Origin of the sequence: Clostridium sp. UBA4548, assembly GCF_002387895.1 — a bacterium.
Taxonomy (GTDB): domain Bacteria; phylum Bacillota; class Clostridia; order Clostridiales; family Clostridiaceae; genus Clostridium_J.
The window spans coordinates 7,829-65,499 of the sequence record NZ_DGLI01000002.1 but is presented as its reverse complement, the minus strand read 5'-3'; the positions used below and the strand labels follow the sequence as shown (position 1 = coordinate 65,499).

At 32.0% G+C, this 57,671-nt stretch carries 52 protein-coding genes and 2 pseudogenes (1 of these 54 cut by a window edge); 47 read left to right on the top strand and 7 right to left on the bottom strand.

Going from position 1 to position 57,671, the window contains the following annotated elements; all coding sequences use genetic code 11:
• Nucleotides 1-1,081 carry the beginning of a bifunctional acetaldehyde-CoA/alcohol dehydrogenase gene (gene adhE / locus B3040_RS01510; protein WP_291569510.1) on the bottom strand. 1,589 nt of this gene lie to the left of the window's left edge, so 1,081 of the gene's 2,670 nt are visible here — the first part of the coding sequence; it begins with the start codon at nucleotides 1,079-1,081; its stop codon lies beyond the left edge, outside the window.
• Nucleotides 1,082-1,289: 208 nt separating this feature from the next.
• Here adhE and yabG point away from each other — a divergent pair, with 208 nt between their 5' ends.
• From yabG to rho, 16 genes and pseudogenes are all read left to right on the top strand, one after another.
• On the top strand, nucleotides 1,290-2,210 hold the full coding sequence (gene yabG, locus B3040_RS01505) for a sporulation peptidase YabG (protein WP_291569508.1): 921 nt from the start codon (nucleotides 1,290-1,292) through the stop codon (nucleotides 2,208-2,210).
• 695 nt (nucleotides 2,211-2,905) lie between these two features.
• Nucleotides 2,906-3,142 carry a Veg family protein gene (locus B3040_RS01500; RefSeq protein ID WP_017413552.1) on the top strand — a complete coding sequence of 79 codons (237 nt, stop codon included), beginning with the start codon at nucleotides 2,906-2,908 and terminating at the stop codon, nucleotides 3,140-3,142.
• 452 nt (nucleotides 3,143-3,594) lie between these two features.
• Nucleotides 3,595-5,157: a DUF3794 and LysM peptidoglycan-binding domain-containing protein gene (locus B3040_RS01495; protein WP_291569505.1), complete on the top strand. Its 1,563-nt coding sequence runs from the start codon at nucleotides 3,595-3,597 to the stop codon at nucleotides 5,155-5,157.
• Nucleotides 5,158-5,704: 547 nt separating this feature from the next.
• Complete coding sequence (ispE, locus tag B3040_RS01490; protein ID WP_291569503.1) at nucleotides 5,705-6,547, top strand: 4-(cytidine 5'-diphospho)-2-C-methyl-D-erythritol kinase; 843 nt, start codon at nucleotides 5,705-5,707, stop codon at nucleotides 6,545-6,547.
• A 225-nt stretch (nucleotides 6,548-6,772) separates the two neighbouring features.
• Nucleotides 6,773-6,973 carry a CLC_0170 family protein gene (locus B3040_RS01485; protein ID WP_291569501.1) on the top strand — a complete coding sequence of 67 codons (201 nt, stop codon included), beginning with the start codon at nucleotides 6,773-6,775 and terminating at the stop codon, nucleotides 6,971-6,973.
• 158 nt (nucleotides 6,974-7,131) lie between these two features.
• Nucleotides 7,132-8,592, top strand: a complete 1,461-nt coding sequence (locus B3040_RS01480) for a spore germination protein (protein ID WP_291569499.1) — start codon at nucleotides 7,132-7,134, stop codon at nucleotides 8,590-8,592.
• A gap of 201 nt (nucleotides 8,593-8,793) precedes the next feature.
• Complete coding sequence (locus B3040_RS01475) at nucleotides 8,794-9,903, top strand: GerAB/ArcD/ProY family transporter (protein ID WP_291569497.1); 1,110 nt, start codon at nucleotides 8,794-8,796, stop codon at nucleotides 9,901-9,903.
• Nucleotides 9,893-11,065 carry a Ger(x)C family spore germination protein gene (locus B3040_RS01470; RefSeq protein WP_291569495.1) on the top strand — a complete coding sequence of 391 codons (1,173 nt, stop codon included), beginning with the start codon at nucleotides 9,893-9,895 and terminating at the stop codon, nucleotides 11,063-11,065. Before B3040_RS01475 ends, B3040_RS01470 begins: the two co-directional genes overlap by 11 nt.
• Nucleotides 11,066-11,382: 317 nt before the next feature.
• Nucleotides 11,383-12,057, top strand: a pseudogene (spoIIR, locus tag B3040_RS01465) (stage II sporulation protein R); the annotation flags it as partial.
• Between the two features lie 565 nt (nucleotides 12,058-12,622).
• A complete protein-coding gene (locus tag B3040_RS01460; protein WP_291569493.1) occupies nucleotides 12,623-13,654 on the top strand; it encodes a D-alanine--D-alanine ligase family protein in 1,032 nt (343 codons plus the stop codon).
• A 160-nt stretch (nucleotides 13,655-13,814) separates the two neighbouring features.
• Complete coding sequence (locus tag B3040_RS01455) at nucleotides 13,815-14,231, top strand: DUF1934 domain-containing protein (RefSeq protein ID WP_291569491.1); 417 nt, start codon at nucleotides 13,815-13,817, stop codon at nucleotides 14,229-14,231.
• Nucleotides 14,232-14,402: 171 nt separating this feature from the next.
• On the top strand, nucleotides 14,403-15,326 hold the full coding sequence (locus B3040_RS01450) for a sigma-54 interaction domain-containing protein (RefSeq protein ID WP_291569490.1): 924 nt from the start codon (nucleotides 14,403-14,405) through the stop codon (nucleotides 15,324-15,326).
• 437 nt (nucleotides 15,327-15,763) lie between these two features.
• On the top strand, nucleotides 15,764-17,371 hold the full coding sequence (locus tag B3040_RS01445; protein ID WP_291569489.1) for a CTP synthase: 1,608 nt from the start codon (nucleotides 15,764-15,766) through the stop codon (nucleotides 17,369-17,371).
• A gap of 555 nt (nucleotides 17,372-17,926) precedes the next feature.
• Nucleotides 17,927-18,619 carry a response regulator transcription factor gene (locus B3040_RS01440; RefSeq protein ID WP_291569487.1) on the top strand — a complete coding sequence of 231 codons (693 nt, stop codon included), beginning with the start codon at nucleotides 17,927-17,929 and terminating at the stop codon, nucleotides 18,617-18,619.
• Between the two features lie 2 nt (nucleotides 18,620-18,621).
• Nucleotides 18,622-19,992, top strand: coding sequence for a sensor histidine kinase (locus B3040_RS01435; RefSeq protein ID WP_291569486.1), 1,371 nt, complete (start codon nucleotides 18,622-18,624; stop codon nucleotides 19,990-19,992).
• A gap of 429 nt (nucleotides 19,993-20,421) precedes the next feature.
• The gene (gene rho / locus B3040_RS01430; protein WP_291569485.1) at nucleotides 20,422-21,924 is read left to right on the top strand and encodes a transcription termination factor Rho; all 1,503 of its coding nucleotides are present in this window, start codon (nucleotides 20,422-20,424) and stop codon (nucleotides 21,922-21,924) included.
• Between the two features lie 292 nt (nucleotides 21,925-22,216).
• Here the strand turns inward: rho and B3040_RS01425 are convergent, their stop codons facing one another.
• Entirely contained in the window at nucleotides 22,217-24,055 is a 1,839-nt protein-coding gene (locus B3040_RS01425) for a sulfite exporter TauE/SafE family protein (protein ID WP_291569484.1), read from the bottom strand.
• 452 nt (nucleotides 24,056-24,507) lie between these two features.
• Between B3040_RS01425 and B3040_RS01420 the strand changes: the two genes are divergently transcribed.
• Nucleotides 24,508-25,188, top strand: coding sequence for a hypothetical protein (locus B3040_RS01420; RefSeq protein WP_291569483.1), 681 nt, complete (start codon nucleotides 24,508-24,510; stop codon nucleotides 25,186-25,188).
• A 143-nt stretch (nucleotides 25,189-25,331) separates the two neighbouring features.
• Nucleotides 25,332-27,773: a heavy metal translocating P-type ATPase gene (locus tag B3040_RS01415; protein ID WP_291569482.1), complete on the top strand. Its 2,442-nt coding sequence runs from the start codon at nucleotides 25,332-25,334 to the stop codon at nucleotides 27,771-27,773.
• Between the two features lie 63 nt (nucleotides 27,774-27,836).
• Here the strand turns inward: B3040_RS01415 and B3040_RS01410 are convergent, their stop codons facing one another.
• Both B3040_RS01410 and rpmE read right to left on the bottom strand, forming a co-directional pair.
• Nucleotides 27,837-28,034, bottom strand: a complete 198-nt coding sequence (locus B3040_RS01410; RefSeq protein WP_017413532.1) for an alpha/beta-type small acid-soluble spore protein — start codon at nucleotides 28,032-28,034, stop codon at nucleotides 27,837-27,839.
• A 386-nt stretch (nucleotides 28,035-28,420) separates the two neighbouring features.
• Nucleotides 28,421-28,630 (bottom strand): 50S ribosomal protein L31, encoded by a 210-nt coding sequence (rpmE, locus tag B3040_RS01405; RefSeq protein ID WP_291569479.1) that lies wholly within the window; start codon nucleotides 28,628-28,630, stop codon nucleotides 28,421-28,423.
• Between the two features lie 211 nt (nucleotides 28,631-28,841).
• On the opposite strand from rpmE, the gene B3040_RS01400 reads away from it, so the two are divergent.
• From B3040_RS01400 to upp, 10 genes are all read left to right on the top strand, one after another.
• On the top strand, nucleotides 28,842-29,474 hold the full coding sequence (locus B3040_RS01400) for a thymidine kinase (protein ID WP_291569477.1): 633 nt from the start codon (nucleotides 28,842-28,844) through the stop codon (nucleotides 29,472-29,474).
• A 112-nt stretch (nucleotides 29,475-29,586) separates the two neighbouring features.
• Complete coding sequence (locus B3040_RS01395) at nucleotides 29,587-30,561, top strand: DUF1385 domain-containing protein (protein WP_291569475.1); 975 nt, start codon at nucleotides 29,587-29,589, stop codon at nucleotides 30,559-30,561.
• 121 nt (nucleotides 30,562-30,682) lie between these two features.
• The gene (gene prmC, locus B3040_RS01390; RefSeq protein WP_291569474.1) at nucleotides 30,683-31,534 is read left to right on the top strand and encodes a peptide chain release factor N(5)-glutamine methyltransferase; all 852 of its coding nucleotides are present in this window, start codon (nucleotides 30,683-30,685) and stop codon (nucleotides 31,532-31,534) included.
• Nucleotides 31,535-31,641: 107 nt separating this feature from the next.
• Complete coding sequence (gene prfA / locus B3040_RS01385; RefSeq protein ID WP_291569473.1) at nucleotides 31,642-32,724, top strand: peptide chain release factor 1; 1,083 nt, start codon at nucleotides 31,642-31,644, stop codon at nucleotides 32,722-32,724.
• A gap of 205 nt (nucleotides 32,725-32,929) precedes the next feature.
• On the top strand, nucleotides 32,930-33,502 hold the full coding sequence (locus B3040_RS01380) for a hypothetical protein (protein WP_291569472.1): 573 nt from the start codon (nucleotides 32,930-32,932) through the stop codon (nucleotides 33,500-33,502).
• A 162-nt stretch (nucleotides 33,503-33,664) separates the two neighbouring features.
• Nucleotides 33,665-34,393 carry a ZIP family metal transporter gene (locus tag B3040_RS01375; RefSeq protein ID WP_291569470.1) on the top strand — a complete coding sequence of 243 codons (729 nt, stop codon included), beginning with the start codon at nucleotides 33,665-33,667 and terminating at the stop codon, nucleotides 34,391-34,393.
• A gap of 185 nt (nucleotides 34,394-34,578) precedes the next feature.
• Nucleotides 34,579-35,628: an L-threonylcarbamoyladenylate synthase gene (locus B3040_RS01370; RefSeq protein ID WP_291569468.1), complete on the top strand. Its 1,050-nt coding sequence runs from the start codon at nucleotides 34,579-34,581 to the stop codon at nucleotides 35,626-35,628.
• A gap of 77 nt (nucleotides 35,629-35,705) precedes the next feature.
• Entirely contained in the window at nucleotides 35,706-36,152 is a 447-nt protein-coding gene (locus B3040_RS01365; RefSeq protein ID WP_291569466.1) for a low molecular weight protein arginine phosphatase, read from the top strand.
• A gap of 218 nt (nucleotides 36,153-36,370) precedes the next feature.
• The gene (gene rpiB / locus B3040_RS01360) at nucleotides 36,371-36,820 is read left to right on the top strand and encodes a ribose 5-phosphate isomerase B (RefSeq protein ID WP_291569464.1); all 450 of its coding nucleotides are present in this window, start codon (nucleotides 36,371-36,373) and stop codon (nucleotides 36,818-36,820) included.
• 21 nt (nucleotides 36,821-36,841) lie between these two features.
• Nucleotides 36,842-37,471, top strand: a complete 630-nt coding sequence (gene upp, locus B3040_RS01355; protein ID WP_291569462.1) for a uracil phosphoribosyltransferase — start codon at nucleotides 36,842-36,844, stop codon at nucleotides 37,469-37,471.
• A 155-nt stretch (nucleotides 37,472-37,626) separates the two neighbouring features.
• Here the strand turns inward: upp and B3040_RS01350 are convergent, their stop codons facing one another.
• Entirely contained in the window at nucleotides 37,627-38,178 is a 552-nt protein-coding gene (locus B3040_RS01350) for an NADH peroxidase (RefSeq protein WP_291569460.1), read from the bottom strand.
• A 352-nt stretch (nucleotides 38,179-38,530) separates the two neighbouring features.
• Nucleotides 38,531-39,232, bottom strand: coding sequence for a Crp/Fnr family transcriptional regulator (locus tag B3040_RS01345; RefSeq protein ID WP_291569459.1), 702 nt, complete (start codon nucleotides 39,230-39,232; stop codon nucleotides 38,531-38,533).
• 188 nt (nucleotides 39,233-39,420) lie between these two features.
• Here B3040_RS01345 and B3040_RS01340 point away from each other — a divergent pair, with 188 nt between their 5' ends.
• The 18 genes and pseudogenes from B3040_RS01340 (at nucleotide 39,421) to B3040_RS01255 (ending at nucleotide 55,633) form a co-directional block, all read left to right on the top strand.
• Nucleotides 39,421-39,909 carry a deoxycytidylate deaminase gene (locus B3040_RS01340; RefSeq protein WP_026050895.1) on the top strand — a complete coding sequence of 163 codons (489 nt, stop codon included), beginning with the start codon at nucleotides 39,421-39,423 and terminating at the stop codon, nucleotides 39,907-39,909.
• A gap of 28 nt (nucleotides 39,910-39,937) precedes the next feature.
• A complete protein-coding gene (locus tag B3040_RS01335; protein WP_291569458.1) occupies nucleotides 39,938-40,969 on the top strand; it encodes a glycosyltransferase family 4 protein in 1,032 nt (343 codons plus the stop codon).
• Nucleotides 40,970-41,941: 972 nt separating this feature from the next.
• Complete coding sequence (locus B3040_RS01330; protein WP_291569457.1) at nucleotides 41,942-42,622, top strand: F0F1 ATP synthase subunit A; 681 nt, start codon at nucleotides 41,942-41,944, stop codon at nucleotides 42,620-42,622.
• A 184-nt stretch (nucleotides 42,623-42,806) separates the two neighbouring features.
• Nucleotides 42,807-43,055, top strand: coding sequence for an ATP synthase F0 subunit C (gene atpE / locus B3040_RS01325; RefSeq protein ID WP_017413513.1), 249 nt, complete (start codon nucleotides 42,807-42,809; stop codon nucleotides 43,053-43,055).
• Nucleotides 43,056-43,155: 100 nt separating this feature from the next.
• A complete protein-coding gene (locus tag B3040_RS01320) occupies nucleotides 43,156-43,635 on the top strand; it encodes a F0F1 ATP synthase subunit B (protein ID WP_291569455.1) in 480 nt (159 codons plus the stop codon).
• A gap of 3 nt (nucleotides 43,636-43,638) precedes the next feature.
• Nucleotides 43,639-44,163, top strand: a pseudogene (locus B3040_RS01315) (F0F1 ATP synthase subunit delta); the annotation flags it as partial.
• On the top strand, nucleotides 44,149-44,676 hold the full coding sequence (locus B3040_RS01310) for a F0F1 ATP synthase subunit delta (protein WP_291569618.1): 528 nt from the start codon (nucleotides 44,149-44,151) through the stop codon (nucleotides 44,674-44,676). The pseudogene B3040_RS01315 and the gene B3040_RS01310, both read left to right, overlap by 15 nt.
• A 38-nt stretch (nucleotides 44,677-44,714) precedes the next feature.
• On the top strand, nucleotides 44,715-46,232 hold the full coding sequence (atpA, locus tag B3040_RS01305) for a F0F1 ATP synthase subunit alpha (RefSeq protein WP_291569454.1): 1,518 nt from the start codon (nucleotides 44,715-44,717) through the stop codon (nucleotides 46,230-46,232).
• A gap of 29 nt (nucleotides 46,233-46,261) precedes the next feature.
• The gene (gene atpG / locus B3040_RS01300) at nucleotides 46,262-47,116 is read left to right on the top strand and encodes an ATP synthase F1 subunit gamma (protein WP_291569453.1); all 855 of its coding nucleotides are present in this window, start codon (nucleotides 46,262-46,264) and stop codon (nucleotides 47,114-47,116) included.
• A 36-nt stretch (nucleotides 47,117-47,152) separates the two neighbouring features.
• Nucleotides 47,153-48,547 (top strand): F0F1 ATP synthase subunit beta, encoded by a 1,395-nt coding sequence (atpD, locus tag B3040_RS01295; protein WP_291569452.1) that lies wholly within the window; start codon nucleotides 47,153-47,155, stop codon nucleotides 48,545-48,547.
• A gap of 41 nt (nucleotides 48,548-48,588) precedes the next feature.
• Nucleotides 48,589-48,996 carry a F0F1 ATP synthase subunit epsilon gene (locus B3040_RS01290; protein ID WP_291569451.1) on the top strand — a complete coding sequence of 136 codons (408 nt, stop codon included), beginning with the start codon at nucleotides 48,589-48,591 and terminating at the stop codon, nucleotides 48,994-48,996.
• Nucleotides 48,997-49,321: 325 nt separating this feature from the next.
• On the top strand, nucleotides 49,322-49,876 hold the full coding sequence (locus B3040_RS01285) for an SLAP domain-containing protein (RefSeq protein WP_291569450.1): 555 nt from the start codon (nucleotides 49,322-49,324) through the stop codon (nucleotides 49,874-49,876).
• A 171-nt stretch (nucleotides 49,877-50,047) separates the two neighbouring features.
• Entirely contained in the window at nucleotides 50,048-50,746 is a 699-nt protein-coding gene (locus B3040_RS01280; protein WP_291569449.1) for a hypothetical protein, read from the top strand.
• A 27-nt stretch (nucleotides 50,747-50,773) separates the two neighbouring features.
• The gene (gene murA / locus B3040_RS01275; protein WP_291569448.1) at nucleotides 50,774-52,030 is read left to right on the top strand and encodes a UDP-N-acetylglucosamine 1-carboxyvinyltransferase; all 1,257 of its coding nucleotides are present in this window, start codon (nucleotides 50,774-50,776) and stop codon (nucleotides 52,028-52,030) included.
• A 146-nt stretch (nucleotides 52,031-52,176) separates the two neighbouring features.
• A complete protein-coding gene (gene spoIID, locus B3040_RS01270; RefSeq protein WP_291569447.1) occupies nucleotides 52,177-53,295 on the top strand; it encodes a stage II sporulation protein D in 1,119 nt (372 codons plus the stop codon).
• A 141-nt stretch (nucleotides 53,296-53,436) separates the two neighbouring features.
• Nucleotides 53,437-54,123 carry a M23 family metallopeptidase gene (locus B3040_RS01265; RefSeq protein ID WP_291569445.1) on the top strand — a complete coding sequence of 229 codons (687 nt, stop codon included), beginning with the start codon at nucleotides 53,437-53,439 and terminating at the stop codon, nucleotides 54,121-54,123.
• 126 nt (nucleotides 54,124-54,249) lie between these two features.
• Nucleotides 54,250-54,504 (top strand): sporulation transcriptional regulator SpoIIID, encoded by a 255-nt coding sequence (gene spoIIID, locus B3040_RS01260; protein ID WP_017413501.1) that lies wholly within the window; start codon nucleotides 54,250-54,252, stop codon nucleotides 54,502-54,504.
• Between the two features lie 94 nt (nucleotides 54,505-54,598).
• A complete protein-coding gene (locus B3040_RS01255) occupies nucleotides 54,599-55,633 on the top strand; it encodes a rod shape-determining protein (RefSeq protein WP_291569444.1) in 1,035 nt (344 codons plus the stop codon).
• Between the two features lie 81 nt (nucleotides 55,634-55,714).
• On the opposite strand, the gene yyaC is transcribed toward B3040_RS01255, so the two are convergent.
• Nucleotides 55,715-56,272, bottom strand: a complete 558-nt coding sequence (yyaC, locus tag B3040_RS01250; protein WP_017413499.1) for a spore protease YyaC — start codon at nucleotides 56,270-56,272, stop codon at nucleotides 55,715-55,717.
• A 334-nt stretch (nucleotides 56,273-56,606) separates the two neighbouring features.
• Between yyaC and B3040_RS01245 the strand changes: the two genes are divergently transcribed.
• Nucleotides 56,607-57,275, top strand: a complete 669-nt coding sequence (locus B3040_RS01245) for a hypothetical protein (RefSeq protein ID WP_291569442.1) — start codon at nucleotides 56,607-56,609, stop codon at nucleotides 57,273-57,275.
• Nucleotides 57,276-57,671 lie beyond the last annotated feature (396 nt).

Genomic DNA, 57,671 nt, shown 5'->3' with positions numbered 1-57,671 from the left:
CACAAATCAAAATTTTTGTTCCTTCTGGAACTTCTATGCCAGCCATTTTAGCTATTTTTTCAGCACTTTGACCAACTATATCTGCATTCATAGATTGCCTTTTTTCATCTATAGCAATCTTTTGAAGTTTTTTCATTTCTTCTTTATTTAAAAAGTGACATCTGCGTTCTTTAAGGAGGTCAATAACCTGTTCAGACACTTCTCTATCTATAATAACTGCTTGTTCAGAGGCGCAAATTGTTCCGTTGTCAAAGGATTTTGAAAGTACAAGATCATTTACGGCCCTTTTTAAATTGGCAGTTTTTTCAATGTAGCAAGGTACGTTTCCAGCTCCAACACCTAGTGCTGGTTTTCCAGTAGAGTAAGCTGATTTAACCATTCCAGGGCCCCCGGTAGCTAAAATTATATCTACTCCAGGATGGAACATTAGTTTTTGAGAAGCCTCTATAGAAGGGGTTTCAATCCATTGAATACAATTTTCTGGAGCCCCTGCTTTTATTGCTGCATCTCTAACAATTCTTGCAGCCTCTACACTGCACTTTTGAGCTCTTGGATGGAAGCTAAAGATTATTGGATTTTTTGTTTTAATAGCAATTAGTGATTTGAAAATTGTAGTAGAAGTTGGGTTTGTAGTTGGTGTGACTCCTGCAACTACTCCTATTGGTTCTGCTACTTCCATATAATCTTCTTCATCATTCTCACTTATGATTCCTACGGTTTTTAGTTTTTTTATACTATTGTAAACATACTCAGAAGCGAAAATATTCTTGGTAATTTTATCCTCATAAACTCCCATGCCTGTTTCTTCTACTGCCATTTTTGCAAGTTCTCTATGCTTAGCTAAAGCAGAGATTGTCATTTTTTTAACTATTAAATCTATTTTATCTTGATCATAAGCTAAAAAATCCATATATGCTTGCCTTGCATTTGATACAAGTTTATCAATGTTCATCTCTACAGTATTCTCAATATTAACTGGTAGATCTTCTTTTAAACTTTGAACAGAAGATGATACACTTGTAGAATCTATGTTTAAAGCCTTATTTTTTAAATTTGGTATGGTGTTAGTTGGTTTTGACATAGGATATACCCCCTTGAAAGTTTGTTATTTATTTAACTAATTACATTATATAATCTTGGATAAAAAATGCAATAGGTTTTGTTAAAAATATATCAATGTTAATAAATTGTTTAAATATATAACAACAAATAAAAAAATAATAATTAACTTCACCATTACTAATAAAAGTACATAGTATGTAATACAAGTCTTTAATGGAGATGATGTTATGAAAATTGGAGATAGAGTAGTAAGAAGATCTTATGATGGGGACATTGTTTTTAAAATCATTGATATAAGAGAAGAGTATGGGGTAGAAAAGTTTATCCTTCAAGGATTAAATATTAGAATTGAAGCAGATTGCCTAGAGGAAGATTTAGAGCTAGTAAGTGAAGATGAATTAGGGGAAATGGATAGGGTGTTTAACAAGAAGGTTAATGCCTCTATTAAGAAAATCCTCTTAAGTAGATCTGGGAATCAATATAGAGGGGAGCCTGCTAAGGTTCTAGAGGATACTTATTATGTAAAGGGGCGAAAGAGTAAAACTAATAACCCTATACCCATGCCAAACAAAGAAATGTTTTTTGGAAGACCAGGAAAAGTCCTTCACATAGATGGAGATCCAGGATACTTGGAAGTGTGTCTAAAAACCTACAAGCAACTTTCTATTGAAGCTGTAGGAAAAGTTATAGCAGAAAAGGATCAACCTTTAGAAATTCTAGACCTAGTTAAGGAAGTAAATCCTGATATAGTAGTTATTACTGGGCATGATGGAATGACAAAGGATGCTCCCGATTATATGGATTTAAGTAATTATAGGAATTCTAGATATTTCGTGGAATGTGTATCTATTTTAAGAGCTTATAAGTCTGATTATGATGAATTAGTTATTTTTGCAGGAGCCTGCCAATCAAATTATGAGGCGCTTTTGGATGCGGGTGCTAATTTTGCTAGTTCCCCTAGCAGAGTTCTTATACATTGCCTGGACCCTGTAATGATTTGTGAAAAAATTGCTTATACCAATATTAATGAAATTGTAGATTTGCAAGATGCTATACAAAATACCATTACAGGAATAAAGGGTGTTGGAGGCCTTCAAACAAGGGGTAAGTACAGAGAAGGTTATCCTAAATCTCAGTATATAAGATAATAAGCTTTAAATTATTAGTTTTGTTAGCTTTATTAGTTTGTTAGTGAGATATAAAATTAAATAGAGTCTATATGCAATGCATATTTATACTTTTAGGTATGAATTTATTTACTTTTATTAATAGTTCATAGAACAATTAACCTTAGAGAATTTTAAGATAGCCTTAAAAATAACCCTAAGGAGATTATAATTATAAAGAGTTCCTATAGAATAGTTTTTTTCTATAGGAACTTCTCATATATAAAAGTCAATTTAATTTTAGTAATCCTATAAGTTTATTATAAAAAAACTATACAGATAAGATTTTGTTAAATAAGTTGTTAAAAATTTATAAATTTATAGGAAAGTAGAATATATAAATATATTTAAGCACATACTAATCTCGGATTTTGAAATGAAAAAGTGAAAAAATGAAAAATACTTTTTAAGTAGTAACTTGCTTTATTAACACATGAAAATATCTTTATAAAAATGAAATCTTGTAAGCGTTGCTTTCCTTCTAGGTGTCTAATTAAATTGAATAATTTAACATTTAATGTTTACATATTCGACAAAAAACCCAACTTATGCAATAATTCAAGAAATTTAACAGAATTTTAACATTGACAAATATAATGTTCATATTGTACAATTGTAGGTTTACTTGACATAAATGAGTTTTACCCTTATAATATAAAGAGAAAGAAGGTGCTACCATGGAGAGAAAAAATGTATTGACTTCAATTAAAAACGACATTGAGAGTCATGTTGGCGAAAAGGTAACATTAAAGGCTAACGGCGGCAGAAGAAAGATTATAGTTAATGACGGCGTTTTAGAGAAAACTTATGACAGTATATTTGTAATTAGACTAGAAAATGCAACTCAAAGGACTGTTACATACAGTTATAGCGATGTGCTAACAAAGACTGTTCAGTTAGTGTTTGCAGTTTAGTAAAACATAATTTAATGATGACATCTAGGATTTATATTTGTTTAATATTTAATATTAAACAATCTATACAGTTTTATTCATAAAAAGGTGAAGTACTAAAATACTTCACCTTTTCTTTTTATATTTTTTTATCATCAGTTCTATTTTGGAAGTAGGCTTAATATAATTAAATGTACAAAGCTAATGTATATGGGGTTGGATCTCATAATAGGTAAAAATATTTCCATAAAAAAAAGAAAGATGGAAAATCCATCTTTCAGCTATGGTATAAAAGGGTATTGAGAATTTATGAGAGGTTATATGGTCAATAACCATCTTAATTGTAAAATAATTTTCGACATATGTCAACAATTTATAGCGAAATTTGTACTATATTTTTTTTCGACATTAGTTATATTTTTTTATGGTTGTCTATATAAATTATTAGTAGGTATTTTAGGAGGGATATTGTTATGCGCTTGGATTTAATCAAGGACAATATAGAGTACGAGCAATTATTAGGTCAAAATTCAACAGACATGGTAGTAAAAGAAGAATACGTAATACCAGATACACTTCCAGATGTGAATGAAGTGTTAACACTAGATGCTAAGCCTATGGTAACAAATAAAGAGGTTTCAAATGGAAAGGTCAATGTAGAGGGACAAATTCAATATACAGTTCTTTACATGGCTAAAGAAGATGAGGTTATTGAAGCTCATCCTGTTACTTATAATTCTAAATTCGCAAGTAGTCTTGATGTTAATGGTGCTACTAATGACATGCTTTGTGAAATAGATTTATGCATGGAAGATATAAAATGCATAATTATAAATGAAAGAAAAATAGCTATTCAAGGAATCATGAGTATTAAGTGCGATTCTTATAAGATGAACTCCTTTGAAATAGTTAAGGATGTAGAAAATGGTAATGACCTTCAGTTTTTGAAAAATCCAATGACCATAGACAAGGTTATGGATCCAATTAATGGAGAGATAATTGGTAAGGCTGAAATAAAAGTAGACATGGATAAACCTGAAGTAGGTAAAGTAGTTAATTATAATGTTAACATAGGTAAGAAGGATATTAGATTGTTTGACGGTGGAATACGTGTAGAGGCAGTAGCTAATGTGACTATATTATATAAGGTTAAAGGCTGCAAGGATTTAGTTTCAGTTTGTGCAAATGTTCCACTAAATAAAGAACTTAATGTGGATTTCTTAAAACCAAATATGGAGCATTATACGGACTTTATGGTGGCTTCCTTTGAACATGATGTAAGGGAAGATGATATGGGTGAAAATAGAATAATTGATATAGAATTCTTAGTTAAGACCTGCACTCATGTTATGTATAAAGAAGAAGTAGAGATGATAGAGGATGCTTACTCACCAACTAATATCTTGGATATGAACGCAGAGGAATATGATATAAATGTTATCCAAGGACAAGGACAACACGAAAGTCTTGTTAAGGGTGATATTGAAGTTGGAGAGGATATGCCTAAACCTAATAAGGTTATAATGGCAAATGGAATAGTGACAATTATTGATAAGAAGATTTCTGATGATAAGGTAACTATTGAAGGAGTTTTAAAAGTTGATGTGTTGTATTCTACAGAGGATGAAGCACAATATGTTGCGTCTATCTGTGATGAAATACCCTTTACTTCTCAAATAGAAATAAGTGGTGCTATGGATAATATGGATGCAATAACAAAGGTTTACTTAGAAATGTTAGAAGCTAGTGTTGAGGTTGGAAATATTTCTATTAGAGCTATCGTTAGAGCTCAATGCAAGGTTTGCTATAATGCTAAGAAAAAGTTCCTAGTGGACTTACAGGCTTCAGAAAATGAAGTTCCTAAGAAAAAAGCAAGCATCATCATTTATGTAGTTCAGCCAGGAGATACTTTATGGCAAATAGCTAAGAAATACTTTACTACTAAGGAAGAAATAATGGCTATAAATGATATGGCTGAAAATGCAGATATTAAGCCAACTCAAAAGTTAATTATACCAGGAAGAGCTGTAGTATAAGGATTTCCTAATTATAATGACTCAATTTTTTATCTAAATCAAAACATTAACTACCTTTGAAAGTGATGAGAAATATTACTATTAATAGATAGTAATCAATAAGACATAATGTTTTTACTTTATTTATATTAAGAGGGTTTTGCCTTTAGGGCAGGCCCTCTTTAAATTTTACTTTATCTATTTATTTTATAAGCTTCCATTTTTATTAAGTAAATGAGTAAGTATAGGGTGACTTACTGTCTTTAATACTTGTCTATTGCTATAGAAATCCAGAGTTAAATTTCTATCATGGAACCCTATATCACTAACATTCTGTCTTTCCCTTAAATATAGGAACAACAGAGGACTATACTTTCTTTATTGTCTACAAGCATAAATTAATTTGCATATGTTACAAAATATATACTATACTAAGTTTAAATAATATAGATAAACCGCTTCCAAATTTAAAGAGTTTTTTAACTCTAAAGGGGTAAGAGATTAACTTTATTTAAAGTTAAGATGTAGTTTATCTATGTGGAAGAAAACGCATAGGTTGGTGAATACAATGAAATTAAAAGCATACGGTAAAATAAATATATCTTTAGATGTGGTTGGAAAAAGAGAAGATGGATATCATCTGCTTAGAATGATTATGCAAACTGTAGATATTTATGATGAACTTACCTTTGAACCTTGTGATGAAGGGATACATATTGCTTGTAATAAAGAAGGCATACCCACGGATAACAGAAATTTAGTATATAAGGCTATAGAATTATTTAAGAATACATATGGGGTTCAAGGTGGAGTGAATGTGCATATTAATAAAAACATTCCCATGGAAGCTGGTATGGCAGGGGGAAGCACCGATGCAGCAGCGGCTTTAAGAGCCATGAGAGATTTATATAATCCTCAGGTTAGTGATGAAGAGTTAATGAAATTAGGAGTGAAAATTGGTGCAGATGTACCTTACTGCATTATTGGCGGCACCGCTCTTTGTGAAGGAATTGGGGAAGTAATTACACCTCTTAGACCTTTCCAAGGAAAAGTATTGCTAGTGGTTAAACCTAATTTTGGAGTGTCCACTGTAGGGGTATACAAGTCTTTTGATATAAATGAGGTTAAGAATCATCCAAATACTGAAGAATTAATTAAGGCTATGGAAAAAGATGATGTTAGTTATGTGGCTAAAAATATGATGAACTTGCTGGAACAGGTTACTATTAAAAATCATAAGGAAATACAGGAGATTAAGGACTTTATGCTAGAAGAAGGTTCTTTAGGAGCCATGATGACTGGAAGTGGACCAACGGTATTTGGTTTCTTTGAACATAGAGCTAAAGCAGAAAGCTGTTATGAAAAGTTAAAGGGAAAATATAAAGAAGTGTTTGTTACAACTACAATTTAAAGTTAATAAAGTATTCTCCTAAGGTCATTAGACAAAAGGAGTTCTTTAATTGGTTAACTTCCTCAGAGGAATTTTTCTCAGAGGAAGTTTTTGCTTAAATTGTGCTGTATAAAAGTTCACCTCTACTAGAGCGACTAGTAGGGGTTTTTATTTTTATGTATATAAAAATCATATTAGTTAAAACTAAATAGGAAATTTTTAATAAAGGAAGATGTGATGAGGCTTATGATTAGAACTATTATTGAACGTTTTGACTTGTATCTGCTTATACTCTCTGTTGCTACAGGTATATTAGTAGCCTATTTTGATGCTAAAAAGTTCAAAACTGAAAATAAGCAAACTGCCTATAAACAGGCAAGGTATTTTGGTGTTGGTGTAGCAGCTCTTGCAATAGCGCTATACATTGTTAGATTTATGTTTGTCTAAAGGTAATATTTATGAATTTACATAGATTATAGAGGTTGAAGGTGAACTTTAGGTTATAACCTTTAGAAAGTTTTAAGGGAATCAATAGGGGTTTATGTATAAGCTAAGTGGTAGTTTTGGTTCCTTATACTTTAGGTGAAGAAAGGGAAGTGAGATAGTTGCAAGAACAAATTCGTGAAAACATTTCTCAAAAAACAGAACAAAACATGATGTATGTTAAGGAACTGTTTAAAAATGCAGCAGATGTTGTATTTAGGGAATTTAATATAGGTAATCTTAAAGGTGGATTAGTTTATATTGATGGAATGGCTGATAAAACTCTACTTAACGATTTTTTATTGGAGCCATTGATGGATAATGGGGGAAAAAACATAACTCCAGAGCAGTTGATGGATAAGATTATTGCAATTTCTGATATGAAAAAAATTACAAAGTTAGCAGATGGAATAAATGCAGTGCTAGCAGGGGAATCCTTAGTTTTTATCGATGATTTAGGAGCAGCTCTTACTATTGCTAACAGAGCTTGGCCTAATAGGGGTATTGGAGAGCCTTCGGGAGAAACGGTAATAAGAGGTTCTAGAGAGGGGTTCACAGAAACAATAAGATTTAATACAGCTCTTGTAAGAAGAAGAATTAGAGATACTAGGTTAAAGGTTGAGCCAAGTCAAGCGGGGGTACGTTCTAAAACCGATATGGCAATAATGTATATCGATGACATAGTAAATAAGGAAATTCTTGATGAGTTGAAAACTAGATTAAAGGGTGTAAGTATTGATGCAATTTTAGATAGTGGATATATAGAGCAATTTATCGAAGATAATAAAATGACTCCATTTCCACAAATTCAAAGTACAGAAAGGCCTGATGTGGTAGCGGCAGCTTTATATGAAGGAAGGATTGCAATTTTCGTTGATAATTCTCCCTTTGCCTTAATTGTTCCAGCAGTGCTTGCGAATTTCTTCCAATCGCCAGATGATTATTACAATAGATGGTTAAGTGGTTCTGTGGTGAGGATAATAAGATTGTTTGCCATAGTACTATCTTTAATTTTACCAGCAGCTTATGTAGCTATGACCTCTTTTCATACAGGACTTATTCCTACAAAGCTTGCTTATGCAATAGCAGCTTCAAGGGAAGGGGTACCTTTTGCAGCCTATGTTGAAGCTTTGCTTATGGAAGCAGCTTTAGCCTTCTTAATAGAAGCAATTATAAAACTACCAAAACCTGTAGGTTCAACTATCGGTATTGTGGGAGGTCTTATTATTGGTCAATCAGCAGTTAGTGCAGGACTTGTAAGTCCTATTATGGTTATAGTTCTTGGACTCACAGCGATAACTACATTTTTAATTCCAAACTACACTGTGACTACTGCTTTTTCTTATTTTAGAGTAATGCTTATTCTTCTTTCTTCATTTTTGGGTCTTTATGGTATTATGCTAGGTCTTATATTCTTGTTAATTCATTTAACAAGAATAGAGAGCTTTGGTATACCGTATCTTGCACCAGCAGTAAATACTATTATGAAGGACTTGAAGGATTTATATGTAAGAATGCCTCTAAAGGACTTTAAGGAAAGACCGGAATTTTTAGAACCTAATGATAAGGTGAGACAAAAATAACTGTCTGAGGCATCTTCAAAAAATAAATAAGTCAGTATGCTTGTCTATTTTGTGTTATACTGCGTCAACAGAACCCTTAGATAGCTCAACTATCAAAGGAACCTGTTTCCTTGTCAGCACAAGCTTGCTTGTGAACGCAAAATATCCTTTACATCTTTGACTTATTATTTATTTTCAAATGCCTAATTGGAGGAATAAAAAGTGAAAGATAAAAATTTTATACAAGACTTTGGTTTGTTTGCAAGTTTAGTAGTATCCATGATTGGTATAGGGGTGTTTTATAGCCCTTCCTTAGTAGCAAAGTATGTGGGTGCTGATGGTTGGGTAGTGGCCATAATCACAGCGGCAGCTATATTTATAATTATGTATATGATGTATTACATCATGAGAGTAAACACCTATGACGATATTGTAATAATACTAAAAAATATATATGGCGGAGTTTTAGGGAGAATTATATCTATAATCTATGCAGTTATGATGATACTTGCTTTAGGTATATCTTTAAGAGTATTTTCTGAGGTAATAACTATGTTCCTACTAGTTAATACGCCTACTGAAGTTGTTCTCATAACTATGATTTTTCTAAGTATGTTCTTGAGTAGAGGTGGTTTAGCTAATGTAGTAAACTTTAATGAATTGGCTTTCTGGATGATATTTATTCCAGCTATACTGGCTTTTCTTTTAACACTGCCCATTGCAGATTTTACTAATTTATTACCGGTGTTTTCAACAACGCCTCCTAACTACTTAAAGGGAAGCTTTGAACTGTTGTTTTTGCTAAATGGCTTTTCTATGGTATTTATTTTAATACCTTATGTTAAGAAAAAGGAGAGAATAGGGAAGATTTTGAGACGAAGTAGTTTCTTTATTGGGGCCTTTTATGGAATTACCTTTATATTAGTGGCAGCCACTTTATCTGTGGATCAAACTAGAAATACAATTTTCCCAACCATTACTATGATTCAGTCCATTACATCAAGAACTGGATTTTTAGAAAGATGGGATAGCTTAATTATGGCAATTTGGGTCATTTTCTATTTTACTGCCTTTGCCAATACCTATTATTTTTCATCTTATATAGTAAAACATGTATTTAATATTGAAGATATTAAAATTGCTTCCGTGATATTTTTACCAGTGATTTATGTGGCGGCTTTATTCCCTGAGAGCGTGGTAGATGTAAGGAATTTAAAGATGGGCTTCATTAGAATGGGGTTCATTGGAACGCTGTTTGTGGTTATAGGGATCACTTTTTTAGTAAGCTATATTAGGAATGGGAAGGGGAGAGGGGTTAAAAATGAAAATTAAAAAGGTTCTTCCAGCACTAATTATTAGTATGTTGCTTACTGGTTGTTGGGATAATGTGGAGATAGACAGAAAGGCTTTTGTAGCTACTATAGCCGTAGATATTGGGAAAGATATTAAAGAAAGAGAGGCTCTTAAGGAATTAAAACCTACAGATGCCTTTGCGGATAAATCTATGGACATTCTTAATGTAACCTATGGATTTCCTGACATAAGAAATATGGAACAGGAAAAGGGTACTGCAGAAGAACTTGCTATAACTGTAGATGGTTACTCTATGACGGATACTTACTTTAAAGCTATTGCACAAAGTAGTAGAAATCTTCAGTTTAGTCATAGTAAAGTTTTATTTCTAAGCGATGAGTTATTTAGGTATCCAGAGGTTGCAAAAGAAGTGATGGATTACATAGAAAGGGAACCAAGTTTAAACAGAACTACAGTTATGGCTATAGTTGAAGGAAAGGCAGAGGATTATGTAAAGTTCAAGCCTCTAATGGAAGAAAATATAGAAAACTATATTACAGGTTTAATGGGAAATAATAGTAGGAATGGATCTGTGTATCCCGTTACTTTAAATAAATATATAGATATGTCCACTCAAAGTGATGTGAATATGCTACCTTTATTTAAACTTGAGGAGGGGAATAAGAAGTTAGTATTATCAGGAATAACTTTAATTAAAGATTTTCAAATTGTAGGGTATTTGAATGATAAGGAAATTACAGATGTGCAACTGCTAAGAGGTGACATAGGTTCTTGTAAAAAAGTAGTTTATAAAGAAGGGCACCCTATAGATTATTATATTAGAGATGTGTCTACCAAGGTAGATGTGGAACTAGTAGATGATAAGTTGGTACTGAATTATAAGATTTTTACAGAGGGAACAATTAAGGGTTATTATACAGATGCCAATTTGCTTAATACAGATGTCATAAGAGAAATTGAACAGTATTTTGCAGATTCAATGGAAAAGGAACTAGTGGCTATTGCTGATATCACTAGAAATAAGCTTCAGGTAGATTTGCTAAATGTAAAAGAAAACCTAAGAAAGTATCATCCTAGAATTTGGAGTAAACTTCAAAGTAGATGGCCGGAAGTTTATCAAAATGCAGAGATAAAGGTTACTGTAGATAATCATATAAGAACTGTAGGATTAACTAATTAAACTATATAGGGGCTAATTAGAAAGTGGTTATTAGAATTTTTCTAAGGGAAGTTTCTTGGGGGGGTTCAATAGGCGTTTCTAGTAGGCCTCTATTCATTTATAAGGTGGAAGTTAGTAGATTTTTATAATAGTAGTTAGGTGGGAAGGTAGACAAGCTATGGTGCAACATAAGAATATCTATGGATTAACTTAAAATACTATAGGAATAGACACAAAAGAATATAAAAAATATTTTATATTATGTGTATAGAACTTGTCCCTTTGGTAATAATTAGAATATAACAGAGGTTAACAAGGAATTAAGGGGGAGAAAGATTATGAAAAAATTATTATCAATGGGAGTAATGGTGTTAGTCATACTAACATTCCTAACAGGTTTTTACAGTTCTAGAACTGTAGGTTCTAGTGTTAAAACAATAGGAACTGCAAGTGCACAAACTTTAAAGGTTAAAGAAGAAACAAATTTAACAGTAGAGGAAATTTCGGAAAAGTTAATTAGATTTCATGTAATTGCAAATAGTGATGAAGAAAAGGATCAAGCTCTAAAGTTGAAAGTTAGAGATGAGGTTTTAAAATATATACAACCATTATTAAAAGAAAGTAAGGATATTGACAACTCAAGGGAAATTCTAAAAAAAGAAAATGGGAACATATTAAAAATTGCAAAAGCTGTTATTGAAGAAAATGGTTATAGTTATGAAGTAGATTCAACTCTTTCAAGAGAGTATTTTCCAGTTAAGACCTATGGAAACATTACTCTTCCTCAAGGAGAATATGAAGCTTATAGAATCCTTATAGGAAGTGGAGAAGGTAAGAACTGGTGGTGTGTTATGTTTCCACCAATATGTTTTGTAGATGTGACAAAGGGAGCAGTAGCTTATGAGGAAACAGAAAAAGAGATGAAAGAAGTATTAAATGATGAAGAGTACAACATGGTTAACAATAAGGCAAGTGAAGAAAGTGAAAAAAATAAAGATAATAAAACTGTAGATAATAGCAAAGCTAAGGTGGTTTCAAAGGAAAGCAATAAGACAGCTAGCAAAAAATCAAATACCACTGCAGCAAAAAACAGTAATAATAAAAAAAAAAATAATGAGGAAAAATCAAATTCCAAGGATATATTAGGTTTAGAAAAGGAAAAAATGGTAGATAATACAGAGGATAACAATGTAATAATCAAGTTTAAAATAGGGGAAATATTAAAAAGTTTAGTTGAGTAATTTGAAATAATCTTTAATATTGTATATAAATTGCTAATCAAATCTCAGGGGATTTTCCTTTGTGGTTATGATTATAGATAAAGATAAGGGAACCTCCCCCAAAGATAATCTCCTTTCCCTTATCTTTATTTCAATTAAAGTCAGCAAATAATAGTTTTTGCTGACTTTAATTTTCGTAAAATTAAAACTTTAAAATAAATGTTAAAAACTTTACTTTTCAGGTTGAAGAAATGTGAATATAGGCATAGAATAATTTTGTAGTAAAACTACTTTGTTTCACCTTGACACGGTATGTTGAATAACTTGTTAATATAAATTATTGTTAGGAGAGATAACTATGAAAAAAAATGTAGCTATATTATTTGGAGGACAGTCTACAGAGCATGAGGTTTCTAGAGTGTCAGCTACATCCGTTTTAAGCCATATAAATCATGAGAAATATGATATTTATCCTATAGGAATCACAAAGCAGGGTAAGTGGTTTCTTTATAAGGGAGAATATAAAAACATTGCTGATGGTAAGTGGGAGGACGATTGCGCCAATAAAGTTCCTAATGGTTTAGAGATACTTGTAGATAAAAAGGTGGAGGTAGTATTTCCTGTACTTCATGGTATGTATGGAGAGGATGGCACAATTCAAGGGTTATGTAAGCTTATGAATATACCCTGTGTAGGTCCTTCTGTGATGAGTTCTGCAGTGTGCATGGATAAGATATATACTAAATACTTATTAGAACATGAAAACATTAAGCAAGCAAGCTACGTGGTGGTTACTTCCTTTGATTATGGAAGGGATAAGAACTTTTTCCTTAAGGAAATAGAAGAAAAGCTTGGCTATCCATGCTTTGTTAAGCCAGCTAATAGTGGTTCTTCTGTGGGGATTACTAAGGCTCATAATGAAGAGGAGCTTGCTAAAGGGTTAGAATTAGCATTAGAGCATGACAGAAAGGTCTTAGTAGAAGAGGGACTAAATGCTAGGGAAATAGAAGTTTCAGTACTGGGAAATGATAACCCTAAGGCATCAATTCCAGGAGAAATCATTCCTGCTAAGGAATTTTATGACTACGAAGCAAAATATCAGAATGCAGCTTCTAAACTTTTGATTCCTGCGGCTTTATCAGAAGAAAAGCTAGATATAATAAGAGGTTTAGCAGTTAAAATTTATAAAAAATTAGATTGTTCAGGAATGGCAAGAGTAGATTTCTTAGTTGATAAGGAAACAGAAGAGGTTTACTTAAATGAAGTTAATACAATTCCAGGATTTACAAGTATTAGTATGTATCCTAAGATGTGGGAAGCTACAGGACTTGCTTATCCAGCTTTAATCGATGAACTAATTGAATTAGCTATTGAAAGAAATAATAAGTAATTTATACAGTCAAACGGGAAGACGAGTTTAATTTCCTGGTTGGCTGTATAAATTTTATTATGTAAAGCACAGGTTGTAACTTATATAATATGAAAAGTTATGATAAAATTATATTGTAATTAATAACATAATATATGGCCAATAGATTAAAGGAGAATATATGAAAAACAATGCAATTATAAAAGTGGTAAGTATTCAAAATAATGAAGAAGATGAAAAAATTGAAGTAGTAAGTTTAGGGGATTATTATAAAGAAGAAGAAGTTTTCGTTGCAACTTATAAGGAAACGGAACTTTCAGGAATGGGTAATACAACCACTACTTTTAAGATAGGTAAAGATTTTTTTTATTTAATTCGTGAAGGGGAAATTAATACTGTGATGGAGTTTAAAAGAGGGCATAGTACCTCAATTCTATACAGTACACCCCAGGGTGGATTAGCATTACAGGTTAAAACAAGAAATATAAAAATTCAAGCTGATGACCTGAGAGGAAATGTAGACCTTGAATATGATATTTTTATTGATGGACAACATAGTATTAACACAAAACTTATAGCAAATATAGAAGTTAAATAGAAAGCAAGTTCATCTTGTGGAGCTACTTTGCAAAATATATTATTAATTTTTAACCTTATAACAAGCCCCTATATTTTAAAAGTATAGGGGTAAATTATTAGGCATTTTTATTCTGAATCTTGTAATTTAAGAGTTTAGAAAGGTTAATATTTTAAATTTTGGGGGAATTTTATGTATACCTTTGAGGATATTGTTGGGGAAAGTGAAAATATAAGAAGGGTTAAGGAGTTAGGGGAGAAGGCTTCAAATACTGGCTCATCGGTGCTTATATATGGAGACACAGGAACGGGGAAGGAACTTATAGTTCAAGCTATACATGAGGCATCCGTGAGAAGGAATAGGAATTTCATACCACAAAATTGTGCGGCTATTCCAGAAAATCTCTTGGAGAGCATATTTTTTGGAACATCAAAGGGGAGCTTTACTGGTGCTGAATCTCAAGTTGGCTTATTTGAACTGGCTCACCGAGGTACCTTATATTTAGATGAACTTAATTCCATGCCAATTAACTTTCAAGGTAAGCTGCTTAGGGTGCTTCAGGATGGGGAAGTTAGAAGGGTGGGAGACGCTGCTAGTAAAAAGGTAGATGTGAGGATTATTGCATCTTTAAATGAGAATCCAGAAGACCTTGTGGAACAAGGTAGGTTGCGAAAGGATTTGTATTATAGGCTTAATGTAATAAGGATTAACCTTCCTAATCTTAATGATAGAAAGGAAGATATCCCTTTATTAGTTAAATGCTTTGTTGAAAAATTTAACGAGAGATTTAACAAGGCTATTACAGGGATTTCAACAGAGGCTTTACAGGGGTTGGTGAAACATGATTATGAGGGAAACATTAGAGAGCTAGAGCACATCATAGAAGGTGCTTTCAATATAAGAAGTCAAGGAGTTATAGAACTGAAGGATTTGTATCTACGAGAAAAAGTTAAAGCATTTGCAGATTGGTCCTTAAAGGACAAGTTAGAATACTATGAAAAAAAGTATATTAAAGAAGCTGTTATATTAGCTGATTATAATATTTCAAAGGCTGCAAAATTTTTAGATATACCAAGACAAACTCTTCAGTATAAAATGAAGAAGTATAATATATAGAATACAATAAAGAGACTACACTACCAATAAACCTATTTTTGCACTCTCTTTCATATAGGTTGCTTTGATTTGTTGAGTAATGTAGCAATAATATTGCAATTTACACATAAAAATTTAATTGCATTTTAGAAGGACGTTTGTATAGAGTTTTTGAGAAGAAATAAAAAAAGGATATCTTAGAACCTTAAAATAAAATGAAATTGTTCAATACTCAAGTTAAATTTCATAGGAAAGGAGCTGCAAAATTTGCAGCTCCTTTAAAATACAAAAAAATAAAAACAAAAAATAGTAGCATAAAAATAAAATATATGATACTATAGTACTTGTTTTTAAATATAAATATACCATTTTACTTTATAGGGTAATTTCTATTATAGTAGGTAAATAGAAGTAAGTCAATAGTTTTTATAAAAAAAAGTATTAAGGAGGAGTTTGTTTTGAGTACTAAATATGTATTTGTCACTGGTGGGGTTGTTTCGTCTTTAGGAAAAGGTATTACAGCAGCATCTTTAGGGAGGTTACTTAAGAATAGAGGATTAAAGGTTTCAATTCAAAAATTTGATCCCTACCTAAATATAGATCCAGGTACTATGAGTCCTTATCAACATGGAGAGGTTTTTGTCACTGATGATGGAGCAGAAACAGATTTAGATCTTGGTCACTATGAAAGGTTTGTGGATGAAAATTTGAGTAAAAACAGTAATGTAACCACAGGTAAAGTCTATTGGTCAGTAATCTCTAAGGAGAGAAGAGGAGATTACTTAGGGGGTACTGTTCAGGTAATTCCACATATAACAAATGAACTTAAAGATAGAGTATATAGGGTAGCTAAGGAAAAACACGTAGATGTGGTTATCACAGAAATTGGGGGAACTGTGGGAGATATTGAATCTCTTCCATTTTTAGAAGCCATAAGACAAATAAAATATGAAGTAGGTAGGGAAAATGTTTGCTTTATTCATGTAACTTTGGTTCCCTTCCTTGGTAAGGCAGGAGAGTTAAAAACTAAACCTACTCAACATTCAGTTAAGGAATTAAGAAGCATAGGTATTCAACCTGACATCATTGTTTGTAGAAGTGAAAAAGAAATTCCAAGGGACTTAAGAAATAAGATTGGGTTATTTTGTAATATAGATGGAAGAGCAGTAATTCAAAATTTAGATGCAGAAAACCTTTATGAAGTTCCATTAATGTTACATGAAGAAGGTTTAGATGCTTTGGTTTGCGAAAAGCTAAGCTTAAATTGTAGCTCTATAGATAATTCCTCATGGATAGAAATGGTGGAGAAACTTAAAAACCTGAAAAATAATGTTACTATTGCTCTGGTTGGTAAGTATGTAGAACTCCATGATGCGTACATATCGGTTGTTGAGGCCCTAAGTCATGGGGGCCTTGGCTGTAATTCTAATGTTCAGATTAAATGGATTAATGCAGAGGAAGTAACTAGAGAAAATGTAGAGGAGCTTCTAGGAGAGGTAGATGGAATATTAGTACCAGGTGGTTTTGGCGATAGGGGTGTGGAAGGAAAGATTGAAGCAGTGAGATATTCCAGAGAAAGAAATGTTCCTTTTCTTGGTATATGCCTTGGTATGCAGTGCGCAGTGATTGAGTTTGCTAGAAATGTGTTAAATTATGAAGATGCTAATAGTGCAGAACTTATACCAGACACTACTCATCCAGTAATTGATTTAATGCCAGATCAAAAGGAGATTGATGAAAAGGGCGGCACCATGAGGCTTGGGTTATATGCTTGTAGATTAGATAAAGGAACTAAGGCTTTTGAAGCTTATGGTGAAGAAGTGATTTATGAAAGACATAGACATAGATACGAGTTCAATAATGAGTATAGAGATGAATTAACAAAAGCAGGACTAGTTTTAAGTGGAACTAGCCCAGATAAGAAATTAGTTGAAATAGTTGAACTTAAAGAACATCCTTGGTTTGTAGCAACTCAATTCCACCCAGAATTAAAATCTAGACCTAACAATCCTCATCCATTATTTAGTGAGTTTGTAAAAGCTTCTTTAGAAAATAAGAATAAATAAAGCTTAAAAACCTAAGGTTAAAGAAGAGAGAAATATATTTCCTATTCTTTAATCTTAGGTTTTTGTTTTGAAAGTTTATTTTATAAATAGATAACTAGATTTTCATAGAACTAGTAGTTTACATATAATATCCATAAACTTATGATAATATTAGGGTTACCTAAGGTATACGCTCAATTACTAAGCAATATGAAGGGTTACTTTTAACTAGAAGATGGCTTATGTATATAACTACAATAATAGTGTTAGTATAACTTAATGGATGCAGGGTTATGCTGGCTTAGGTCCAGAAGATAAGACCATGAGAATATAACGAGAAAAGAATATAAAAAGATAAGAAAATATAGTGTTTATGCGGGTTTGTGAGTTTAAATTTGTCTTTTACCAAGTAGGATTTTCACAGGGATACTTTAAGAAAATCATAAGTTTATAGTTATATATAAGTAGAATACTAGGAAGTTAAAATAATTTTACTTTTGAGCAACGTACAACTTCCTAAGCTTATTAAAGTTATGAATCCGATTATTAATTTAGGAAAGGGAGAATTGATGATTTATGAGGAAGATAAAAATTTTAGCTGTAGAAGATGAAGTTAAAATTTTAGAAATAATTAAGGCTTATTTACAGCGTGAAGGTTACGAGGTTATTACTGCTACTAATGGTAAGGAGGCAATGAAGTTTTTTTCTCAGGAAGAGTTTTCTTTAGCAATACTAGATTTAATGCTACCAGATATCACTGGGGAAGAGATTTGTAAACTTATTAGAAAAAAATCAGACATCCCAATCATCATGCTCACTGCAAAAGTGGATGAGGCAAGTATTATTAATGGACTAAGTATTGGTAGTGATGATTATGTTACTAAGCCTTTTAGTCCTAAGCAACTGGTAGCAAGAGTAAATGCACTTATAAGAAGGTATGAAAGCAAGTTTTCAACTGAGAATATTTTGTCCTATAACAATGAGCTTTTTATAGATTTAAATAACTTAGAAGTAAGAAAGGGTGACAACCTAATAAGTTTGACCGCCACAGAGTTTAAGTTATTGACACTCCTTGCTAAGAATCCTAAAAGAGTATTTAGCAGAGAGGATTTAATTAGCTATGTGCTAGGTGATGATTTTGAAGGCTTTGATAGAACTATTGATTCCCATATTAAAAATTTAAGACAAAAAGTAGAAGATAACACTAGAAAGCCTAGATACATTTTGACCGTCCATGGATTTGGATATAAATTTGGTGGTGAAGCATAGTTATGAGGCTGAGAAGCAAATTAATAATCTCCAATGTAATAGTATCTTTAATAAGCATTATTTTAGTTGGAATACTCTCAATGAATTTATTAGAAAGTAATTATAAGAAGTTAATTCAAAAGAATATAGAAGATAAGACTAAGGGCATTGTTCAATCTATAGAGAAGCAATATAAAAGTGATGGTTGGAACTTGTATGCTATGGAGAATATAGGAATAGATGCTATGAATAATGGGCTTATACTAGAAGTTGTGGACAATAATAATGAGGTAATATGGGACGCAATGGAGTTTAATCATGGCATGTGCCAAAACATATTGCAAAATGTAAGTAATAATACTAGAAAGAACTCGAAGGCACCTATAAAATATGTAACAAAAACCTTTGAACTTATTATAAATAATGAGAAGCAGGGCATAGTGAATATAAGTTATTATGGGCCCTTTTATTATAGGGATAATGACTTAGTATATTTAAATAGCTTGAGAAATGCTATGGTTTTTGTAGCTATTTTTGCTTTAATATTATCTATAGCTGTTGGGTTATTTATTTCTACAAAGCTAAGCAATATGATTTCTAAGGTAGTTACTTCTACCTCAATGATTTCAAAGGGAAACTATAATATGATAAGTAATGACTCTAACATTTCAGAGATGAATACTCTTGTGGAAGCGGTAAATAATTTATCTTCCTCCTTAAGAAAGCAAGAGCAACTTCGTAAGGTGCTCACAAAGGATATATCTCACGAGTTAAGAACCCCACTTACTACTCTGCAGGGAAATTTAGAAGGTATGATAGATGGTATTTGGGAGCCAACGGAGGAAAGATTACAAAGCTGTAATGAAGAAGTGTCCAGATTATACAGGTTAGTAGGAGATTTGGAAAACCTAGCTAAAACTGAAGAGGAGCAAGTGGTTCTTAACAAAAGTAATATTAATATAGGGAATTTAATTTCTAATATATTGAGCAATTTTGAAAAGAAGTTTCTGGATAAAGATATAATTCTTCATTATGAAAGTAAAGATGTTTTTCTTCAAGGAGATAAGGATAAGCTTAGCCAAGCTATAATTAATATTCTATCTAACGGAGAAAAATACACTCTTCAAGGAGGGCATATTTATATAAATGTTGGTGAGGAAAAAGATAAGATAATTATAAAAATAAAAGATACGGGAATAGGAATTGATAGAGAACATTTACCCTTTATTTTTGAAAGGTTTTATAGAGTTGATGAATCAAGAACTAGAGCTACTGGAGGCTCTGGAATTGGGCTTGCCATAACTAAATCTATAATTGAAGCCCATGATGGAAGAGTTGAAGTAAAAAGTATAATAAATAAAGGGTCAGAGTTTACTATTAGCTTGCCTAAGTAGATTTATATATTGGGAAAGAAACTCAAGACTAAACTTGCACATAGAACCTAAATTGATTTCCTTAAGCCTTCTATAGGCAAAGATGAATAAATTAATCTTTGTCTATGAAAGCTTCTAACTAGATAAGTTTTAATATTATTGAAAGATAGTACAATAATATTAAAACTTACTAGTTTTTTAATTTCATTTGGTGTATATTTGTATATATAAAATAATTAAGAATTTCTTCTAGTTTTTTTAACTTTCTTTTGTGAATTCTTCATTTTAAATAATTATTAGTGGTTAATATAAGAAATTATGGTAATAATTTATTTATGCACATTTTAAATAGTTTCCAATTGTAAATACAATTTTAAATAAATTCCCAAAAGTCTATAAGTAAATAATTAGTTATACATGGTATTTGAGGTATTCGGAGGTGTAATATACTTGACTAATAAAGAGTTAGATAGTATGAATCTTAGCGAACTAAAAGAGATTGCTAAGAATCTTGGTATAAAAAATATTGCTAAGTTTAAGAAAGCAGAGCTTATTGAAGAAATAAGAAGAATTTCTCCAGCTGCTATTGAAAAGTCTGGGGTAATTTTAAGAGAGAAAATTAGTCCTAAAATCAGCTCCAAGGAAGTTGAGGAGGAGAATAAGGACAAGGTTTATAAAGAAGAGAATTTTAGTAATGGTTCTAGTGAAATTTATAGAAATGAAGATGTAGTTAATGAGGAAGAAGAGTTTGATGATGCTGGTAATCCAGAAGAAAAGGAAGAAAGTTTCGAGGAAAGAAGAGAAAAGTTAAAGGTGCTAATTAATGAGTCCAACTCTGGAAAAGGGGTTCTAGAAATTAGTGATAACAACAATTTTGGACTTTTAAGAAGCAATAATTATTTAAGTGGTGATGATGATATTTATGTTTCTTTATCCCAAATTAGAAGGTTTAATTTGAAGGTTGGGGATGAGGTTCAAGGTAAGGTTAGAATTCCTAAAGAGGGAGAGAAGTATAAGGCTCTTTTATATGTGGAAAAGGTTAATGGAGAAAATCCTGAGAAGGCTATAAGAAGAGTACCTTTTGAGAAGCTAACCCCTATATATCCTGAGGAAAAGATAAAACTTGAAACTAGTCCAGAAGACCTATCTTCAAGGCTAATGGATATTATTTCACCTATTGGAAAAGGACAAAGAGGTGTTATTGTAGCACCACCTAAAGCAGGTAAAACTAGTATTTTAAAGAAAATTGCACAAAGCATAACTAAGAACAATCCAGATATTAAATTAATTGTGCTTTTAATCGATGAAAGACCAGAAGAAGTTACTGATATGCAAAGGTCCATAGATGGAGATGTTATTTATTCTACTTTTGATGAAGAGCCAGAACATCATGCTAAGGTTGCTTACATGGTCTTAGAAAGAGCTAAAAGATGTGTAGAACAAGGTCAAGATGTGGTTATATTGTTAGATAGTATAACAAGACTTGCAAGGGCTTATAACTTAACCATTACTAGAACTGGAAGGACCTTATCAGGAGGTTTGGATACTGGTGCATTACTTATGCCTAAAAAGTTTTTTGGAGCAGCTAGAAATGTAGAAGAGGGTGGAAGTTTAACAATTCTTGCTACTGCTTTAGTTGAAACAGGAAGTAGAATGGATGATATGATATTTGAGGAATTTAAAGGTACTGGTAATATGGAGGTACATCTTGATAGAATTCTTCAAGAAAGAAGAATATTCCCAGCTATAGATATCTATAAATCTGGAACTCGTAGAGAAGATTTGTTACTTAACAAGACAGAGTTAGAGGTTACTTACAATATAAGAAAGCTTATGTATAATGAAGGTAATACTGCTGCAGTAACAGAAAAGTTATTAAATGTACTGTCAAAAACTAGGACTAATAAGGAGTTCTTTGAGATTCTCAGTAAGAGCCCAGAACTACTTAAATAAAGTAATTTAATTATATGGAACTAAAGTTGGTTTTAACTTGCATAAGGAACTACTTTAGTTCCTTTAAGCGTTTGTGAAAAAGCAAATATTGTTTCATCTTTAAGCCAATATATAAAATCTATAATTGAAATAAAAAAACACTGTGATTTTCGTTCACAGTGTTTTCCCTATTTATAGGGAAATAAAATCAAGATTTAGCTTATACATTACTCTTATCTTATTTCCTTTAAGGTCTTTGAAGATGAATAAGATGAAATTTTATCCTGAACGCTTTTGTTAAATAGATATAAAATTAGTAGATATATTCACTTCTAAGCTTATCTAAGTCCACAGTGTTTATATCATCAACTATTTCAAAAGAAAGTACAGTTTGATCCTTATTTAAAACTAAGTAGGTTCCAGGGTTTTCGTATAGTTTTTCAAACTGTCCTTTAGAGTTAGTTATTGTGAAAGAATCTACTTTATTATAGTTAATATCTAAAATAATATATTCACCATCAGGGGCAGACATCTTGCTTAAATCAAAATTAAGCTTTGTGTTAATACCTTTGTTTAAAACTACTATCAGCGGTTCAAAATCTATTCCAGAGCCTGTAATAGTTAAGTTTTGAGTATTTCCTGTGATTTTAGCTTTTTTAATAAGTCTTTCTGTTGGGACTTGAGAAATTTTTTCACCGTAAATAGTAGGTTCTTCAACTGCTGCAGCATCACCAACACCGCCACAGCAACCGCCAGCACCAGAAGCAGGTGCTGAGTTTTGAGCGTCAGATATATCAGACTGACTTATATTATCTAAATTATCAACAACTTTTATTAAACCTCTTAACATACCCATCCAACAGCTATAATTTATATCTTCATTACCAGGAGTAAACTCAATAACAGTTTCTCCTTTGGAAAGTTTTTGTCTTTTATTCATGGATGGAATTACAATTTCATTGTTACAAGAGGTTATGGTTTTTCCATCTACTATAAGTTTTGTTGGAACCCCTTTTTGAACAAATACTACACTAGGACTATATCCCCTAGCATCAGCAGTTATTCGGATTTCTTGAACTCCGTTTGATAACTTAGCCTTATTTTCCTCTGTAATTTGAACATTTGCTGAAGTAGTTTTTGAACTTAAAAGGGCCATAGGTGAAAGGTTTATTCCTAAAAGCGTAAGCCCACGATTAGACATAATAATTCCAAGCACAACCACTATTATTCCACTAAGTTTCATTAATTTTTTTGTGTTATTTCCATTCATTAAGTTGGCCATTAATCCAAAACCAAGCATTAAAGGTACAGTTCCTACAGCGAAGATAAACATAGATAGGGCACCTTTAACAGCACTTCCAGTTGCTAGAGCATAAAGTTGCATGGTTTGAAGGGGTCCACAGGGCATGAAACCATTAAGTAAGCCTACTACAAAAGGAGTAGAACTATTCTTTTTATTATTACATTTTGACCAAGGTAGTTTAAGTGCAAGGCCCCTGAAGGTAGAAAAACCAGCCATATTAAAGCCCATAATAACCATAAAGATACCAGCTATTATTGCAATAGAGGCTTGAGTAGTCAGAGTTAGAGAAAATACAGAACCTAAAGCTCCAACTATACCACCTAAAATAGTGTAGGAAACAACCCTACCTAAGTTATACAATAAAGAAGGTTTCAGAGAGGCGGCTTTGCTCTTAGCAATGGTAGTTATGCTTTGAGACATCATTATACCTCCGCACATACCTACGCAATGTAGTGAGGTGAGTAGTCCTACAACAAATAACATGAAGTAGGTTGTGTTTTCACCCAATTTAGAACTCATATCAAAAGCCCCTGAGTTTTGACTAAGCCTTATGATTATAAAAGCAATTAAAATAACCCCGATGATTGATAAGTACTCTGAAGATTTATCTTTTGATTTAATATCTTTTGTTGATTCAGTTTCAATAGAATAACCAGCTTTTTCAATGGCAGAGCATATTTTAGCATAAGAGCACATTGAATCATCAAACCTAACAAATACCGAAGACTTTTTGTAGCTGGCTTTAACTTCTAAAACTCCTGATAATTCTTTGATTCCATCTGTGATTAAGGCTTCGCAGGAAGTACAGACCATATTTCCTACCTTAATATTTATAGTTTTTATTGACAAAATTCTCCCCCCTTAAATTAATGAAGTAAAAATAACTAATCAGTTATTTTTATGGCATTATAGGACTCCTTAGTCAAAAATTAGCTTATTCGTCCTCAAAAGCCCTAAAGGGAACCAATGTGGAGTCTATGTATAAGCTAAGTCTTAAATTTGGATTCTTATAAGTCCAAATAAATTTATCTTTATTTAATAAATTATATAGAGGACTTGTGTAGATTTTATGTATGCAAAATGAAATGAGAAACTTTAATAAGGTATAATTTTATATTTCAATTCTCCATAATTAAAATTTCTTTAAACTAATGAATAATTTAGCAATAATATTACAACTTATATAGGTAAGGAGAAAAAAGTTTTATTATATTGCTTCTTCCATAAAAAATTCACAAATAAATGATAATCTATTTTTAAAGATACCCCCCAAGGGGGTAGGGAAAAGGGAGGATATTGAAATGTTAAAAAATAAAGCACTTATAATAAGTACAGTTATTTTAGGAATTGGTATTACAATAACTGGTTGTGGTAACAAAGGTAGTGTAGATGAAACTAAGGCTAAAGCATCAGAAGCCTATGTAAACATAATTAAAGAAAATAAAAAATATGTAGGATTTCATGCGGAACTATCTCATTGGGGACTTAAGCTTTCTTCTGGAGAAAAGTTTGAATGGACCAAAGATACTGCAGCAAATGAAATAGACTTTGCTATGGTTATTCCAGCAGACACTTTCACAACAGCAGGAGTAGATGTGAATAAAATTGATGCTAAAGAGCTTGTATTTAAACCAGCAGCTAATGAAGGAGGGATGGAAACTCCTAATTTATTAGTGAGACCCTATGATTTAAGTGATAAAAAGCAAAATTCTAACGGTGCAGAGGATGCCTTTAAAAGATTATTAAAATTTCAGCAGGTTCCAGTGAGTTATGATTCAGCTACAAAAAGTTATGTGTTGGATTTAGGGGATGGTTATAAGGTTCATTGGACAGAAGAACTAGGACAAAATCCTTCAGATATTATTTTTACAATAAAAGCAGAACCTCTAATCCAGGCGGGGCTTGATGTTGAAAAAATCTCCAAAGAGGGATGGAAATATAATAAGGATAGCAATACCTTAACAAAAGAGTTTAAGTTATAAAGATAAAAGATTTTATATATAATAGAAGTTAAGATATTCAAGAATAGGTAGTAAAGCTTAAAAAATAAGTAATGAACAGCGAAGAGTTGCCCATTAAGCTAAAGGTTTGAAGCGGTAGTTTTTCATTGAAAGGAGATTTTAATTTGATAAGTAAAGTGTTGAAAATACAGGGTATGACTTGTGCAGCCTGTGCAAAAGCTGTAGAGCGTGCCTCTAAAAAAGTAGAAGGAGTTAGTGAAGCAAGTGTAAATCTAGCAACAGAAAAGCTTACAGTAACCTTTGAGGAAGATAAAACCAATTTAGATGTAATTGCTTCAGCTATAGGTAAGTCTGGGTATAAGGCGGTGGTAGAAACTGCTACAGCAACCATTAAAGTTGGGGGCATGACTTGAGCCTCTTGTGCAAAGGCTGTGGAATCAGCTGTAAGAAAATTAGATGGAGTAGTTGAAGGAAGTGTAAATCTTGCTACAGAAAAGCTAACTGTAGCTTATGAACCTTCAAAACTTAGAGTTTCAGATATTAAAGCTGCTATTGTAAAGGCTGGGTATAAGGCTAGTGAGGAAGAAACGTCAGTAGATAAAGATAAGGAGAATAAGGAAAGGGAAATTAAAAATTTATGGAATAGATTTTTAATTTCTGCAGTGTTTACACTACCTCTTCTTTATATATCTATGGCACATATGTTAGGTTATATGTTACCGGAGTTTTTTGATCCAATGAGAAATCCTATTAATTTTGCAATTTCGCAATTAATTTTAGTTATACCTGTAATGATAGCGGGATGGAAGTTTTTTAGAGTGGGATTTAAATCCTTAATAATGAGAAGCCCTAATATGGATTCTTTAATCTCTATCGGAACTTGGGCTGCCTTTTTATTTGGATTATTTGCTATATACCAAATTTTAAATGGTAATGTTGATTATGCTTATGAGTTATACTTTGAGTCAGGAGCTACTATTTTAACTTTAATTACTCTAGGTAAATATTTAGAGTCAGTAACTAAGGGTAAAACCTCAGAGGCTATAAAAAAGCTTATGGGTCTTGCGCCAAAGACTGCTACTATAATTAAAGAAGGAAAAGAAGTTGTTATTTCTATAGATGATGTAGAAGTTGGAGATGTAATTCTTGTAAAACCTGGTGAGAAGCTACCAGTAGATGGTGAGGTAGTAGAGGGAAGTACCTCTATTGATGAATCTATGCTTACAGGGGAAAGTATACCTGTTGAAAAGACTGTTGGATCAAAGGTTATTGGAGCCAGCATTAACAAAAATGGTTCTATAAGGTATAGGGCTACTAAGGTTGGAAAGGATACTGCCCTTGCACAAATAATAAAATTAGTAGAAGATGCTCAAGGGTCAAAGGCTCCAATTGCAAAGCTGGCAGATATAATTTCAGGGTACTTTGTACCTACAGTTATTACTATCGCTATTCTTTCGGCCTTGGCTTGGTTAATTGTTGGAGAAACTGCGGTGTTTGTATTAACAATCTTTATTTCTGTATTAGTAATTGCTTGTCCTTGTGCCCTTGGCCTTGCAACTCCTACAGCTATAATGGTAGGAACGGGAAAGGGAGCAGAATATGGGGTTTTAATTAAGAGTGGAGAAGCCTTGGAAACCGCTCATAAAATTAAGACTGTTGTATTCGATAAAACTGGTACTATAACTGAAGGAAAACCAAAGGTAACAGATATAGTTGTAAATAATATATCAGAGGAAGAATTGCTTCAGATTACTGCTAGTGCAGAAAAGGGATCAGAGCACCCGCTTGGTGAAGCTATAGTTAAACATGCAGAAGAAAGTGGTATGGAGTTTAAGAAAACTACTAATTTTAAAGCTATCGCTGGTAAGGGAATCGAAGTTACCATTGATGGTAAGACAGTTTTACTTGGCAATAAAAAATTAATGGTGGAAAGTAAGATTTCTATTGACGTTTTAGAAGAAGAGTCAAACCGATTGGCTACAGAGGGTAAAACACCAATGTATGTAGCTATAGATAAGGAACTTAAGGGAATTGTTGCAGTGGCAGATACGGTGAAGGAAAGTAGTAAAAAGGCTATTGAAAAACTACATTCCATGGGTATTGAAGTTGCTATGCTTACGGGAGATAATAAGAGAACTGCCGATGCTATTGCAAAACAAGTAGGAATAGATGTAGCAATCTCTGAAGTATTACCACAGGATAAGGCAAATGAAGTTAAAAAACTTCAAGGTCAGGGTAAGAAGGTAGCTATGGTTGGAGATGGAATTAATGATGCACCGGCTCTTGCTCAAGCAGACATTGGCATTGCTATTGGATCTGGTACGGATGTTGCTATGGAGTCGGCGGATATAGTATTAATGAGAAGTGATTTAATGGATGTACCAACAGCTATTCAATTAAGTAAAAAAACAATTTCTAACATTAAACAAAACCTATTTTGGGCTTTTGGATATAATACCCTAGGAATACCAGTGGCTATGGGAATATTATATGCCTTTGGAGGACCGCTTTTAAATCCAATGATTGCAGCCCTTGCTATGAGTTTTAGCTCAGTGTCAGTTTTATTAAATGCATTGAGGTTAAAAACCTTTAAACCTTTAGCATAATATAAAGAAAGAGTTACAGGAGAATTTCTCCTGTAACTCTTTCTTATTAATGTTTGGTTATAATTATAGGTTTCTCTCGTAAGATTCTACCATTCTTTTAACCATTTGTCCGCCTACTGATCCTGCTTCTCTTGAAGTTAAGTCTCCATTGTAACCTTCTTTTAAGTTAACTCCTACTTCTTTAGCAGCTTCCATTTTGAATCTGTTTAAACCTTCTTTAGCTTCTGGTACTAATGCTCTGTTGTTATTATTGTTTGCCATGTTAAATTCCTCCCTTTTAATATAAACTTAAAGTTTATTAAATTAATTAATTGATATCACAGTGTTAATAACACTTGCTTAGTTGGTATCAATTAAGTGTTATTATTGTGTGCTAATTACTATTAATTAATCTATTAAATTAGAGGAAACTAAACCATATATTACCTACCTTGGAATTAGAAGCCTTATAAGATAACTAATCAATGGATTAACTTGTTTTTATATGATGTTGCATTGGGAAAATCCAATAATAATAGGACTTTCAACAGATGTTGATTTGTTTAGTTAAAAAATTCATAGGATTTTTCAATTAATATTTTGCTTCATATGAATTATTTTAAACGCAAAAAAGGAGAAGTTTCCTTCTCCTCATAAAGTATATACTATTACTCGTTTGTAAGGTTGAATTTCTTCATGAATTTATCAACTCTTCCGCCAGCATCAACCATTTTTTGCTTGCCAGTGAAGAATGGATGACATTTTGAACAAATATCAACTTTTAATTCTCCTTTAACGGAACCAGTTGTAAAAGTATTTCCACATGCACATTTAACTACTGTATCGTGGCTATAATTTGGATGTAATCCTTCTTGCATATCTTTCACCTCTTTCGAAATTACATATATACCCGTATTGTCAACTTCTAAATTATAGCATAAGGTATTAAACAGGTCAATATAAACCTTACTGATTTTTAAAAAATCTACAGCTAAAATAAAATTGAACTTTAATAATATTAATTTGATAAACCTAAAGATTTCTTATAAAATAGATATATATTATATCTTGACACTATGGAGGATTAACATGAGTAAATTATATTTTAGATATGGTGCAATGAACTGTGGAAAGTCAACTAATCTCTTACAAGTGGCACATAATTATGAAGAAAGAGGAATGAAAGTTTTAATTATAAAACCTAAGACAGATACTAAGGGCGGAAATAAAGTAGTTTCAAGGTTGGGAGTTACAAGGGAAGTTGACTTGCTTTTAGATGGTGAGGCTGATGTGTTTAAAGAGGTACATGAATATATAAAAGAACATGGAACCGTGCACTGCATATTAGGAGATGAAGTACAGTTTTTTAAGAGTCATCAAATTGATGAACTATTTGAAATTGCTGTGAAGCTAGATATCCCCACAATATGTTATGGACTTAGAACGGATTTTCAAATGAATGGGTTTGAAGGTAGTGCAAGATTACTTTTATTAGCTCACAGTTTAGAAGAGCTTAAAACAATTTGTAAATGTGGTAAAAAAGCTTTATTAAATGGAAGGCTAATAAATGGTAAATTTGTTTTTGAAGGAGAGCAAATTGCCATAGATAAAAAAGATAATGTAGAATATGAAGCTTTATGCCCAAAGTGTTTCTTTTCATTTAAAGAGCAGTATGAAAAAGGAAATGATAAAGGGGATTTAGAGGTGGCTTTAGGGGAATAAAGCACTTAAAAACTTTTTTTGTAAGAAGCTTTATTTTAGTAGTATTAGCTAAGTTAAGAAGATACATATAGAATTCATAATAATTTATATAAGAGAATAGGCAGGTGATAACATGGGTAAAAAAACTTCAGTTGGAGGGCAAGCAGTTATTGAAGGGGTAATGATGAGAGGAACAAAGGGGTTAGCCACAGCGGTAAGGTTATCCAACGGAACCATAGAAATAAAAAAACAAAACTATGAAAGTTTTTCAAAAAAGAATAAAATTTTTTCCTTGCCAATAATAAGAGGCTTTGTTTCTTTAGTTGAATCCTTGATTATTGGAATGAAGAGTTTGGAATTTTCCGCATCCTTCTTTGAAGAAGAAGAAGAGGAAGAGCCATCAAAATTTGATAGCTGGTTTAAAAATACCTTTAAAGAAAAAAGTAATGATATTATAATGGGAATTTCCTTGGTAGTATCACTTGCGTTAGCTATGCTATTGTTCTTTATACTACCTACAGTGCTTACTAGCTTTATCAAAAATAATATGACAAAAAATCCTTTCATATTAAACGTAATTGAAGGAATAATAAGAGTTACAGTATTTTTATTGTACATTTATCTAGTAGGTAAAATAGAAGATATAAAAAGAGTCTATCAGTATCATGGAGCAGAACATAAGACTATTTTTTGCTATGAGGCTGGTCAGGAATTAACTCCTGAAAATGCTAAGAATTTCAGTAGATTTCATCCAAGGTGTGGAACAAACTTTTTGTTTTTAGTTATGGTTATTAGTATTGTTATATTTTCCTTTACAGGTTGGCAATCTGTTGGGCAAAGAATATTATGGAGAATTTCACTTTTGCCCATAGTTTCTGGAGTTACTTATGAAGTTATCAGATGGTTAGGAAGAAGTAATAATTCTTTAGCTAAGTTTATTGCAGCACCAGGGCTAAAGCTACAAGGAATAACTACAAAGGAACCGGATTTATCAATGCTTGAAGTAGCTATAGCATCTTTAAAAGCAGCAGAGGGGATAGAAGATGTGACATTTCCTCAAAGGAGTAATGAGGCTTTAGAACATGAGAGTTGTGAGGCAGAGAGATAATAATAAAGGGCAACTTTATAGCAGCGAGTTTTGAGAAGGAAAACTTTGTCTTCTTCAATGAGTATAAGTATTGTAAAGTTATTTTTCTTAAATGTAGGTAAAAGAAAAGAGGAAAAAATAGATGAAGATAAGTCAATTATTAACTAAAGGATATGAGCTACTTAAAGAAGAAAATATTGAAAGCTATATGATAGATGCTCAATTATTACTATGTAAAGTTTTAAAAGTTGAAAAATTGTTTATAATGATGAATAGGGATTTAGATATTGAATCAGATAGGATAGAGGAATATTTAAACCTCCTAAAGCTTAGAAAGAATAAGATGCCCATTAAGTATATTCTAGGTGTAAGTGAGTTCATGGGTCTTGAATTTATGGTTAAAGAAGGAGTTTTAATTCCTAGACCAGATACGGAAGTTTTAGTTGAAGAAGCAATAAATATTATTAATAAAAATAGGTTTACCAAAGTTTGTGATTTATGTTGTGGCAGTGGGGCCATTGGAATTTCTATAGCTCATTATACTAAAGCTTTGGAAGTCTATTTATATGATATTAGTGAAGTAGCCTTAGAAGTTACAGCTAACAATATAAATAAGTTAATGGTTGGGGATATAGCTAAAGTTTATAAGAGTGATTTGCTTAGTAGAGCTATTGATGAAAAAGCCACCTTTAACATGATTGTTTCAAATCCACCTTACATTAGAACCTCAGTAATTCCTACTCTAATGAAGGATGTAAGGGACTTTGAACCTTATATTGCTCTTTGGGGGGGAGAGGATGGTCTAGATTTCTATAGAACTATTACCTCTCAAAGTATACAGGTACTTAAAACTGGTGGATATTTAGCTTTTGAAATTGGACATGATCAAAATCAAGAGGTTGAAGAGATTTTAAGAAGTGAGGGATTTATCAATGTTTACTCCTTAAAAGATTTATCAGGAAATTACAGGGTAGTTGTAGGGAATTTACCATAAAAAAATTAATTATTAAAATTGAAAAAGCAAATTTTTGTGGTATAATGATATGATGTGAAAAAGTATAATGGCAACTTTATATAAATTTAAGTACGGAGTGATAAGTTATGTTAGATAGATTACATTTTTTAGAGAATAAATATGATGAATTGTCCAATAAAATAAGTGATCCTACAGTAATGGCTAACCAAAAAGAGTGGCAAAAATTATGTAAGGAGCATGCGGACCTTGAAGTTATAGTAATGAAGTATAGAGAATATAAGGCAGCAGAGACAGACCTTCAAGCAAATAAGGAAATGTTAAATGAAGAATCAGATAGAGATATGAGAGAGATGATTCAGGAAGAAATCAAATCTTTAACTGAAACCTGTGAAACTTGCAAGGAAGAACTAAGAATACTGCTACTTCCTAAAGATCCTAATGATGATAAGAACGTGTTCATAGAAATAAGAGGAGGCGCAGGCGGAGACGAAGCTGCTCTGTTTGCTGCAAACCTATTTAGAATGTACACTAGATATGCTGAGCGTAACAGATGGAAAGTTGAAGTTATGAGCGCAAATGAAACAGATATCGGTGGATTCAAAGAAGTTGTATTCATGGTTAAAGGAGATAGAGCTTACAGTAAGCTAAAGTATGAAAGTGGAGTTCATAGAGTTCAAAGAGTTCCAGATACTGAATCCAGTGGAAGAATTCATACATCCACTGCTACTGTTGCAGTGCTTCCAGAGGTAGATGATGTGGAACTTGAAATTAATGCAAATGATATAAGAACTGATGTGTTTAGAGCTTCAGGAAACGGTGGACAATGCGTTAATACTACAGACTCAGCGGTTAGATTAACTCATTTACCAACTGGTTTAGTAGTTTCTTGTCAGGATGAGAAATCACAGCTTAAAAACAAAGAAAAGGCTATGAAAATCTTAAAGGCAAGACTTTTTGAAGCAGCAGAAGCTGAAAGACTTGCAGGCATTGCAGAAGATAGAAAGAGTCAAGTTGGTACAGGAGATAGAAGTGAGAGAATAAGAACTTATAACTATCCTCAAGGAAGAGTAACAGACCATAGAATAGGAGTTACTATATATAAGTTAGACGCTTTCTTAGATGGAGATATTGATGAAATGTTAAATGCCTTAATTACTACAGATCAAGCTGAGAAAATGAAGGCTATGGGAAATAATAATGAACTATAAAAGGTTCATTAGTTAAGTCTCAGTACGATATATATAATTAGACAATTGAATAGCTATAGGCTTTTAAGGTGAAAATGTACCTTGTTCTTCACAAAAAGCCTTAAGGGACCAAGGCAGGAGTTATATATAAATTAAGCTTTAACTCTGGAGCCCTATAGCAAAAGCGACAGGATAAAATTTACTAATATAATTTGGAAGGTGTTTTATGGATATAGATAAAGTCCTACGAAAGCAAAAAAAATCTTATAAAAGGTTTATGCTGTCAATGGGCTTTATTTTTGTACTTTTGCCCATTGTATTGCAGGTAAGTGGAAATTTTAATATGTTTTTTATATTTTACTTAATTCTTATTGAAAGTTTAATTGTTTTTTCAATGTTAATTAGACATAATGAAGAATATTTAGTTTATAAAGTTAGTGGTACTAAGCTAACTATAATTACTAGTGCGAGAAAAATTAGGTACCATATTTCCACGGAAAAGGTAGCTATAGTTCACATTCTAAATAATGAGAAGAATTTTGATTTAATGATTGTAACAAAATCCAGGTTTAGAAATAAAAGATTGGGACATTTAGATTTTAAGGTTTTAGAAAAATACCCAGAAGTAGAAAAAGTATATAACAAGGTAAAAATGCCAGAGGAGGGCCCCTACTATTTCTTCTTTGTAAGAAAGGGCGGAATGAAGAAATATCTTCTGTTAAATTTCTTGTATAAATACTGTGCTACTGCAGTTTTTACCGAAAGTGCGGTAGAGAGAATTAAAGAAACTAGAAATTAGAATAAACCCATAGATGTGAAAATAAATTGTTAGTATAGAGAACTAAAGTTATAGGGTAGAGCATATAAACAAGTGACTTAGTTTTCTTAAGACCTTTAGATAATATATTAAAATTTATCTTAAAGTTAAGACGAGCTATTTTATATTTATGGGGGGAATAATATGAATAACACTATTTTCACTATAGGGCTTTTTTCAGCTATAGTATCCTTGATTGGTACATTGCTTGGGGCCTTTATAGGAGTAACCATTAAGAAACCCACTAGAAAGCTTCTTGGAAGCATTTTAGGTGTTGCTTCTGGTATTATGATTTCTATAATTTTTTTAGAACTTATACCTGAGGCAATCGAGAAGACGAATTTTTTAGCTACTTTTATTGCTATATTAATTGGAATAATAGTAATAGGATTTACAGATTATTTGAGTAAGGACAAAAAATGGGCCAATAATAGTCATAAAAAAGTCGCTTTTTTAATGGCTCTAGGCCTTATGTTACACAACTTTCCAGAAGGAATTATTATGGGATTTGGGTTTGTAAAGGAAGCTAATTTAGGAATAAAAATGAGCTTGTTAATTTCAATTCATGATATGCCAGAAGGAATAGCAATTGCAGCTCCTCTTATTGCATCGGGAGTTGGAGGCCTTAGGATTCTATGGTACGCCTTTTTAGTAGCTCTTCCTACTGCTATTGGAGCTTGGATAGGTATATTAATTGGGGCTATATCTCAGGCTTTTTTAGGTTATTGTATAGCCTTTGCTAGTGGTGTAATGCTATATGTAGTATTTGGACAAATGATACCTGAAAGCAACGAACTTTGTAGTGATTATAGAAATGCAGTTACTATATTAGCAGGTATTATTTTTGGATTTATTATGATAAATGTTATATAAGACAAGAAATATGCAGATAATTATTTATAAGTAAAGTAATTAATTAAATTTTATAGGGAACCAAAGTTAACACGTTTATTAGTTAAGTCACCTTGGTTTCCTAAAGGTTTTTAAGATTAATAGAGTAGTATTATCCTAAAAGCCTATAAAGTTCAAACAGTGAACATAATATTGAGGTGTTAAGTGTGGAAACAAAAGTTGCAATTTTAAATGAACAAAAACTAGACAAGGATATTATAGAAGAAGCAGCCCAAGTGATTAAAAAAGGTGGGGTTGTGGTTTTTCCTACAGAAACGGTTTATGGCTTAGGAGCTAATGCCCTAGATGAAGAAGCAGTTAAAAAAATCTTTGTTGCAAAAGGAAGACCTCAAGATAATCCCCTAATAATTCATGTAGGGGATTTTAATATAAGTCCTTATGTTAAAACAGTACCTACTGTTGCAAAGGAAATAATTAAGAGTTATTGGCCAGGGCCTATAACTCTGATTCTTGAGAAAAGTGAGCTAGTTCCAATGATGACTAGTGCAAAGCTTTCTACTGTGGGAATAAGAATGCCAGCTAATGATATTGCAAGGGAGTTAATACTAGCTGCAGGAGTTCCCATAGCAGCTCCATCGGCTAATATATCGGGAAGACCTAGTCCAACAGATGTGGAGAGTTGCATTGAGGATTTAAACGGTAAGGTTGATTATATTTTAGGTGGAGAAAATAGTAAAGTTGGACTGGAATCAACTATTGTTGATTGTACAGTGAATCCTATTTGTATATTAAGACCTGGGGCTATTACCGTTGAAATGCTTAGGGAATTAGATGAAAATGTTTATATTGATCCATCGGTTTTAACAAAACCACAGGAAGATTTTAAGCCAAAGGCGCCAGGAATGAAGTATAGACATTATGCACCAAAGGCTCCGGTAAAAATAATAAATGGAGATATAGAAAAAACTATTGCAAAAATCAATGAAATAGTGTTAAATTATATAGAACATGGCAAAAAGGTTGGAGTTATAGCTACGGATGAAACTAAAGAAAGATATAATAATGAAGTAGTAATTTCTTTAGGAAGTAGAGCTAATCTTTCTCAAATAGGTAAAAACTTATTTAAGGTTCTTAGAAGTTTTGATACTATGGACATTGATGTAATTCTTTGTGAAGGCTTCAATGAGCAGGATTTTGGAACAGCTATAATGAATAGGCTGAAAAAGAGTGCAGGCTTTGATATTATAGAAGCTTAATCATGGTAAAATTCTATATCTAAACAATTTAGCTAGGTTCAGTTTTTACGATAATTGCTTAAGAAAGGAGAAAAATAATGAAGATATTATTTGTTTGTACAGGAAACACATGTAGAAGTAATATGGCAGAAGCAATATTTAATAAACTTTGTAATGTGGATAGTTTGCAGGCAACTTCAGCAGGGTTATCAATAGTCCCATTTTCTCTGGCATCAAAGCATACGGTAAAAATTCTGAGGGATAAATATGATATAGATCTTTCAGATAGACAAGCGGTTCAGTTAACTAAGGATATGTTAAGTGAAGCTGATTTAGTCTTAACTATGACAGCCTACATGAAGGATATAATTATTAATAATTTTCCAGAGTTTAATGAAAAAGTTCATAGCCTTAGAGAATTTGTCGGCAACAGTGGGGATATAGTTGACCCTTTTGGCGGCAATATAGATGTTTATTCTCAAACTTTTGAGATGCTTACCCAGGACATCTTATCTCTAATTGAGATATTAAAAAAGAGATACTAGTATTTATACTGATATCTTTTTTTTTGCATATACTATAAGGCATCTTCAAAAAATAAATAAGTCAGTATGCTCGTCTATTTTGTGTTATACTTCGTCAGCAGAGCTCTTAGATAGCTCTACTATCTAAGGAACCTGTTTCCTTGGCTAACCCATAATATACTTCACATCTTTGACTTGTTATTTATTTTCAGATGCCTAATTTTAAGGAGGTACTGAATATGAAAATTGCATTAGGAAGCGATCATGGTGGATTAAGACTTAAAAAAGAAATAATAAAACACCTTGAAAAGAAAGGAATACAATTTAAGGATTTTGGAGCATATAGTGAGGAATCTTGTGATTATCCGGACTTTGCAGAAAAGGTTGCAGAAGAAGTTGTAGCTAAAAACTATGACTTTGGAATATTAGTGTGTGGAACAGGAATTGGAATTAGCATTGCAGCTAATAAGGTTCCTGGAATTAGAGCTGCACTTTGCAGCGATACCTTTAGTGCTCATGCTACAAGAGAGCATAATGATGCCAATATTCTAGCTCTTGGAGAAAGAATTGTTGGACCAGGACTTGCTCTTGATATTGTTGATACCTTTTTAAATGCCAAATTTGAAGGAGATCGTCATACAAGAAGAGTAGATAAAATTAGTGAAATTGAGAAAAAATATAATAAGTAAAAATTTTAGGGGGAAGAAAAAATGAGTAAAGTTACACAAATTGCACATCCACTTATATTACACAAATTAGCTTTTATTAGAGATAAGAATACAGGTTCAAAAGATTTTAGAGAGCTTGTTGAAGAAGTTGCTATGCTTATGGCTTATGAGGTAACAAGAGATATTCAACTTGAAGAAGTTGAAATAGAAACTCCGATTTGTAAAACTAAATGTAAAGTATTAGCAGGAAAGAAACTTGCAATTGTTCCAATTCTAAGAGCTGGACTTGGAATGGTAGATGGTATGCTTAAATTAATACCAGCTGCTAAAGTAGGTCATATTGGTCTTTATAGAAATGAAGAAACTTTAATGCCAGTAGAATACTTTTGCAAACTGCCACAAGACATAGAGGAAAGAGATGTTATAGTAACAGACCCTATGCTTGCCACAGGTGGATCAGCTGTTGATGCTATTCATGCTTTAAAGAAAAGAGGAGCTAAGAATATAAGATTAATGTGCTTAGTTGCAGCACCAATAGGAATCAAAGCGGTAATGGACGCTCATCCTGATGTAGACATATATGTAGCTGCTATTGATGAATGTTTAAATGATCACGGATACATAGTTCCAGGTCTTGGAGATGCAGGAGATAGATTATTTGGAACTAAATAGAATGGTTAAAGCTGGTTAAGGTAAAAAACTATAAGTTTATAATTTTTAGCAAATAAAAAATGTGTAGAGAATAATCTCTACACATTTTTTATTCTAATGTTTAAATTATAGAGGTAGTTTTTTTATCTTAGGGGATAGGGTTACGTAATTAAATGTTATTTGTTTCCAAAATATCTTTGTAATAATCCGTTAAATGCTGCACCATGTCTAGCTTCATCTTTACACATTTCATGAACTGTATCATGGATTGCATCTAGGTTTAATTTTTTAGCAAGTGTAGCTAGGTCTTTCTTACCTTGGCAAGCACCATGCTCAGCATCAACTCTCATTTGTAAGTTTGTTTTTGTATCAGCTACAACAACTTCACCTAATAATTCAGCAAATTTAGCTGCATGTTCTGCTTCTTCAAAAGCTATTCTTTTATAAGCTTCAGCAACTTCAGGGAATCCTTCTCTGTCTGCTTGACGGCTCATAGCTAAGTACATTCCTACTTCTGTACATTCTCCAACGAAGTTAGCTCTTAATCCTTCTATAACTTCTTGATCAACGTCTTTTGCAACGCCTATTCTATGTTCATCTGCCCATGATAGTGAATCTTCATTTTTTTCTACAAATTTAGAAGCAGGTGCCTTACATACTGGGCAAAACTCTGGAGCTGCATCTCCTTCGTGAATATAACCGCAAATTGTACATACAAATTTTTTCATAATAAATATTCCTCCTTAAAACCTTTTAATATATTAATTTAGTTAATTTTTACTGTGTTGGTAATTTGTTTTCGTCCAACCTTATGAATTTATTATATACTATCGGATAATAATTATCAATAGAAAATTATTATTTTTTATTCGAAAAATTAATTTAAATTTCGACAACATATTATTAGTTTAAGAATTTTTAAAATCAATAAGGTTAGTTTTGGTCTTAAAAGCCTGCATTGTAATAAAGCTAAAAGCCTTAGTACATATAAAATCACTAGCTACATTAGTAGTTTAACAAATACTAATGTAAGCTTGCAAGCTTAGGTAAAGATTGTTAACAGTAGTAATGTTACCTTGTTTAATAAATATTAATGTAATCTTGTAAAGTTTCTATATCTAGTATTTCAACTAAATCTTTTTCTGCATTTATAAGGCCTTCATTTTTCATATTGATTAATTCTCTTGATAGGGAAGGTCTTTGTACACCTAAATATTCGGCTAGACTCTTTTTAGAAATAGGTAGCATTAGTTTTAAAGTTTTTTGTTCTTTATATAACTGTAGCAAGTAAAAGATTATTTTCTGTCTTAGTGTTTCTAGAGATAGTTCAGTAACTTTTTTATTTAAGTTTAGTATTTTAGAAGATAAAAGCTCCATGAAGTTTTTAAGCACTTGAGAATTTACACTACACATATATATGATATCTTCTCTAGAAATGTGCATTATTTTTGAATTTCTCATAGTGACTATAGTTGCAGGATATTTATGGTGGGAGGAAAACACTATAGCCTCCCCAAAGATCTTTCCTTCATTTAAGCTGCTTAAGGAAACGATTTTGCCGTTAGGATAATGCTTTTGAATTTCCACGTTTCCTTGTAGGACAATACCTATTGAGGTACAGTCGTCACCCTCTAATGCTAAAATACAAGTTTTGCAGTTTATGCAGTTCATGCATTTTTCATAGAGGGTAAATTTAATTTTACTTAGTAAACTATCTATTTCATCATCTGAAAGGCCTTTAAAAAGTATACATTTTCGTAGGGGTTGAATAAATTTATTCATAATAATCACCTTTTTATCTAATTATTGTTATGAGTATTTTAGCATAGATTTAGAAATAATAGAGCAACTTTATGGAATTTAGTATATAATTATAATTGTTGCTTAAGTCAATACTAAAATTCTCTTTTAAATTTGTTGCTTATAGTATAAAATATATTTAAATATAAAACAATGAGGTGTAGACATTGATAGATAGAATAGACAAACATAATTATTATTTAGATATATGCGAAACTATCCTTGAAAGAGGAACTTGTATAAGAAGAAACTTCGCGGCTATAATAGTAAAGAATGATGAAATTATATCTACTGGATATTCAGGGGCTCCAAGAGGACGAGTTAATTGTACTGACTTGGGATATTGTAAACGTGAGGAATTAAAGGTACCAAGAGGCACAAGATATGAGCTCTGCAGATCAGTTCATGCTGAACAAAATGCAATTATATCTGCAAGAAGGCAAGATATGATTGGTGCTACTTTGTACTTGGTGGGAAAAGAAGTGGCTACAGGCAATTTGGTTGAAAATGCTTCGTCTTGCTCTTTGTGTAAAAGATTGATTATTAATTCAGGAATTTCTGAAGTAATAATTCGGGATACAGATAAAGACTACAGAGTTGTAAGCGTTGACTACTGGGTAATAAATGATGAATCCTTGTCAGGAGACGGAGGATACTAAAAACAAATAAATTATTAGGATGGTTTTTATGAGTAAAATAATCATATTTTCAATTGCGCTAGTTGTTTCGTTTTGTATTACACCCCTAGTAATCAAGCTAGCTTATAAGGTTAATGCTATAGATGTACCGAAAGATGATAGAAGGGTACATAGCATTCCAATTCCTAGGATGGGTGGTTTGAGCATATACATTAGTTTTGTAATAGTAGCATTATTGAATGTTAACAAGTTTCATAGCTTTAATTATGGATTAATAATTGGATGTACTATAATAGTAATTGGGGGAATTATCGATGATATAAAGTGTTTAGCGCCCAAGTACAAGCTTCTAATTCAAATACTAGCATCCATATGCTTAATTTTATCTGGAATAACCATAAGATTAGTAACTAATCCTTTTCATAATATTTACCCATATATAAATTTATTTTATTTTAGCATTCCCATTACTATTCTTTGGGTTATTGGAATTACAAATGCCTTTAATTTAATAGATGGATTAGATGGGCTTGCAGCTGGAATAGCGTTTATAGCATCTATCACTATGTTAGTTGTAGCAATAATTAATGGAAGACATAATACTATACTTCTCACAACTATTATAAGTGGAGCTATACTTGGGTTCTTGCCATATAACTTTAATCCAGCTAGTATTTTTATGGGTGATACAGGATCTCAATTACTAGGTTTTTTGCTGGCTGCAATATCTATTGATGGCTCTATAAAGTCAGCTACTTCCTTAGTTATTGCTGTGCCTTTATTAGCACTAGGATTACCGATATATGATACGTTGTTTGCTATGATTAGAAGGGTGATAAATAAGAAACCAATTATGGAGGGTGATAAAGGTCATCTTCACCATAGATTGTTGAGCTTGGGACTTACACAAAGACAAGCAGTTTTGATTATGTACTTAATTGGAGCTTGTTTAGGGGCCCTTGCAGTAATAGCTATGCAGTTAAGTAGTAGAAAGGCATATTTTTTATTTGCACTAGTGGCATTAATTATATTTTTAATCGCTTGGAAGTGTAATATGTTTAAAAAGGGAAATAAAGAGTAATTAGTAAAATACAAACTAACAAGTATAACTAATGAAGTTACTTGTTAGTTTTTTTATTTTATTAGGACGCATAATTGAAGAAATAGTGTGAAATATGCAGAATATTATAAAGAGAATATAGTAAAAATATCTACATAATAGCGTATAAGTGCGTAAATTCCCTGTAAACGTTATTAAATAGAGGGAATAATGAAATTACAATAAAATAAAATTGCAATTAACATAATAGTTTGCATTGTAAATTAATAAAATATTCACAAAAAGGAATAAAAATATATTCCGTGAGTCTTTATACGAGAAATATACAGTGATAAACAGGTTTTTATGAATAATATTCAGTTGTATTATTCATAAAAACTTAAATAAATTATAAAACTAATTGTGGTAAATAAAAAATTGAATAATTTTTAAGAAGATTATCTAAGAGTAATGAGAAGTGATGATAAATGCTGATATTCAGATTAAATCCAGACTAATTTCATGTAAATGAATAATATTAAACAAAATAGGGGAATTTAAAGGTTTAATGGGGTTTTAATAAACTATTTATAATTATATAATCTTAATTAGTTTTAAAATAGAGGAGAACAAAGGTGAATGAATTAAATAAAGTGCTTTTAAAGAAAATAGCTACTTACGACTTAATCTTATGTTTAATATTTATTACCGTGGGTTATATTTTTTATGGAATTTCAGCAATGTTTTTTTTCTTAGGAATTTTTTTCGCCTATATTAATTTAAGTATTAATTCTTTAGTAACGAATTATCTATTAACAAAATATAATCCAGGAAAAAGAATGTTTATTTTATTTGGCACCTTATTCAGAACCTTACTTGTGAGTATAACAGGAATTATAATTATTACTAAAAGTGATCTAAACTTCATAATATACATAATAGGATATACTTCACAATTAATATCAATGGTACTCTATGGGTTAAATCTAAAGTCTAATGAAAGGAAGTGATTATATGGAAGAAGTATTGCCAAGATATGTCTTGAATTTATTTGGTTTTCCTTTTTATATAACTGATAGTCTTATAATTCAATGGGTAGTAATATTAATAGCTTTAATATTATCCTTAATTTATAGCCAAAGTATTAAGAGGATTCCGGGAAAAGTTCAAAGTATAGTGGAAATACTTGTTGAGTTTTTAACTAAAACTGTAGATGAAAATATGGGGGAAGGAAAGAGAAGCTTTGTTCCCTATATTGGTTCACTAGGAATTTATCTTTTTATATTAAATATGGTTGGGCTCTTTGGAATTAAGCCGCCAACTTCAGATTTTAGTGTAACTTTAGGATTATCTTTTACTACATTTTTAATAATCCAGGGATACACCATTAAAAAACTTGGTCTCTTGGGGTATTTCAAAGGATATGCTTCACCAGTTGCAATTTTACTTCCCATAAACATAATGGAGAGAATTATGTTACCAATATCACTTAGTCTGAGATTGTTTGGTAATATTTTTGCAGCAACTATTATCATGGAACTCCTTTATGAAGCGCTTCATGGAATTAGCTTCATTACCACATTAGGAATTCCAGTGCCATTCCATTTTTACTTTGATGTATTTGATGGAACTATTCAAATGGTGATATTTGTTATGTTAACAATGATAAATATCAAAATAATTTCAGAGCATTAAAATTATTAAGTAATTAATTAGTTTCTGGTAAAAATAGAGTTAGGTAAGAATTATATATGTTTTCACAGAACTTGTTAAAATAGTTAGTTACTTAAAAAAGAATGAACTAGTATAAAAATGTGCTTAAGGTACAAAGAAAAACATTTAGTAATATATTTGATGAAATTTAAGGAGGATTTTTATTATGGAATCAGCAGCTTTTATAGCAGGAATGTCAGCAATTGGAGCAGGAATAGCAGCTCTTGCAGTAATAGGTGGAGGTATTGGAACAGGAAATGCTACAGCTAAGGCTGTAGAGAGTATTGCAAAACAACCTGATGCTAGCAGTAAAATAATGACTGCACTAATTATCGGGGGAGCATTATCAGAAGCGACTGCAATTTATGGTTTCCTATTAGGTTTATTACTAATCCTTATGGGAGTAAAAGGCTAATAATAATTTATTAGACTGTATCAAATTTTTTAAAGAAGGGTAGGTGTAAATCCTGGCTTATTGGATAGCCTTAAGGTGCTTTAAGCCAGGATTTTATATAATGGATATACATGGAAGTATAATAATTGCATCAACCATTAACTTTTTTATATTCTATTTTATACTTAAGAAATTTGTGTTCAAAAAAACCCTTGGAGTAATTAATGACAGAAAAGCGGAAGTTGAAGAAGCATTTAAAAAGGCTAGAGATGAAGAGGCTAGGGCTGAGCAGCTTAAAAAGGAACATGAAGAAAATATAAGAAGATATAAGGAAGATGGAGTAAAGCTTGTTGAAGCTTATAAAACTAAGGCAGACAAAGTTTATTCAGAAACTATAGAAGATGCTACAAAGGAAGCTACACTTATCCACGAAAGAGCTGTAGTAGAAGCAGAAAGAGAAAAACAAAAAGCAGAAAAAGAAATAAAATCACAAATAATTAACTTATCTATGAAGTTCGCTGAAAAAGCATTGGAAAAGGAAATTGATGAGGAAGAACATAAACGATTAATTGATGATTTTATTACTAAGGTAGGTAGTTAAACCATGTATGAGTTTTTAGATAGAAGATACGCACTTGCTCTTTATGATGCTTGTAGTGAAAAAGGCAACATAGAACAGGTCCTAGAAGAATTGGAAACTATAGTTGAAGAAATAACAAATAATGAAGGCCTTATTAAGATTACAAAGCATCCTCAAATAAGCAAATCAGCTAAGAAAAGAATTTTCAAAGAGATTTATGAAGGAAAGATTTCTGAAGAAATATTGAATTTTCTTCTTTTGCTTATTGAAAAAGAGAGGATACTTTATCTAAAAGAAAAATATAATCAATTTAAATTAATTCATTTAGAACGTACTAATAGAGTGTTAGCTAAGGTTAAAACTGTAGTACCTCTAACATCACTTCAAAAAGAAGCTCTACAGGAAAAATTAGAAAAAACCTATAGAAAAGAAATTATTCTTGAAGAAGAAATAGATAAATCTATCATAGGTGGAATAATTGTCATGGTAGGTAGTGATGTTATAGATGGTTCAGTAAAAAATAAGTTAAAAGATATGAAGGATTTAGTGGAAAACAATCAAAGATCCAGATATAACTTTAATGAATTAAATAAAGAATTGGTAGCAGAAGTTATAACTTCTAGTCCTCTTTCGCAGGAGAAAATAGAAGTATTAAGATTGAAGCTTGGGAAATTTTATAGCAGAGACATAGTTATAAAGCAGATTTTTGATGCTTCAATTATAAGTGGTGTTAAGGTTATAGTGGGCAACGATGTAATTGAAGGGGATTTTTTAGAGGAACTAACTAACAGTGAGGATTTAGGGAAATTCCATGAAGGATTTAAAGGACCAGATAACTTTAATAAGATATTAAGTGCGGAAATAAAAACAGTGATTCCTTTAACAGAAGAACAAAAAAACAACTTAAAAGACTGTTTGGAAGATTTTTACAGAAGAAGAATTGTAATTACTGAAAAAATAGATAAGAGTTTGATAGGTGGAGTTTATGTAAGAATTGGTGATGATATTACTGATGGTACAGTTAAGGGAAAGCTAATAACTATAAGAAGAACAATGTCCTAATAAATTTGTGAGCAAGTTATAGGAGTAGAGGTGAAATTATGCACATTAAACCAGGTGAAATAACATCTATTATAAAAAAAGAGCTTGAAAGATATGAGAGCCATATAAATACAATTGATTCAGGAACTATTATTCAAATTGGGGATGGAATAGCAAGGGTTTATGGACTAGATGATTGTCTAGAAGGAGAACTTTTGGAATTCCCAAATGAAGTTTATGGTATTGCTCTAAACTTAGAACAAGACAATGTTGGTTGTGTGTTACTAGGATCAGAGGAAGGTATAAGAGAAGGGGATATTGTTAAGAGAACTGGTAGAGTTGTAGAAGTTCCAGTAGGTGAAGAGCTTATTGGTAGAGTTGTAGATTCTCTTGGTCAGCCAGTAGATGGCAAGGGTCCTATAATTACAGAGAAATACAGACCTGTAGAGGTGGAAGCACCAGGTGTTATTGAAAGACAATCGGTTAAGGAACCTTTACAAACAGGTATTAAAGCTATTGACTCTATGATACCTATAGGAAAAGGACAAAGGGAGCTTATTATAGGAGATAGACAAACTGGTAAAACAGCGCTGGCTATTGATGCTATATTAAATCAAAAGGGTAAGGATGTAGTTTGTATTTATGTGGCTATAGGCCAAAAGCAGTCTACAGTTGCTCATATTGTTAATACACTAGGAGAAATGGGTGCTATGGACTATACAATAGTAGTTGCAGCCACTGCTTCTCAGTCTGCACCATTACAATATTTAGCACCTTTTGCTGGTTGTAGTATGGGAGAGTACTTCATGCATCAGGGAAAAGATGTTTTGATAATTTATGATGATTTATCAAAACATGCAGTAGCTTATAGAGCCATGTCGTTACTTCTTAAAAGACCACCAGGAAGAGAAGCGTACCCTGGAGATGTATTCTATTTACACTCAAGACTACTTGAAAGAGCTGCTAAGCTTTCAGAAAAACTTGGAGGAGGATCCATTACTGCCCTTCCAATTATAGAGACTTTGGCAGGAGATGTTACAGCTTATATACCAACAAATGTAATCTCCATTACAGATGGACAGATATTCTTAGAGGCTGAGCTTTTCTATTCAGGACAAAGACCAGCAGTTAATGCGGGAATATCAGTTTCAAGGGTTGGAGGAAGTGCTCAAATAAAAGCAATGAAACAAGTAGCAGCAACTTTAAGATTAGAATTAGCTCAATATAGAGAACTAGCAAACTTTTCACAGTTCGGATCTGACCTAGATAAGGAAACGGTTAAGAGACTTGAAAAAGGAAAAAGATTAATAGAGATATTAAAGCAAGATCAATATGTTCCTATGGACGTAGAAAAGCAAATTGTAATCCTTTATGCAGGAGTTAATAATTTCTTAATGGATATACCTGTTAATAAAATCAAAAGCTTTGAGAAGAGTTTCTTAGAGTATATAGATACTCATTATAGAGAAATTACAAAGCTTATCAATGAAAGAAAAGCTTTAGATGATGAAATAAAGGCAAATTTAAATGAGGCTATTGATGAATATAAAAAGATATTTTTAGCAGAACTTAGTTAATCTACTATGTTTTGCAGGAGGTGGGAAACATGGCAGCAACAGGATTAGTTAATATTAAAAGAAGAATTAAATCAGTGCAAAATACTAAGAAAATTACAAAGGCCATGGGTCTGGTTGCCACGTCTAAACTAAAGAAAGCTAGAGCAAGGTTAAATGAAAACAATAACTACTTCAATGCATATAAGGAAATTGTGGATGAAGTAGTTCCTTCATTATCAAGTGAAAATATACTTATAAAAGGGAATAATAGTAATAAAAAACTAATTATCGTAGTAACTTCAGATATGGGACTTTGTGGTTCTTATAATAGTAGTGTTTTGTCTAAAACCAATGAGATAATTGGAACTGATAAGGAAAACTATATTGTTATGATGATTGGACAAAGAGGAAGAACACTACTGAGAAAGTATAGATATGACACTGTGGCTGAATATGTTGAAATTCCAGATGTACCAACAGTTAAAGAGTCCAGCATAATTTGCAGACATGGGCTAAATATGTTCACAAATGGCGAAGTTGGAGAAGTACACTTAGTTTATACTAAGTTTGTAAACCAACTTAGAAAGGGTCCGGTGTCAGTGAAGTTATTACCTTTAGTTTCAGAATCCTCAAGTGGGAATTATGAAAGTAATTTTGATATTGAAGGAGATAAAGAAGAGTTTCTAGATAAGTTAATAGCACCTTATTTAAATTCGTTAGTATTAAATGCAATGGTTAATGCAAAGGTATCAGAACAAAGCTACAGAATGGAAGCTATGGAAGGTGCCACTAAAAATGCCGATGAGCTAATTGGTAAACTAAATTTAAAGTATAACAGAATTAGACAAAGTGCTATTACGCAAGAAATATCAGAAATAGTGGGCGGTGCTCAAGCACAAAAATAGTGGCATAAAAGGCACTAAATAATTTGGAGGGTTAAAATGTCACAACATATAGGAAAAGTAGTTCAAATAATAGGACCAGTAATAGATATAAAGTTTGATACAGATTCACTTCCTAATATTTACAATGCTATAGAAATTAAAATGGATGGCAAAGTTATAATTGCAGAAGTTGAACAACATATAGGTGATGATATAGTTAGGACAATAGCTATGGAAAGCACAGAGGGATTAAAAAGAGGAGTTAAGGCAGTTGATACAGGGAAGCCAGTACAAGTACCAGTAGGACAACAAGTTCTAGGAAGACTTTTTAATGTTTTAGGACATACAATGGATGAGAAAGAAGCCCTTGAGGCAGAAGAGTACTATACAATTCATAGACCAGCTCCAACCTTTGAAGAACAGTCAGTAGAACCAGAGATGTTCGAAACTGGAATAAAGGTTATAGATTTGATTGCACCATATCAACGTGGTGGAAAGATAGGATTGTTTGGTGGTGCAGGGGTTGGAAAAACTGTACTAATCCAAGAGTTAATTAATAATATTGCACGGGAACATGGAGGACTTTCTGTATTTACAGGAGTTGGAGAAAGAACAAGAGAGGGTAATGACCTTTATAATGAAATGATGGAGTCAGGTGTTATTGAAAAGACAGCTTTAGTCTTTGGACAAATGAATGAACCACCAGGAGCTAGAATGAGAGTAGCTTTAACTGGACTTACTATGGCAGAGTATTTTAGAGATAAAGGCCAGGACGTGCTTTTATTCATAGATAACATATTTAGATTTACTCAGGCCGGTTCAGAAGTGTCAGCACTGCTTGGAAGAATACCAAGTGCTGTTGGTTATCAGCCAACCCTTGCTACTGAAATGGGAGCTTTACAAGAGAGAATTACCTCTACTAAAAATGGCTCAATTACTTCAGTTCAAGCAGTATACGTACCAGCGGATGACTTAACTGACCCAGCGCCAGCTACTACTTTTACCCACTTAGATGCTACAACAGTTTTATCAAGATCTATTGTTGAACTTGGTATATATCCAGCAGTAGATCCATTAGAATCTTCATCAAGAGTTCTAGACCCTAGAATTGTTGGAGAAGAGCATTATGAGGTAGCGGCTAAAGTTAAGCATATCCTTGAAAGGTATAAAGAACTTCAAGATATTATTGCAATATTAGGGGTAGATGAACTTTCAGAAGAAGATAAACTTGTTGTTGGTAGAGCAAGAAGGGTGCAAAGATTTTTATCGCAACCATTTACTGTAGGAGAACAATTCACAGGATATAAAGGCAAATATGTACCTATAAAGGAAACTATAAGAGGATTTAGAGAAATTCTTGAGGGCAAGCATGATGATGTGCCAGAAGCAGCCTTTTTATTTGCAGGCACTATTGATGATGTAATTGAAAGAGCAAAAACAATGGGTGAATAGATGCCTATGGCTCATAATTATTGGAATGGAAGTGAAAAACTATGGAAAACAAATTTCATCTTACAATAATTACGCCAGATAGAGAGTTATTCATAGGAGAAGTAGTATCTTTAAATTGTGAAGGAAGTGAAGGGCATTTTGGAATTCTTCCAAATCATGCACCTATGATAGCTACTTTAGTACCTACAGTGACAACTTTTCAAGATGTAAGTGGAAAACAACATACTGCATTTACATCCGATGGTGTGTTTAAGGTAAACAATAATAAGGCAGTTTTGCTTTGTAACTCAGCAGAGTGGCCAGAAGAAATAGACAAGAAAAGGGCAGAAAAGGCTAAGGAACGTGCAGAATCTAGAATGAAAGAAAAAGATAAAAATTTAGATTCAACTAGGGTACAACTAGCACTTTTAAGATCTTTAGCTAGATTAAAGCTTGCCCAACAAATATAAGCACCTATGAAAAAAGCAGATACTTGAGTATCTGCTTTTTTCATAGGGACAATTATTTATTATTATACCTACGGATAGTAATAAATAATAAGGTATATGTATAAAATAGATAAAATGGTGAATTTAAAGCTTAGTAAGTGCTAAAAGTTAGATTTAACGTAGAAAGTTAGCAGGAATTTTAAATTGGATAAAGAATTTTTAGATTATTAAAGCTTAATTTTGTTAAAGAAATTTGCTAGTAATGAAGACTGGAGAATTACTTTTCTACAGCAAGGTAGAAGTTATGGGAATACTATAAATATATGTATATGCTAGGAGAATTAATATGAAAAAAATAATTGGAGTAATACTAATAATATGTTTTCTTATTACAGGGTGTGGAAAGGAGCAAGTGAAAGAAAATAATTTTAAAGATGGTAACAAGGGTGAAGTAGCTAGTAATGATAAAAGTAAAGATGAAGACTTGAAGACTCAAAATTTTAGCTTTGGACCTAAAGTGAATCAAGACGAAGTTTCTCAGGAAACTAAGAATCAGTTACAAGGATACTTAGACAAATTAGGAAACCCAGAAAAAGATAATATTAGTTTCAATGGTTTTTCTGCGAAATTTAGGCAAGATGGAGCCTTAGTTTTGTCTGTATTTATTAGAAATGGATATAATTATACTGTGTATAATATAGACGCAAAGGTAGATATAAAAAAGAATGGCGAAGTTATAGCAACAGCTACCTTTAAGCTTTCAAGGGATGAATTTGGAGAACTTAATGCAGGTGAATCTAGGGTATGGAATCTAGTTTATGAACCTGCTCACATTTTAAACAAGACAGCTGATTTGGAGGAGTATATACTGGAATATTCAACGGGATATAATAGAAAGTAACACTTTCCATGTAATTTTATATATTGATATTAAGAATAATAATATTAATTCCCCTAAATCCTCTCCATTGCAGTTTGGAGAGGCGATTTTGTTCCTATAGCATATAAATGTAAATATATGGAATAAGATTTGAAAAATTGTTAATACTTTAAGTTATAAGGGGGAGTTGATATGAATTATAAATTTAAAACTGTTATAGTATTAATCCTAACACTAATTATATTGGTGATTAATAGTAGTTTTATTTATGTACAAGGTCAAGTTGATATGTTTGAAAAACTCTTATCTAATAGGAATATAGAAGTAAGTGAATATTCAGTTACAGCCACCTTTAATTCAGATTCTCAAGGGATGGATGCTTGTAAAGAAATAGTAAGGAAAGCAAGTGCCACTTTAGGAAAAATGGAATATACTGTGAATGATAAGGATGAGTTTAGCAATATTATATTTTCTAATGAAATTTATAAAGGAAGTATAACCTCAACACCTTATAAAGACAAAAATGTAGTTGTGATTACAGTAATAAAAAAGGAAAAAGAAAATAGAACAAAGGAATTAAAAAGTAAACTTTCAGAGATTTTATCCCATGTAAATAGCAGGATAACTTACTCACAATGTATAAAAGGTAAAATCTTAAACAACAACTTAGATGAAGTTAATAATTTTGTAATGAATGAACTTGAGCAAAGTAAAGCTAAGAATATTAATAAAGCTAAGTTGTATAATGGGTATAGTATTATTTGCAATACTAATTTATATGATTCTAAAAAAGTTGGAAACATGGATGTAGATTTTCATTGTGCGGTGGTTAAGTATTCCTCAGGGTGCTATTTAGTAATGGGTACACCAGAAATAACTTTAGATTATTAAAGATAGCATGATAATTGGAGGATGAAAATGGGTAAATTTATTATAAAGGGTGGTAAAAAGCTAAGTGGAGAAGTGAACATAAGTTCAGCAAAAAACTCTGTACTACCAATACTTGCAGCAACAATTTTAAGTGGAGGAAAGTGTACTATCAAAAACTCCCCCATGCTAGAAGATGTATTTGTATTATGTGATGTTTTAAAAACACTTCTTGCAAAAGTTAATATAGATAAAGCTAATAATATAGTTGAAATTGACACAAGCAATTTAAGTGACGTAAATGTAAGTGATGAATTAGTGAGAAAAATGAGAGCCTCATTTTTAGTAATGGGTGCAATGCTAGCTAGATTTGGTAGATTCAAAATTTCTCTTCCAGGAGGATGTAATATTGGGTCTAGGCCAATAGATTTACATCTTAAAGGATTAGCTGCTTTGGGAGCTAAAATAAAGGTTGGTCATGGCTATGTTGAAGCCGTTGCAGACAATTTAGTAGGGGCTAATGTATATTTAGATTTTCCATCAGTAGGTGCTACTGAAAATATAATGATGGCTGCTACTTTAGCTAAAGGCACTACGGTTATTGAAAATGCTGCTAAGGAACCTGAAATTATTGATTTAGCTATGTTCTTAAAAAAACTAGGAGCTAACATTCAAGGTGAAGGTAGTGATACCATTACTATAATTGGAGTGGAAAAGCTTACAGGAATAGAATATCAGCCTATATTTGATAGAATAGAAGCAGGAACTTTTATGATAGCAGCAGCAATAACTAACAGTACAATTACTTTGAAGGGTATAAATGAGAGGTATTTGAAACCAGTTATCGCAAAGCTTAGAGAAATGGGTGTAAAGATAGACATAAATAATGACACTATGGTTATTAATGGCGAGGTGGAGTTAAAGCCTATTGATATTATAACCATGCCTTATCCAGGATTCCCTACAGATATGCAATCCCAGATGATGAGTTTATTAGCTAAGGTTGAAGGTACAAGCATAATAACTGAAACTATCTTTGAAAATAGATTTATGCAGGTTGGAGAACTTACAAGAATGGGTGGAAATATCAAGATTGATGGAAGAAGTGCTATAATTGAAGGTGTTCATGATTTTACAGGAGCCGAAGTGAAGGCAACAGATTTAAGGGCAGGAGCATCCTTAATTTTAGCTGGTTTATGTGCTAAAGGAGAAACTGTTATTAATGATGTATATCACATAGATAGAGGATATGTTTCTATTGAGAAAAAATTAAAAGCTTTGGGAGCAGATATTGTAAGAGTAGAATAAGGTGAAAATAAGGTCATAATTATCCGCATAGATAATTACGACCTTATTTTTTTACCCATGAAACTTTAGAAAATGTATATTTGTAGTAATATTAGGACCACATTTGTAATACAATTTAATATCCGCAACGAAAGGAAGGAAAAATAATGAGCTACTATAAAACTAATAAAAGAATAAACTATGGAAAAAAACTATATAAATCTGCAAAGCCATTACTAAATGTATTTATGTATTTTGGGTTAGCTGTTGGATTCTTATTTATATCTGTCTACTTAATTTTGGGAAGGAATGAAACAAGCCCTGAAAATGGGAATATTGCCAATATAGAAGAAAATGTACAAAATAACAATGGGGGAGAAATAGTGTCAAAGGAGCAAGGTGAAACAAAGAAAGAGTTTAACCTAGTGGTAAGTGATGTAAAGGTATATTTAACTAAGGAAGGAAGAGTTGCTAATTTGCCCTTAGAAGAATATATTAAAGGGGTTATAAGTAGTGAAATGCCTGTGACCTTTGAAATTGAAGCGTTAAAAGCTCAAGCTATTGCGGCAAGGACTTATACTGTAGCCCATACGAAAGCTTTGGGTGGAGCTTGTGCAAATGCTAAGGGGGCAGACCTCTGTGACACAGTACATTGCCAAGTGTATATGAATAAGGAAGCTAGGTTAAAGGCTTGGGGTGTAAATGGGGAAAAAAATTGGGCTAAAATTGAAGAAGCAGTAAGTGAAACCAAGGGGATGGTACTTACCTATAATAATGAACTTGCAAAGGGTGCATACTATTTTTCTACTAGTGGTGGTAAGACAGAAAATGTAGAAGAGGTGTTTGTTAGTGCATTACCTTACTTAAGAAGTGTAGATAGCCCAGGTGAAGATGTATCTCCTAGTTATAAAAGTAGTGTAACCATACCCATTTCTAAGTTTACATCTACCATAAACAACCAGTATAAGGATGCAGGAGTAAGTGCTAGTAAAGTTAAAAGTCAGGTTAAAATAGTGAGTAGAACTGAAGGTGGAAGTGTAAAGGAAATAAAACTTGGAAACATAACTATACCTGGAAAAACTTTTAGAGTGCTGTTTAATTTAAAGTCTGCAAACTTTCAAATGGAGTTTTTAGATAAAGATATAGTAATTAGATGTGTAGGTAGCGGTCATGGAGTTGGTATGAGTCAATGGGGAGCTAATGTAATGGCCAAAGCAGGTAAAGCATATAAGGATATACTTTTTCATTACTATAGTGGTGTTAATATTGAGATTATAAATAAATAAGTATTGATACAAACATAATAAGAGCACCTGGAGAAGGGAAAAACTTCTGCAGGTGCTTTTGTTATAAAAAAAAATAAAAAATTTTCTTTTGCATGTATTATTTTCCAAATATGAGTCCAGAATACAGGTGGAGGTGTTTTTATGAACAATAAATTTAATAAGTTTAAACAGTTTATTAAGAAGGAGGGCTTTTACGTAATACTCTTTGTATGTTTATGTGCTGTAGCAACAGTAGCAGCTATTACAGCTGGAGGAAATAAAGATACAGCAATAAATCCAACTACAACACAGGAGCAAAAGGGTACAGTAGTTGAGCCAAAAGATCCTCAAGGTGCTCTTCAAGTGAAGGAAGATATAAAACCAGTACCAAATGTACAAGTTCAGAACAAAAGTCAAGCTGTTTCTAACACAGGAAACAAAAACTTTGTTAGTCCAGTTAAAGGTTCTCTAGGTAGAGCCTATTCAGAGGATCCAGTTAAATTTAAAACTACAAATGATCACAAGACTCACCCAGCAATGGATATTAAAGCTGAAAAAGGCGCATCTGTTGTAGCAGTTTCAGACGGAGTTGTAAAAAATGTAGATCGTACTACTGAAGGTGTATTTGTAGAAATTGACCATCAAAATGGTTTAGTTACTAGATATGCTAATTTAGACGAAAAGCTAGCAGTAAAAAAAGGTGATAAAGTAAAAGCTTCTCAAGAAATTGGTAAAGTTGGAAATACTACTAACTTAGCTTATGAAGAGTATGGTACATACCTTCATTTCGAAGTTCTTAAGGATGGAAAAAATGTAGATCCGGCTTCATATGTTAACTACAAAAAGTAAATAACATATTTTTCAAAATTTATTTTAGTCATTTTCCGATATAATCGGAAAATGACTAATAAGAAAGTAATTTAACATTAGTTTTCAGCATATTTATAAATATAGAAGGGTTAAGGAGGTAACACTTTGAAAGATTACATCGAAGATAGAGTACTGGAGGTCGCTAGATACATTATTGAATCACAAGCTACTATAAGAAAAACAGCATCAGTTTTTGGAGTTAGTAAAAGTACAATACACAAGGATATGACTGAGAGATTACCTAAAATAAATCCTCAAGTAGCTGAAGAAGCAAAAACTATCTTAAATTTAAATAAAGCAGAGAGACACATTAGAGGTGGAAAAGCCACAAAAATGAAATATAAAACGATTGAAGGATAAAATATTTAGTATTATAATAGTAATTAAGACAAATTTTAGCGAAATTTAGATTATTATAATACAAATATACAGAAGAGCAGGAGTGAAATTTAAGATGTTTTTTTTTGGAATGGGTACAGATATGGGTATAGACCTAGGTACTGCTACAGTGCTAGTGTACATTAAGGGTAAAGGTGTAATTTTGAAGGAACCGTCAGTTGTAGCTATTGACAAAAATGCTAATAAAGTGTTAGCAGTTGGTGAAGAAGCTAGAAAAATGATTGGAAGGACACCTGGTAATATAGTTGCAATTCGTCCGCTAAGAAATGGTGTAATTTCAGATTATGATGTTACAGAAAAGATGCTTGAGCATTTTATAAAAAAAGCATGCGGAAAAAGAAAAATGTCAGCACCAAGGGTTGTGGTTTGCGTTCCTTGTGAAGCAACAGAAGTGGAAAGAAGAGCTGTAGAAGATGCAGCTAGAAATGCAGGTGCAAAGAAGGTTCAATTAATAGAAGAGCCTCTAGCAGCAGCTATAGGTGCAGGATTAGATATAACGAAAGCTAGCGGAAACATGGTAATTGATATTGGTGGAGGAACTACCGATATTGCGGTTATTTCCCTAGGCGGAATGGTTGTTAGAGAATCAATTAAAGTTGCGGGAGATAAGTTTGATGAGGCAATTATTCGTTACATTAGAAAGAAACATAAGCTTATGATAGGTGAGAGAACAGCGGAAGACTTAAAAATTAATATTGGCTGTGCATACCCTAAGGAAGAAGAAGTGAGTATGGAAATAAGAGGAAGAGACCTTATTACAGGACTTCCCAAGAATATACTGGTAAATTCAAGTGAAATGAGAGAAGCGTTAAAGGAAGCAGTTTATGCCATTGCTGAATGTACTCATTCTGTTTTAGAAAAAACCCCACCAGAATTAGCATCTGATATTGCTGATAAAGGAATTATTATGACTGGCGGTGGTGCTTTATTAGATGGATTAGACAAGCTAATTCAAGAGATTACAAAGGTACCCGTTTATGTAGCAGAAGATTCAGTTTCATGCGTAGCACTAGGAACTGGAAAAGTTTTAGACTACATTGATAAATTAGATGATTCATTTAGTAGTCAACATGTATCCATAATAGACTAAAAAAAAGCAATATAGCCATGGGCTATATTGCTTTTGCTTTAGTATAGGGCAGGTTTATCTCCTTCACGGTTTACACACAAGTTATTTCACTTCGTCCAAATTAAATTGATCTTTGCAGTAGAAGCTTAAGTAATAGGCGTGCATTAAACTGTGAGTTATAATTTTTGACAATTGTACAATTAAGTTTAATCTTATGTTCCTAGAGGTAAAGGGTTCATCATCATCACTAGAATCAACTATTCCAATTATTGATATATCACCCACAGGAGGAAGGATCTTACCAACTCCTTTTCCGGGGTTAATTGGATAATTTCTAACTTGAATTTCCCCAATGCTTGAAAAGGGGCCTAAACAAGCATCTATACCTATAATTTTACAGTTAGGATGAGATGATTTAATCTCAGCTAATCTTGCTTCAAGATTTAAAGCATGTATAGGCTCAGAAATAGTACCGTACACAGGAAGAGGAAAAAATCTTTCTTTTAGATAAGTTCCTACTAAAGGGCCTAAGCAATCTCCAATACATCTATCAGTGCCTATACACACTATAATGGTATTATCATCTAAATGATCCTTAATAAAATGAGCTAAGTTATAATATCCTAAAGGTTCCTTATAATGCGTTTTAATCTTACTCACTGAACACACACCCCCTATTTATTTATATGAGGATATATATGCAATTATTATTTTAAAAACACTGTTAGGCTGATTAATAGAGAAAATATAAAAAATTAAGTAGTGTGGACATGTTAAATAATTAATGAATAGGCTTATAAAAACTTTAAGATTAGAGTAACTTTATACAAAGTAAGGTAAATACATTAAATGAAGTTTAGACCAATAATTTAAAATAAAACTAAGAGCATACCAATTTCTCCATAGATTTGAATATGTTAGGAATAAAAAAATCCATTAAGAACATAATTAAGAGGTAGTAGGTAATAAATTATATATAATAGGAAGTGATAGTTTGAAAAAAACTTTTTATTCTACAATTATAATTGTTTATAGTATAATTTGTATCTATATTATGCTTGAACATAATGTTCCTAACAAGGATATCAACCATAATATTACAATAGTTAAGAAAGATCAAAAGGAATCATTAGAGAAGGAACAAAAAAATATATGGGATGAAAGTACAGAAAGTGCAGTGAATAACTCAAAGGGCAAAAATGAGGAAGAACTTGTTTCTAGCTATAACTCAAGGGATTTAATTCAAGGAAATGATAGTGGGTCAGATAGCGATACTTATAAAAAAGATAAAAGTGTAAGTATTATGAGGAATACAATGGAAGAGTTATCTGAACTAGAAAATAGTGATAAAATTACAGGTGAATTTGATGCCTATAACATTGAAAAAAGAAAAAAGAATCAAGTTATAAAAGTACCAGTGGAGGAAATAAGTTCTTATCTTTCCTTAGAAGAAAAGGCTAAAATTCTTTCAGTATCTAGGAAACTTAAAGAGGAAGATTTTAATAGATTTCAAGAATATTTATCCTATAAAAATCAAAAAATAGGAGTAAGGCAGGCTATGGCAATTCTTGAAGAGAGAGTAACGGCTAAACAGGTAAGCGAAGTAAAAGAAATATTTTCAAAGTACATAGACATGGGAACAGTAGAGAATAAAGATGATTAAGTAAGCATTAAGTTAAATAAATTAATTAATTTATTATAGGTTGATTACAAACCCCTATACCTTTTTAAGAATAGGGGCAAATTCCTTTATTAGACTATTTTTAAATTATTTGTAATGGGTTTATTAATTTTAAGGGATATTTGATTTTCATAAAGGGTATACTGCTATCAAAGACCTTATAGCTAACAGGCCAGGAGGTATTCCGCTCAAAAGGCCTTAAAAAACGTAATAAGGTGTAATCGTGAGCATTCAATAAAGAATATAAGGTAAGCGGCAATAAACAACTAAAATAGCTAAATTTGAGGTTGAAAAAAGTTTAATTAAATTGTATACTAATCCTTGTCAAAGTTGAGGCCAATTTTGATGATTGTGATGTGCTGGCATGGCTCAACGGTA

Bases quoted from the DNA above. Each gene is read 5' to 3' on its own strand.
- yabG (WP_291569508.1), top strand. From the start codon at position 1,290: ATGAAAATTGGAGATAGAGTAGTAAGAAGATCTTATGATGGGGACATT.
- B3040_RS01500 (WP_017413552.1), top strand. From the start codon at position 2,906: ATGGAGAGAAAAAATGTATTGACTTCAATTAAAAACGACATTGAGAGT.
- B3040_RS01495 (WP_291569505.1), top strand. From the start codon at position 3,595: ATGCGCTTGGATTTAATCAAGGACAATATAGAGTACGAGCAATTATTA.
- ispE (WP_291569503.1), top strand. From the start codon at position 5,705: ATGAAATTAAAAGCATACGGTAAAATAAATATATCTTTAGATGTGGTT.
- B3040_RS01485 (WP_291569501.1), top strand. From the start codon at position 6,773: ATGATTAGAACTATTATTGAACGTTTTGACTTGTATCTGCTTATACTC.
- B3040_RS01470 (WP_291569495.1), top strand. From the start codon at position 9,893: ATGAAAATTAAAAAGGTTCTTCCAGCACTAATTATTAGTATGTTGCTT.
- B3040_RS01460 (WP_291569493.1), top strand. From the start codon at position 12,623: ATGAAAAAAAATGTAGCTATATTATTTGGAGGACAGTCTACAGAGCAT.
- B3040_RS01455 (WP_291569491.1), top strand. From the start codon at position 13,815: ATGAAAAACAATGCAATTATAAAAGTGGTAAGTATTCAAAATAATGAA.
- B3040_RS01450 (WP_291569490.1), top strand. From the start codon at position 14,403: ATGTATACCTTTGAGGATATTGTTGGGGAAAGTGAAAATATAAGAAGG.
- B3040_RS01440 (WP_291569487.1), top strand. From the start codon at position 17,927: ATGAGGAAGATAAAAATTTTAGCTGTAGAAGATGAAGTTAAAATTTTA.
- B3040_RS01435 (WP_291569486.1), top strand. From the start codon at position 18,622: ATGAGGCTGAGAAGCAAATTAATAATCTCCAATGTAATAGTATCTTTA.
- B3040_RS01420 (WP_291569483.1), top strand. From the start codon at position 24,508: ATGTTAAAAAATAAAGCACTTATAATAAGTACAGTTATTTTAGGAATT.
- B3040_RS01410 (WP_017413532.1), bottom strand. From the start codon at position 28,034: ATGGCAAACAATAATAACAACAGAGCATTAGTACCAGAAGCTAAAGAA.
- rpmE (WP_291569479.1), bottom strand. From the start codon at position 28,630: ATGCAAGAAGGATTACATCCAAATTATAGCCACGATACAGTAGTTAAA.
- B3040_RS01400 (WP_291569477.1), top strand. From the start codon at position 28,842: ATGAGTAAATTATATTTTAGATATGGTGCAATGAACTGTGGAAAGTCA.
- B3040_RS01395 (WP_291569475.1), top strand. From the start codon at position 29,587: ATGGGTAAAAAAACTTCAGTTGGAGGGCAAGCAGTTATTGAAGGGGTA.
- prmC (WP_291569474.1), top strand. From the start codon at position 30,683: ATGAAGATAAGTCAATTATTAACTAAAGGATATGAGCTACTTAAAGAA.
- prfA (WP_291569473.1), top strand. From the start codon at position 31,642: ATGTTAGATAGATTACATTTTTTAGAGAATAAATATGATGAATTGTCC.
- B3040_RS01380 (WP_291569472.1), top strand. From the start codon at position 32,930: ATGGATATAGATAAAGTCCTACGAAAGCAAAAAAAATCTTATAAAAGG.
- B3040_RS01375 (WP_291569470.1), top strand. From the start codon at position 33,665: ATGAATAACACTATTTTCACTATAGGGCTTTTTTCAGCTATAGTATCC.
- B3040_RS01365 (WP_291569466.1), top strand. From the start codon at position 35,706: ATGAAGATATTATTTGTTTGTACAGGAAACACATGTAGAAGTAATATG.
- rpiB (WP_291569464.1), top strand. From the start codon at position 36,371: ATGAAAATTGCATTAGGAAGCGATCATGGTGGATTAAGACTTAAAAAA.
- upp (WP_291569462.1), top strand. From the start codon at position 36,842: ATGAGTAAAGTTACACAAATTGCACATCCACTTATATTACACAAATTA.
- B3040_RS01350 (WP_291569460.1), bottom strand. From the start codon at position 38,178: ATGAAAAAATTTGTATGTACAATTTGCGGTTATATTCACGAAGGAGAT.
- B3040_RS01345 (WP_291569459.1), bottom strand. From the start codon at position 39,232: ATGAATAAATTTATTCAACCCCTACGAAAATGTATACTTTTTAAAGGC.
- B3040_RS01335 (WP_291569458.1), top strand. From the start codon at position 39,938: ATGAGTAAAATAATCATATTTTCAATTGCGCTAGTTGTTTCGTTTTGT.
- B3040_RS01330 (WP_291569457.1), top strand. From the start codon at position 41,942: ATGGAAGAAGTATTGCCAAGATATGTCTTGAATTTATTTGGTTTTCCT.
- atpE (WP_017413513.1), top strand. From the start codon at position 42,807: ATGGAATCAGCAGCTTTTATAGCAGGAATGTCAGCAATTGGAGCAGGA.
- B3040_RS01320 (WP_291569455.1), top strand. From the start codon at position 43,156: ATGGATATACATGGAAGTATAATAATTGCATCAACCATTAACTTTTTT.
- B3040_RS01310 (WP_291569618.1), top strand. From the start codon at position 44,149: ATGAAGGATTTAGTGGAAAACAATCAAAGATCCAGATATAACTTTAAT.
- atpA (WP_291569454.1), top strand. From the start codon at position 44,715: ATGCACATTAAACCAGGTGAAATAACATCTATTATAAAAAAAGAGCTT.
- atpG (WP_291569453.1), top strand. From the start codon at position 46,262: ATGGCAGCAACAGGATTAGTTAATATTAAAAGAAGAATTAAATCAGTG.
- atpD (WP_291569452.1), top strand. From the start codon at position 47,153: ATGTCACAACATATAGGAAAAGTAGTTCAAATAATAGGACCAGTAATA.
- B3040_RS01290 (WP_291569451.1), top strand. From the start codon at position 48,589: ATGGAAAACAAATTTCATCTTACAATAATTACGCCAGATAGAGAGTTA.
- B3040_RS01285 (WP_291569450.1), top strand. From the start codon at position 49,322: ATGAAAAAAATAATTGGAGTAATACTAATAATATGTTTTCTTATTACA.
- B3040_RS01280 (WP_291569449.1), top strand. From the start codon at position 50,048: ATGAATTATAAATTTAAAACTGTTATAGTATTAATCCTAACACTAATT.
- murA (WP_291569448.1), top strand. From the start codon at position 50,774: ATGGGTAAATTTATTATAAAGGGTGGTAAAAAGCTAAGTGGAGAAGTG.
- spoIID (WP_291569447.1), top strand. From the start codon at position 52,177: ATGAGCTACTATAAAACTAATAAAAGAATAAACTATGGAAAAAAACTA.
- B3040_RS01265 (WP_291569445.1), top strand. From the start codon at position 53,437: ATGAACAATAAATTTAATAAGTTTAAACAGTTTATTAAGAAGGAGGGC.
- B3040_RS01255 (WP_291569444.1), top strand. From the start codon at position 54,599: ATGTTTTTTTTTGGAATGGGTACAGATATGGGTATAGACCTAGGTACT.